General features: G+C 70.8%; 48 protein-coding genes and 1 pseudogene (2 of these 49 only partly in view). 22 read left to right on the forward strand and 27 right to left on the reverse strand.

Annotation, left to right across the window (positions count from 1 at the left end; genetic code table 11):
• The 10 genes and pseudogenes from AB0K35_RS23790 to AB0K35_RS23835 all read left to right on the forward strand — a co-directional run.
• Positions 1-384, forward strand: partial view of a basic amino acid ABC transporter substrate-binding protein gene (locus AB0K35_RS23790; RefSeq protein ID WP_363887635.1) — the 3' end only. The gene continues 435 nt to the left of window position 1, outside the view; the window shows 384 of its 819 coding nt (coding positions 436-819); the start codon falls outside the window, past its left edge; its stop codon occupies positions 382-384.
• A 77-nt stretch (positions 385-461) separates the two neighbouring features.
• Complete coding sequence (locus tag AB0K35_RS23795) at positions 462-1256, forward strand: amino acid ABC transporter permease (protein WP_238668494.1); 795 nt, start codon at positions 462-464, stop codon at positions 1254-1256.
• A 5-nt stretch (positions 1257-1261) separates the two neighbouring features.
• The gene (locus tag AB0K35_RS23800; RefSeq protein WP_238668493.1) at positions 1262-2068 is read left to right on the forward strand and encodes an amino acid ABC transporter ATP-binding protein; all 807 of its coding nucleotides are present in this window, start codon (positions 1262-1264) and stop codon (positions 2066-2068) included.
• 312 nt (positions 2069-2380) lie between these two features.
• Entirely contained in the window at positions 2381-3385 is a 1005-nt protein-coding gene (locus AB0K35_RS23805) for a multicopper oxidase domain-containing protein (protein ID WP_363887637.1), read from the forward strand.
• Between the two features lie 23 nt (positions 3386-3408).
• On the forward strand, positions 3409-7347 hold the full coding sequence (locus AB0K35_RS23810; protein WP_363887639.1) for a ThuA domain-containing protein: 3939 nt from the start codon (positions 3409-3411) through the stop codon (positions 7345-7347).
• Between the two features lie 8 nt (positions 7348-7355).
• Positions 7356-8885 carry a plastocyanin/azurin family copper-binding protein gene (locus AB0K35_RS23815; protein ID WP_363887642.1) on the forward strand — a complete coding sequence of 510 codons (1530 nt, stop codon included), beginning with the start codon at positions 7356-7358 and terminating at the stop codon, positions 8883-8885.
• Positions 8886-8917: 32 nt separating this feature from the next.
• On the forward strand, positions 8918-9895 hold the full coding sequence (locus AB0K35_RS23820) for a hypothetical protein (protein ID WP_363887644.1): 978 nt from the start codon (positions 8918-8920) through the stop codon (positions 9893-9895).
• Positions 9810-10076 (forward strand): annotated as a pseudogene (locus tag AB0K35_RS23825) (hypothetical protein); the annotation flags it as partial. The gene AB0K35_RS23820 and the pseudogene AB0K35_RS23825, both read left to right, overlap by 86 nt.
• Before the next feature lie 30 nt (positions 10077-10106).
• On the forward strand, positions 10107-10301 hold the full coding sequence (locus AB0K35_RS23830) for a hypothetical protein (RefSeq protein WP_363887859.1): 195 nt from the start codon (positions 10107-10109) through the stop codon (positions 10299-10301).
• A gap of 153 nt (positions 10302-10454) precedes the next feature.
• Complete coding sequence (locus AB0K35_RS23835; protein ID WP_363887647.1) at positions 10455-10676, forward strand: hypothetical protein; 222 nt, start codon at positions 10455-10457, stop codon at positions 10674-10676.
• 188 nt (positions 10677-10864) lie between these two features.
• Here AB0K35_RS23835 and AB0K35_RS23840 read toward each other — a convergent pair whose 3' ends face one another.
• On the reverse strand, positions 10865-11359 hold the full coding sequence (locus tag AB0K35_RS23840) for an SMI1/KNR4 family protein (protein WP_363887650.1): 495 nt from the start codon (positions 11357-11359) through the stop codon (positions 10865-10867).
• A gap of 146 nt (positions 11360-11505) precedes the next feature.
• Here AB0K35_RS23840 and AB0K35_RS23845 point away from each other — a divergent pair, with 146 nt between their 5' ends.
• The gene (locus AB0K35_RS23845) at positions 11506-12717 is read left to right on the forward strand and encodes a helix-turn-helix transcriptional regulator (RefSeq protein WP_363887653.1); all 1212 of its coding nucleotides are present in this window, start codon (positions 11506-11508) and stop codon (positions 12715-12717) included.
• A gap of 511 nt (positions 12718-13228) precedes the next feature.
• Positions 13229-13507 (forward strand): hypothetical protein, encoded by a 279-nt coding sequence (locus AB0K35_RS23850; protein WP_363887656.1) that lies wholly within the window; start codon positions 13229-13231, stop codon positions 13505-13507.
• Positions 13508-13712: 205 nt separating this feature from the next.
• On the opposite strand, the gene AB0K35_RS23855 is transcribed toward AB0K35_RS23850, so the two are convergent.
• A complete protein-coding gene (locus AB0K35_RS23855; protein WP_363887659.1) occupies positions 13713-14849 on the reverse strand; it encodes a DUF1996 domain-containing protein in 1137 nt (378 codons plus the stop codon).
• Between the two features lie 229 nt (positions 14850-15078).
• A complete protein-coding gene (locus tag AB0K35_RS23860) occupies positions 15079-15612 on the reverse strand; it encodes a hypothetical protein (RefSeq protein ID WP_363887662.1) in 534 nt (177 codons plus the stop codon).
• Positions 15613-15815: 203 nt separating this feature from the next.
• Here AB0K35_RS23860 and AB0K35_RS23865 point away from each other — a divergent pair, with 203 nt between their 5' ends.
• From AB0K35_RS23865 to AB0K35_RS23875, 3 genes are all read left to right on the forward strand, one after another.
• Positions 15816-17066, forward strand: a complete 1251-nt coding sequence (locus AB0K35_RS23865) for an Ig-like domain-containing protein (protein WP_363887665.1) — start codon at positions 15816-15818, stop codon at positions 17064-17066.
• Between the two features lie 57 nt (positions 17067-17123).
• Positions 17124-17576, forward strand: a complete 453-nt coding sequence (locus AB0K35_RS23870; protein WP_363887668.1) for a hypothetical protein — start codon at positions 17124-17126, stop codon at positions 17574-17576.
• A 250-nt stretch (positions 17577-17826) separates the two neighbouring features.
• A complete protein-coding gene (locus tag AB0K35_RS23875; RefSeq protein WP_357366040.1) occupies positions 17827-18210 on the forward strand; it encodes a MerR family transcriptional regulator in 384 nt (127 codons plus the stop codon).
• A 19-nt stretch (positions 18211-18229) separates the two neighbouring features.
• On the opposite strand, the gene AB0K35_RS23880 is transcribed toward AB0K35_RS23875, so the two are convergent.
• Positions 18230-19324, reverse strand: coding sequence for an ROK family protein (locus AB0K35_RS23880; protein ID WP_363887671.1), 1095 nt, complete (start codon positions 19322-19324; stop codon positions 18230-18232).
• A gap of 41 nt (positions 19325-19365) precedes the next feature.
• On the opposite strand from AB0K35_RS23880, the gene AB0K35_RS23885 reads away from it, so the two are divergent.
• Positions 19366-20586, forward strand: coding sequence for an MFS transporter (locus AB0K35_RS23885; protein ID WP_363887673.1), 1221 nt, complete (start codon positions 19366-19368; stop codon positions 20584-20586).
• A gap of 59 nt (positions 20587-20645) precedes the next feature.
• Here AB0K35_RS23885 and AB0K35_RS23890 read toward each other — a convergent pair whose 3' ends face one another.
• Positions 20646-21974 (reverse strand): alpha/beta hydrolase, encoded by a 1329-nt coding sequence (locus tag AB0K35_RS23890; RefSeq protein WP_363887676.1) that lies wholly within the window; start codon positions 21972-21974, stop codon positions 20646-20648.
• 86 nt (positions 21975-22060) lie between these two features.
• The gene (locus AB0K35_RS23895; RefSeq protein WP_363887678.1) at positions 22061-23437 is read right to left on the reverse strand and encodes a serine hydrolase domain-containing protein; all 1377 of its coding nucleotides are present in this window, start codon (positions 23435-23437) and stop codon (positions 22061-22063) included.
• A 236-nt stretch (positions 23438-23673) separates the two neighbouring features.
• Between AB0K35_RS23895 and AB0K35_RS23900 the strand changes: the two genes are divergently transcribed.
• A complete protein-coding gene (locus AB0K35_RS23900) occupies positions 23674-25050 on the forward strand; it encodes an FAD-dependent oxidoreductase (RefSeq protein WP_238668472.1) in 1377 nt (458 codons plus the stop codon).
• A 44-nt stretch (positions 25051-25094) separates the two neighbouring features.
• Here AB0K35_RS23900 and AB0K35_RS23905 read toward each other — a convergent pair whose 3' ends face one another.
• The 6 genes from AB0K35_RS23905 to AB0K35_RS23930 form a co-directional block, all read right to left on the reverse strand.
• Positions 25095-25571 carry a heme-degrading domain-containing protein gene (locus tag AB0K35_RS23905; RefSeq protein ID WP_238668471.1) on the reverse strand — a complete coding sequence of 159 codons (477 nt, stop codon included), beginning with the start codon at positions 25569-25571 and terminating at the stop codon, positions 25095-25097.
• A gap of 40 nt (positions 25572-25611) precedes the next feature.
• Complete coding sequence (locus AB0K35_RS23910; protein WP_091406888.1) at positions 25612-27072, reverse strand: SDR family oxidoreductase; 1461 nt, start codon at positions 27070-27072, stop codon at positions 25612-25614.
• Positions 27073-27203: 131 nt separating this feature from the next.
• Positions 27204-28109, reverse strand: coding sequence for a siderophore-interacting protein (locus AB0K35_RS23915; RefSeq protein WP_363887681.1), 906 nt, complete (start codon positions 28107-28109; stop codon positions 27204-27206).
• Positions 28110-28134: 25 nt separating this feature from the next.
• Positions 28135-30225, reverse strand: coding sequence for an iron ABC transporter permease (locus AB0K35_RS23920; RefSeq protein ID WP_363887851.1), 2091 nt, complete (start codon positions 30223-30225; stop codon positions 28135-28137).
• 5 nt (positions 30226-30230) lie between these two features.
• The gene (locus AB0K35_RS23925; RefSeq protein WP_238668468.1) at positions 30231-31214 is read right to left on the reverse strand and encodes an iron-siderophore ABC transporter substrate-binding protein; all 984 of its coding nucleotides are present in this window, start codon (positions 31212-31214) and stop codon (positions 30231-30233) included.
• Between the two features lie 31 nt (positions 31215-31245).
• On the reverse strand, positions 31246-32079 hold the full coding sequence (locus AB0K35_RS23930) for an ABC transporter ATP-binding protein (RefSeq protein ID WP_238668467.1): 834 nt from the start codon (positions 32077-32079) through the stop codon (positions 31246-31248).
• Positions 32080-32192: 113 nt separating this feature from the next.
• On the opposite strand from AB0K35_RS23930, the gene AB0K35_RS23935 reads away from it, so the two are divergent.
• Complete coding sequence (locus AB0K35_RS23935) at positions 32193-35372, forward strand: BTAD domain-containing putative transcriptional regulator (RefSeq protein ID WP_363887685.1); 3180 nt, start codon at positions 32193-32195, stop codon at positions 35370-35372.
• A gap of 1 nt (position 35373) precedes the next feature.
• Here AB0K35_RS23935 and AB0K35_RS23940 read toward each other — a convergent pair whose 3' ends face one another.
• Complete coding sequence (locus tag AB0K35_RS23940; RefSeq protein WP_238668465.1) at positions 35374-36201, reverse strand: ABC transporter permease; 828 nt, start codon at positions 36199-36201, stop codon at positions 35374-35376.
• A complete protein-coding gene (locus AB0K35_RS23945; protein WP_238668464.1) occupies positions 36198-37181 on the reverse strand; it encodes an ATP-binding cassette domain-containing protein in 984 nt (327 codons plus the stop codon). The genes AB0K35_RS23940 and AB0K35_RS23945 overlap by 4 nt, the downstream gene beginning before the upstream one ends.
• Before the next feature lie 286 nt (positions 37182-37467).
• Here AB0K35_RS23945 and AB0K35_RS23950 point away from each other — a divergent pair, with 286 nt between their 5' ends.
• The gene (locus AB0K35_RS23950) at positions 37468-38409 is read left to right on the forward strand and encodes a hypothetical protein (RefSeq protein WP_363887688.1); all 942 of its coding nucleotides are present in this window, start codon (positions 37468-37470) and stop codon (positions 38407-38409) included.
• A gap of 320 nt (positions 38410-38729) precedes the next feature.
• Here AB0K35_RS23950 and AB0K35_RS23955 read toward each other — a convergent pair whose 3' ends face one another.
• From AB0K35_RS23955 to AB0K35_RS24005, 11 genes are all read right to left on the reverse strand, one after another.
• Positions 38730-39533, reverse strand: a complete 804-nt coding sequence (locus tag AB0K35_RS23955) for a methyltransferase domain-containing protein (RefSeq protein ID WP_363887691.1) — start codon at positions 39531-39533, stop codon at positions 38730-38732.
• A gap of 32 nt (positions 39534-39565) precedes the next feature.
• Positions 39566-40333: an ABC transporter ATP-binding protein gene (locus tag AB0K35_RS23960; protein ID WP_357366011.1), complete on the reverse strand. Its 768-nt coding sequence runs from the start codon at positions 40331-40333 to the stop codon at positions 39566-39568.
• Entirely contained in the window at positions 40333-41079 is a 747-nt protein-coding gene (locus AB0K35_RS23965; protein WP_363887694.1) for an ABC transporter ATP-binding protein, read from the reverse strand. The genes AB0K35_RS23960 and AB0K35_RS23965 overlap by 1 nt, the downstream gene beginning before the upstream one ends.
• On the reverse strand, positions 41076-42095 hold the full coding sequence (locus AB0K35_RS23970; RefSeq protein ID WP_363887696.1) for a branched-chain amino acid ABC transporter permease: 1020 nt from the start codon (positions 42093-42095) through the stop codon (positions 41076-41078). The genes AB0K35_RS23965 and AB0K35_RS23970 overlap by 4 nt, the downstream gene beginning before the upstream one ends.
• On the reverse strand, positions 42092-42988 hold the full coding sequence (locus AB0K35_RS23975) for a branched-chain amino acid ABC transporter permease (RefSeq protein ID WP_357366007.1): 897 nt from the start codon (positions 42986-42988) through the stop codon (positions 42092-42094). The genes AB0K35_RS23970 and AB0K35_RS23975 overlap by 4 nt, the downstream gene beginning before the upstream one ends.
• Positions 42985-44178: an ABC transporter substrate-binding protein gene (locus AB0K35_RS23980; protein WP_363887699.1), complete on the reverse strand. Its 1194-nt coding sequence runs from the start codon at positions 44176-44178 to the stop codon at positions 42985-42987. The genes AB0K35_RS23975 and AB0K35_RS23980 overlap by 4 nt, the downstream gene beginning before the upstream one ends.
• A 54-nt stretch (positions 44179-44232) precedes the next feature.
• A complete protein-coding gene (locus AB0K35_RS23985; RefSeq protein ID WP_030490280.1) occupies positions 44233-44637 on the reverse strand; it encodes a roadblock/LC7 domain-containing protein in 405 nt (134 codons plus the stop codon).
• Positions 44638-44653: 16 nt separating this feature from the next.
• Entirely contained in the window at positions 44654-47041 is a 2388-nt protein-coding gene (locus tag AB0K35_RS23990; protein ID WP_363887702.1) for a nitrate- and nitrite sensing domain-containing protein, read from the reverse strand.
• A 253-nt stretch (positions 47042-47294) separates the two neighbouring features.
• Entirely contained in the window at positions 47295-47777 is a 483-nt protein-coding gene (locus tag AB0K35_RS23995; protein WP_238668454.1) for a helix-turn-helix transcriptional regulator, read from the reverse strand.
• Positions 47778-48040: 263 nt separating this feature from the next.
• Positions 48041-49462 carry a cytochrome P450 gene (locus AB0K35_RS24000; protein WP_363887705.1) on the reverse strand — a complete coding sequence of 474 codons (1422 nt, stop codon included), beginning with the start codon at positions 49460-49462 and terminating at the stop codon, positions 48041-48043.
• A gap of 348 nt (positions 49463-49810) precedes the next feature.
• Positions 49811-52165: an AbfB domain-containing protein gene (locus AB0K35_RS24005; RefSeq protein WP_363887707.1), complete on the reverse strand. Its 2355-nt coding sequence runs from the start codon at positions 52163-52165 to the stop codon at positions 49811-49813.
• Between the two features lie 255 nt (positions 52166-52420).
• Here AB0K35_RS24005 and AB0K35_RS24010 point away from each other — a divergent pair, with 255 nt between their 5' ends.
• The 3 genes from AB0K35_RS24010 to pdxY all read left to right on the forward strand — a co-directional run bounded on the left by AB0K35_RS24010 (position 52421) and on the right by pdxY (position 55412).
• On the forward strand, positions 52421-53437 hold the full coding sequence (locus AB0K35_RS24010; protein WP_238668451.1) for a LacI family DNA-binding transcriptional regulator: 1017 nt from the start codon (positions 52421-52423) through the stop codon (positions 53435-53437).
• Between the two features lie 151 nt (positions 53438-53588).
• Positions 53589-54383 carry a serine protease gene (locus tag AB0K35_RS24015; protein ID WP_238668450.1) on the forward strand — a complete coding sequence of 265 codons (795 nt, stop codon included), beginning with the start codon at positions 53589-53591 and terminating at the stop codon, positions 54381-54383.
• Positions 54384-54560: 177 nt separating this feature from the next.
• Positions 54561-55412 carry a pyridoxal kinase PdxY gene (gene pdxY, locus AB0K35_RS24020; protein WP_091406844.1) on the forward strand — a complete coding sequence of 284 codons (852 nt, stop codon included), beginning with the start codon at positions 54561-54563 and terminating at the stop codon, positions 55410-55412.
• 91 nt (positions 55413-55503) lie between these two features.
• On the opposite strand, the gene AB0K35_RS24025 is transcribed toward pdxY, so the two are convergent.
• Entirely contained in the window at positions 55504-55836 is a 333-nt protein-coding gene (locus AB0K35_RS24025; RefSeq protein ID WP_238668449.1) for a putative quinol monooxygenase, read from the reverse strand.
• 9 nt (positions 55837-55845) lie between these two features.
• Positions 55846-57671, reverse strand: the 3' portion of a protein-coding gene (locus AB0K35_RS24030; protein WP_363887711.1) for a DUF87 domain-containing protein. 1420 nt of this gene lie beyond the right edge of the window; 1826 of the gene's 3246 nt are visible here — the last part of the coding sequence; the start codon falls outside the window, past its right edge; its stop codon occupies positions 55846-55848.

The raw sequence follows: 57671 nt of genomic DNA on the forward strand, positions 1-57671 counted from the left end.
TCGCTCGACGACCTCAAGGGCAGGAAGCTCGGCGTCCAGGCGGCCACCACGGGTCGTGACTACGCGAAGAAGTTCGAGGCGGAGAAGGGCCTGAAGCTCGTCGAGTTCGAGGACCTCGCCGCCCTCCAGCAGGCCGTCTCCAACGGCCAGGTCGAGGCCGCCATCAACGACCTGCCGGTCTGGACCGAGTACCTGAAGAAGAACCCGGGCGGGTTCGAGGTCGCCGCCGAGTTCGACACCGGTGAGCAGTACGGCTTCCCCGTGAAGAAGGACACCAACCCGGAGTTGCTCAAGAAGATCAACGAGGTGTTGGCCAAGGCCAAGCAGGACGGCACGTACAACACGATCTACGAGAAGTGGATCGGTAAGCGGCCGAGCGTCTGAGCGCCGCGCAGTACCGGAGGGCGCGCGTCCCGCGCGCCCTCCGACGTCGGTAACCTCCGGGAAGGCAACGAGCGAACGTGAAGCTGCGACGCCGCCAGCGGGAGCGGCTGTCCCTCGGGCTCCAGTACCTGGTCTTCATCGCCATCATCGCCACGGTGCTCGTCGCCGCGGACTGGGACCGGCTGGCCGACGCGTTCTTCCGCGTCGACATCATCAAGTCGATGTTCCCGACGATCATCACCGTCGCGCTGCGCAACACCATCCTCTACACGCTCGGCGCGTTCGCCTTCGGCCTCGTGTTCGGCACCGTCCTGGCGCTGATGCGCCTGTCCCGGGTGGCGCCGTACCGCTGGGTGGCGACGGCGTACATCGAGCTGTTCCGGGGTCTGCCCGCGCTGCTGGTGCTCTTCCTCGTCGGGTACGGCATCCCGATCGCCTTCCCGGAGCGCGAGATTCCGGGCGGGGTGTTCGGTTCGATCGCGATCGGCCTCGGGTTGACCGCCGCCGCGTACATGGCGGAGACGATCCGGGCCGGCATCCAGGCCGTGCCGAAGGGGCAGATGGAGGCGGCGCGAACCCTCGGCATGTCGCACTTCACGGCCATGCGCACGATCGTCATCCCGCAGGCGTTCCGGATCGTGATCCCGCCGCTGACGAACGAGCTGATCCTGCTCACGAAGGACTCGTCGCTGGCCTACGTGCTCGGGGTGACGGCACAGACGATCGAGATCACCAAGTTCGGTCGGGACATGCTCAACGACCGGGTGAACGCGACCCCGCTGCTGGTGGCCGGCCTCGCCTACCTGGTGATCACCCTGCCGCTGTCGCAGGTGGTACGACGCCTCGAACTCCGCTACGCCAAGGCTCGGTGACCCCGATGACGACCGTCTCCTCCCGCCCCGCCGTGGAGATCCGCGACCTGCACAAGTCCTTCGGACCGCTCAAGGTGCTCAAGGGCATCGACTTCGAGGTCGGCCAGGGCGAGGTGGTCTGCGTCATCGGGCCGTCCGGCTCCGGCAAGTCGACACTGCTGCGCTGCGTCGACCTGCTGGAGGAGCCGACCGCCGGCAAGATCTGGGTGAACGGGGTCGAGATGACCGACCCGGACGTCGAGATCGACGCGGTCCGCCGCGGCATCGGCATGGTGTTCCAGTCGTTCAACCTGTTTCCGCACCTGACCGTTCTGAACAACCTCACCATCGCCCAGCGCCGGGTGCTCCGGCGAGGTCGGGTCGAGGCCGAGAGGGTCGCCCGGGACAACCTGGAGCGCGTCGGGCTGACCGACAAGGCCGACGCCTTCCCGGCGCAGCTCTCCGGCGGGCAGCAGCAGCGGGCGGCGATCGCCCGGTCGTTGTCGATGGAGCCGAAGCTGATGCTCTTCGACGAGCCGACCTCCGCGCTCGACCCGGAACTCGTCGGCGACGTGCTCACCGTCATGCGCAAGCTGGCCGAGGACGGCATGACGATGATGGTGGTCACCCACGAGATGGCGTTCGCCCGCGATGTTGCCGACCGGGTCGTCTTCATGGACGGTGGCGTGGTGGTCGAGCAGGGGCCGCCGCAGGAGGTGCTGGGCGCGCCGAAGCACGAACGGACCCGCGCGTTCCTCTCCCGGGTCCTCGACCCGACCCATGTCGCGCAGCTCGGTGGGCCCGACCGGACGGGCCCGCAGTCGGCCGGCTGACCACGGCCACGATCTCTGACCACAGCTTCCGCACGTCTGCCCGCCGGGCTGCCGCATTGACGGCAGCCCGGCGTCTGCTTGTGTGTCAGCTCTATGTCAATCAACGGACGTCGTGATGTCAAGGTAATCTTTTTGCAATCAGAGCTGTACTTTCATCGATGGATTACATAAGTTGCTGTCATCCATAGAAAGCTTTGAGTCTTCCGAGCAAAGATCGCGACGAGCCTCACCCTCAGTCGTGCCACCGCCCCCGTGCTCGGGTCGATGCACCCTGCCCTCGTCGCGTCTTCGCCCGGTTGGGAACGGAGACCCATGGACGATCACGCTGGTGGTCCTCACCGCCACCTGTCCCGCAGATCGCTGATCGCCACCGGCGCGCTCGCCGCCGGGGCGTTGGGCGCGTCCGCCCCAACCATCGGCACCGCGTTCGGCGGCAGCCCCGCCCGGGCCGCCGCCGGTGTCACCAAGAAGATCACCATCTACGCCGAGCAGTTGCCCGGCAACCTGTTCGGGTACGGCCTGGCACCCGGCCAGGCCACCGTTCCGGGCCCGATCCTGGAGATGTACGAGGGTGACACCCTGGAGATCACCCTGGTCAACACCACCACCCAGCGGCTCTCCATCCACCCGCACGGGGTGGACTACAGCACCGAATCCGACGGCAGCCCGTTCAACGCCTCGTTCAACAACCCGGGCGAGACGCGGACGTACGTCTGGCGCTCGCACGAGATGGTGGCGGCGGCGGGCCGACGGTACATGCCGGGCAGCGCCGGCTACTGGCACTACCACGATCACGCGATGGGCACCGACCACGGCACCGGCGGTGTCGCGAAGGGACTGTACGGGGCGCTGATCGTCAGGCGACGTGGCGACATCCTGCCGTCGAAGCAGTTCACCGCGGTGTTCCACGACATGATGATCAACAACAAGATGGCCCCGGCGACCCCGATGTTCGAGGCGAACCTGGGCGAGCGCGTCGAGTGGATCGCCATCGGCCACGGCAACCTGTTCCACACCTTCCACCTGCACGCGCACCGCTGGGCGGACAACCGCACCGGGATGTTGGAGGGGCCGAGCGACCCGAGCCTGGTGGTCGACAACAAGGACCTCAATCCCGGCAGCTCGTTCGGTTTCCAGGTGCTGGCCGGGGAGGGCGTCGGACCGGGCGCGTGGATGTACCACTGCCACGTGCAGACGCACTCCGACGGCGGCATGGCCGGGATCTTCCTGGTGCGCAACGCCGACGGCAGCATGCCGCCGGGCGCCGAGGAGGCGATCCACCGGTTCCAGGGCCACACCCACACGCACGGAAGCTGACCGAACCGAAAGTGGGGACGGGCATGACCAGAAAACTACGACGAACCCTCGCCGCGGTAGCGGCCTTGGCGACACTGCTCCCGGCGACGACGGCCGCCGCTGCCGCACCACGAACGGCGGCCGCCCCGCAGGCGGCGCAGCCGCAGCAGACAGCGGTCCTGGTGTTCCACGGCCCGGTGGCCGAGCAACAGGACCCGGTTTCTCGCGCGGTCGACACCATCAAACAGCTTGGTGCCGTTCATGACATCGATGTCACGGCCACCACGGACCCGGGCGTCTTCACGGCGGCCGGGCTGTCCGCGTACCGCAGCGTTGTCTTTCTCTCCGCGACGGGCGCCGCGCTGAACCGCGACCAGGAGTCGGCGCTCCAGAACTACGTCAAGGCCGGCGGCGGTTTCGTCGGCATCGCCGACGCCGCCCGAGCCCAGGTCGACTCCACCTGGTTCACCGGGCTGATCGGCACCCGCCCAGCCGGCGCCATCCCGGTCGCCGAGCCGGTGACCCGGGTGACCGCCAGCGGCGAGAACCCGCCCAACGAGACGAAGGAGAAGCTGACCGACGGCGACGCCAACACGAAGTGGCTGGTCCGCACCCCGACCGCCTGGGTGGCGTACGAGTTGAGCGCACCGAAGAAGATCACCGGGTACGCGCTCACGTCGGCCAACGACTCCTCCGGTCGGGACCCGAAGGACTGGACACTGCAGGGCTCCACCGACGGTCAGAGCTGGACCGACCTGGACCGCCGCACCGGGCAGACCTTCCCGGACCGGTACCAGACCCGGCGGTTCGACATCGCCGCGCCGCAGGAGTTCACGCGCTACCGGCTGAACGTCACAGCGAACAGCGGTGAACCGCTGGTCCAACTCGCCGACCTGCGTCTGTTCACCGGCAGCACCACCACCCCGGAGCCGCCCGCTGTGAACCGCGCGGTGGTGAACATCCTGGACCGCAAGCACCCGGCCACCGCGTCGCTGCCGCTGACCCTCACCCGGTCCGACCGCTGGGAGAACTGGGACCCGAACCCGATCGGCACCGTGCACACCCTCGCCCAGGTCGAGGAGCGGCACTACAACCCGGGGGCGGCCGCCAACGGCGCCTTCCACCCGGTGTCCTGGTGCCGGGACTACGACGGCGGCCGGTCGTTCTACACCGGCATGGGCCACACCGAGGGCAGCTACGGCGAGGAGGCGTTCCGCACGCACCTCGCTGGCGCTCTCAACTGGACCACCGGTCGGGTACGCGGCGACTGCCAGGCCACCATCGCGTCGAACTACAAGGTGGAGCGACTCACTGCCGCGAACCAGACCGGGCAACTGGACCAGATGGGCGAGCCGCACGGGCTCACCATCGCGCCGGACGGCACTGTCTTCTACGTCGGCAAGGCGGCCTGCCCGAGCGGCCCGATCGCTGACTGGAACGACCCGAAGGTCGGCCTGGGCTGCGGCACGATCCACTCCTGGGACCCGCGTACCAAGGAGGTCAAGCTGCTCACCACCCTGGAGGTGATGGGCAACCGGGGCAGCGGCTCCGAGTTGGTCAAGAACGAGGAGGGTCTCCTCGGCATCGTGCCCGACCCGAAGTTCGCCGAGAACGGCTGGCTCTACGTCTACTGGATGCCGCACGACTCCGTCGATCGGGTGAAGCGGGTCGGTCAGCGGACCGTCTCGCGGTTCACCTACGACCGGCAGGCGCAGACCATCGACCAGGCCACCCGCAAGGACCTGTTGCAGTTCCCGGTGCAGATCCACAGCTGCTGCCACGCCGGTGGCGGCATGGCGTTCGACGCCAAGGGCAACCTCTACGTCGGCTCCGGCGACAACAACTCCTCGGAGGGGTCGCAGGGCTACGCCGGCAACAACTGGACCCAGGAGTACCAGGGGATCTCGTTCCAGGACGCCCGCCGCACGTCGGGTAACACCAACGACCTCGCCGGCAAGATCATCCGGATCCATCCGGAGGCCGACGGGACGTACACCATCCCGGAGGGCAACCTGTTCCCCCCGGGCACCGAGAAGACCCGGCCGGAGATCTACGTGATGGGCGTGCGCAACATCGCCCGCCTCCAGATCGACCCGGTGCACCAGTGGCTGACCGCCGGTTGGGTCGGCCCGGACGCCTCGTCGCCCAGCCCCACCCTGGGCCCGGCGAAGTACGAGACGGCCACCATCATCACCTCCGCCGGTAACCAGGGCTGGCCGTACTGCATGGGCAACCGGCAGCCGTACCGCGACCGCAGCAACACCGACGCCACAGTGCTGACCGGCTGGTACGACTGCGACAGCCTGAAGAACACCTCGCCGCGTAACACCGGGCTGGAGGACATCCCGGCGGCCCGGGACAACATGATCTGGTATTCGCCGGACGGCGGCGGCCCGGTGTTCCCGAAGCGGACCGACGGCAGTGGCCTGCCCACCTACGTGGCGGCCGACGCCACCTACACGCAGCCGTACCTGCGCGGCGGCGGGCAGGCCATCATGTCCGGCCCGACCTACCACCGCAGCCTCGTCGACACCACCAGTGGCGTGGCGTGGCCGGAGCACTGGGACGGCAAGTGGTTCATCGGCGACCAGTCGAACGCGTCCAACCGGGTCGCTGTCACAGTCGACCCGGCCGGCGTGCCGCAGGCCACCCCACCGGTGTACGCCGAGTCGCTGCGGGCCATCATCCCCGGTGGCAACGGCGACAACCGGTTGCAGAGCTGGATGGACGCGAAGTTCGGCCCGGACGGCGCGCTCTACCTGCTCGACTACGGCGGCGGGTTCTTCAGCCTGCACGCGAACCAGAAGCTGATCCGGATCACCTACACCGGCGGGGCGCCCACCCCGGCGCCGGCGGCGACATCGGTCGCCGTGCAGAACAAGCCGCTGACCATCGCCTTCACCGGATCCCGCTCCGGCGGCGTCAGCCACCGCTGGGAGTTCGGCGACGGCGCCACGTCGACCGAGGCGGACCCCCGGCACACGTACGCCACTGTCGGCACCTACACCGCCAAGCTCACCGTCACCTACGCCGACGGTCAGACCGCGACGGTGCAGACCACTGTGACGGTGGGCTGCGCGGTGCCCGACGACCGGTCGACGGTGTGGCTCGGCGACACCGACACCGGGGTGCCCAGTCGCACTGTCGGGCAGGGCTGCACCGCCAACGACCTGATCGACGACGAGAGCACCTGGGATGACCACAACGGTTTCGTCCGGCACGTCACCGCGGTGGCCCGCGCGTTGCAGGACGACGACCTGCTCAGCAGCCGCGAAGCGGGCACCCTCACCCGGCTGGCCGCCGCGTCGGAGATCGGCCGGGACGGGCACACCGGGTACGAGCCGCTCTTCGACGGCACCGCCGAGTCGCTGCGCGGTTGGCAGCAGGCGCCGTCGGGACAGTTCGGCATCCAGCCGGACGGGTCGCTGCGCTCCAGCGGTGGCCTGGGCATGCTCTGGCACACCAAGGAGCTGGGCGACTTCTCGCTGAAGTTGCAGTTCCGGGACATCGCGCCGGGCACCGGCCGGGCCAACACCGGAGTCTTCATCCGGTTCCCGGACCTGCGAACGCCCCTCGACCAGCGGCCACCGGACAGCTGCGGCACTGTCGGGTCCGCGCGGACCTCGCCGGCCTGGATGGCGATCTACTGCGGACACGAGATCCAGATCTACGACGGTGACACCGGTGAGCCGCAGAAGACCGGCTCGGTCTACAACTTCGACCCGGTGCCGCTGGCCCAGGCCGGCGTGACACCGAAGAACGAGTGGAACGACTACGAGATCCGCGCCGTCGGGCAGCACTACACGATGATCCGCAACGGCGTGGTGATCAACGAATTCGACAACACACCCGGCAAGCAGTCCTCGCGAGCCGGCGACCCGCCGACCGACCTGCGTCAGTTCCTGCGCGGCTTCATCGGCCTGCAGAACCACGGCGACAACGACCTGGCCGAGTTCCGCAACATCCGTGCGCGGGAACTCTAGGAGTGACGATGACCCGACGACTGAAGGCCGCGCTGACGGCGCTCCTGCTCACGGTGATCCCGTTGGCCGCAGTGCCCGCCTCCGCCGCCCCGCGCGTCGCCGCCGACCAGGTGTTGACCTGGACCGCCGACGACAGCATCACCCGATACAAGTCCGCGCCCACCACGGCGGTGGCCGGAGCGACCACGATCATCTGGGAGAACAGCGCAGCAACCGGAAACACCACCGGGATGCCGCACACCCTGACCTTCGACACCAGCACCGAGGGCTACAACCACGACGTCACACTCAACATCCTGGCCAGCCCGTTCGACGCCAACGACGGCCGCCACCAGGCGACAGTGACGCTGACCCCGGGCCGGTACCGGTACTTCTGCTCGATTCCCGGCCACAGCTCGATGGTCGGTGAGCTGGTGGTCACCGAGGGCGGTGGCGGTGGCGACACCACCGCGCCGACAGTGACCGCCGTGGTCTCCGGTGACCAGGACCAGGACGGCAACTACCTCGGCGCGGCCACTGTGACAGTGACGGCCACCGACGCCGACTCCGGGGTCCAGACCGTCGAGTACCAGGTCGACGACACCAGCTTCCTGCCGTACACCGAGCCGGTGCGGGTGACAGCGATCGGCGACCACGCGGTGCAGTTCCGCGCCACCGACCAGGCCGGCAACACCAGCGCCGTCGGTTCGGTGGCGTTCCGGATCGTCGAGCCGGGGGAGGAGGACACCACCGCGCCGGTGGTCACGGCCGCGCTGGCCGGCGACCGCGACGGCGACGGCAACTACATCGGTACGGCCACCGCCACGTTGGCCGCCACCGACAGCGGATCCGGTGTCGCCACCATCGAGTACTCGTTGGACGGGGCGGCCTTCACCGCGTACGCGAACCCGATCGTGGTGAACACGGCCGGGATGCACATGCTGCACTACCGGGCCACCGACGTCGCCGGGAACACGTCGGCGGAGCAGATGTCCCACTTCACAGTGGTCGAACCGCAGGCCGAGGACACGACTCCACCCACTGTCGCCGCCACGGTGGCCGGTGACCGGAACGACGACGGCGGGTACGTGGGCGGCGCGACGGTCACCGTCACGGCCACCGACGCCGAGTCGGGCGTGGCGAAGATCGAGTACGCGCTCGACGCCGGGGGCTGGACGGCGTACGCCGCTCCGGTCGCCGTCCGCGCACCTGGCGCGCACACAGTGCGGTACCGGGCGACCGACACGGCGGGGAACTCCTCCACCGAGCAGTCGACGTCGTTCACCGTGGTGGTCGACGACACCGACCGCTGCCCCGACTCGGACACCCGGGCCACCGTGATCATCGACGGCGGCGACACCGGTGTGGCCAACGTGGACACCGGCGACGGCTGCACCATCAACGATCTGATCGACGAACACGCCGACTACCCCGGCCACGCCGAGTTCGTCCGCCACGTCGAAGCGGTCACCGCCGCGCTCGTGACCGGCGGCACGCTCGATCGGCGGCAGCAGGGCGCCATCGTCCGGGCCGCGGCCCGATCGGACGTCGGCGCATGAGTCCTCGAACCTCACCGAAAGGGAGTACCCCGATGCCCGGACGTACCGTCGCCAAGCTCGCCACAGTGAGCGCCTTCATCGCGGCCTCGGTGCTGGCCGTGGCACCCACCGCGCACGCCGACCTGGTCACCCACTGCATCGGCACCGGCGGCGCGGTGACAGTGCCCAACGACCTGCTCGTCCCCGCCGGCGAATCCTGCGCGCTCACCGGCACCACGATCACCGGCAACGTCACCGTCGCAGCCGGCGGCAACCTGGTGGTGACCGGTGGCCGGGTCAGCGGTGAGGTACGCGTCGCCGCCGACGGGTACCTCGACGCGACCGACACGACAGTCGACGGCCAGGTGGTGCTCGCGGCCGGGGGGTACGGGATCTTCCTCTCCGACGCCCGGACCGGCACCGTGACAGTGCGGCCGAAGGGCAGCGCGACGATCGACAGCTTCCTGTTCGCCGAGGGGGCGACCGTCGCCGGGAACGTCACTGTCGGTGCCGGTGAGGTCCGGCTCGACGGGGGCACCCAGGTGCAGCGCAACCTCAGCAGCACCGGCACCTACTACACCGACCTGCACGACTCGTTCGTCGACGGCACGCTGTCGGTGCTCAACAGCGCCACCGGCAGTGTCGTGTGCGGCAGTGCGGTGCGCGGCAAGGCCACGTTCGCCGGCAACCTCGGCGGCGTGCAGGTCGGCCCGAACGGCGGGCTCGACAGCTGCGCCTCCGGTGGCTACTGGGGTGCTGACGTCAGCATCACCAGCACCACCGGTGGTGTCACGGTGGACGACAACATCATCAACGGCCAGTTGACTGTCACCGGCAACGACCCGGTCGCCCAGGTGGCCGCCAACAACCGGATCCGCGGTGGCGTGACCGGTGACCAGGCGGCGGCGACCACCAACCGGGCGGCGCGGGTGGCCGCTCCGGACCGTGAAGAGGCCGGCGACCAGCGGGCCGAGGTCCGCCGTACCTCGGCGGTACAGGAGGCCACCGAGGCGGGCGCAGCCCGGCTCTGACCGATCGACGCGACGGTGGCCGGTCACCCCTCGGGGTGACCGGCCACTCCCACAACGAGTACTACCTAGCGGTGACCCTGCCGGGGATGAGCTGATCGGCTTCGACGGTGCGAAGGCCGCGAAGCTCGGATACGCCATCCGCGCTGAGCAGTGGGGCCACGGCTACGCGACCGACGCGGCACGACCGCTGACCGACTTCGGCCTCCGGGAGTTGGGCCTGCACCGCATCTTCGCAGCCATCGGCCCGGTTTCGCTGACCTGGTTCGAGGGTGCGATCGACATTAAGGGTCACTTCGGTGGCGACCCCTACCGCGAGTTCGGAAATTTCGCCGAGGACTTGCAGGCTAATCTCCAAGGCGACGACGGCGAGCGGTATACGGCGAACGGTGTTCTTCCCCCTGAGTGACGATCAGGGCGGACGTGGGCGGACAACGATGGACGGTGGGGGATGGCCTGGGCAGGCCAGGGTCCCGCTCGTTCCTGGTCAGCAGCCTGAGTGGGTTGCCTGGGGGTCAAGGAGTCGTCCGGGCAACACGGGCACCGGCAGAATGGTGGCGTGATGACCGAGCCCGTCACCGCTGGCCGGATGGAGCTGGTGGATGAGCTGGAAGGGCTGCCAGGCAGTTCGGGCGGCTGCCTTCTTGCCCTGACGTTGGCGGTGCCGGTCTTCCTCTGCGTCGGCGACGTCTGGTGGGTTGAGGACGAGGTGCTGTACGTCCAGCGAGGGGAAGTCCCGGCTGTGGCGCATCATGGCCGCCTCGAATGGCGTCGGAAGTGGTAGCGCGGAGTCTTGGGGGCACGCAGGGGGCACAAGACATCGTGAAACGTTGTCAACCAGCGAACAACAATGACAGCCCGACATGCCCTGTGGGCAGGTGCCGGACGGTGTCGCCGCTGGCAGCGGGGTAGCGGCTCTTAGTTCCGCTTCAACGTCTGACCGGCTCCGTTGGACCGTCGCGGGCCCGGCGATCAGTCCTCGACGTCGTACTCGGACTCGTCGACCAGGCCCGTCACGAAAGTCTCGAAGTCGGGGGCGAGGACCGTTATCTGGTAGTTCCACTCCTGGTCGACGTGCACTACGGCGGGCTCACCGGGCGAACGGTAGTCGAGGGCGATCATGTCGTGACCCGCCGACGGACAGTCGGCGATGTAGATGCCGATGTCGGGGTAGCCCCATTCCGCTACCCAGAACGCGCTGCCGAGGTCGCCACAAAGGCTGAACCGTGCAGTTTGACCGATCGCCGCCAACGTGTAAACGCCAACGTGGTCCTCAGCCCAGGAGGTTCGGCTGGGTGCAGGGTGGGCATCACCGGCGAACGAGCCACCGTTGTGTCGACGGGCCAGGTCGACGTACGCGGTGGGCAGCTGGTACCCGAGCTGCGCTTCCACCGCCCGCAGAACCTCGTCGACTAGCGGGTCCTCCAGCGGGCCGGAGCCGTCAAAGACAGTCGCGGGATCGGGCACGGGCCGACGGTAGTCGGTTGGCGTCAGTTCCTGAAGCGCTGGGGCGCGGCGTGTGAGGGGTTATAGGGCGGCAGACAGGCCGGTAGCGTTGGGTGGCACGGCGGCCTGGGCACCGACTGTGCGTCCGCGCTATGAGGAGGTCCGGGGTGGAATCCTTGCCGGAGTTGACTTTCGGGCAGCGGTTGAAGGTCTACCGGGAGCGGTCCGGGAAGACCCGTGCGGTGCTCGGGGGGTTGGTCGGGCGTAGCGCCGAGTGGGTCAAGGCAGTGGAGACCGATCGCATCCTGCCGCCGCGCATTCACATGCTGGATCGCATTGCGCGTGCTCTCAAGGTCGAGGTGTCTGCCTTGGTCGGGGAGTTGAGCGCCCGCTCTGCTGTGGTCAACGGGCCGGAGCATCCGGCGCTGGCGTCGGTCCGGGACGCGGTGAACCGCTTCGCAGTTGTCGACGAGTCTTCCCCGGAGTCGTTGACGAGCCTGAGGGAGCGGCTTGCGATGGCTTGGCGTGCGCGTCATCAGGCGTCGGATCACCGCACGGTGCTGGGCGGGTTGTTGCCGGGGTTGCTGCGCGACGTGCAGCGTGCCGCGTTGGCGTACGAGGGTGGTGAGCGTCGGCAGGCTCAGGCCCTGTTGGCGGAGACGTTCGGGCTGACGCAGATGTTCCTTGCCTACCAACCCGCTGCCGAGGTGTTGTGGCGGGTCGCGGACCGTGCGGTCGTGGCGGCGCAGGAGTCCGGCGACCCGGAGGCGCTGGCGTGCGCAGGATGGTTCCTGTGCCAGGTGCATCGGGATGCCGGTGACTGGGACACCGCGATGGCGGTGACAGTGGACCTCATGTTGGCGCTGGAGTCGCGTGCGGCCGACGGGAACACGAACCTGTTGGCGCTCTGGGGTGCGCTCAATTTCGAGGCCGCGTACACCGCCGCCCGTGCTGGTGAGGAAGGTAGGGCCTGGCGGTACTGGGATCGCGCGGATCGGGTGGCGCAGCGCCTGCCAACGGGTTTCTATCAGCCGCAGACGTCGTTCTCGCAGGTCATCATGGGCGCTCACGCGGTGACCGTGGCGGTGGAGTTGCAGAAGTCCGGTGAGGCGGTGCGACAGGCGCGCCGCCATGATTCCGCGGCGATCCCGTCGAGGCCGCGCCGGGCACGCCATCTCATCGAGGTCGCGCGGGCGCACTACGGCAAGGACGACAAGGAGGCTGCCGTGATGACCCTCCGGCAGGCGTACGAGTCGGCACCGGAGACGATCCGCTTCAACGGGTACGCCCGCCAGATCACCTTGGACCTGCTCGACGGCCCCCGTTCCACGCGTGACGACGCCCGAGACCTCGCGATAAAGGTCGGGCTGCTCTCCTGATTCAGGGGTAGGAACCGTACCCATTTTGCCCCGCGACTCACCGTAGCTTCTTGCTCACGGGATGCGGCGGGCGGTGCGGGTATCGCCTGGTCGCCGCGTCCCCTCAGCGTCGAGGGCGGGAAGTCGTCCTCGTGTTCGAACGAGGGAGAGTCCGTGCGGCGCGTCTCGTATGACGAATACCTCTCGGCCACCGCGCTGACTCTCGGCCGCAGGCACCGGCCGGTGTGGTCGTGGCGGTTCTGGAGACGTATCTGCCGCTGTGGAGCCGACCTGCCGTGCCGCGCGCGGCACCGGATTCCGATCAGTCGTGGCCACTGGCCGCCGGAAGGTGAGCAGTGAGTAGCCGGCAGCAGAAGGCGTTGATCGCGGTTCGTGTCCGAGGGCTGGACGGCAGGTGTAGCGGCTGCCGCGCGACGTGGGCGCGGCTCACGTCGTACCCCTGCTGGCAGGTCGAATGGGCGACCGGTCGGCGGACGCCGACGAGCACCGCTTGCCTCCTGGCGGGTGCGCGGTGACCGTCCACGGCCCGGTCATGCCGATCTGGAGCTGCGGTGGCTGCGGCCTGCCCTGGCCCTGCACGACCCGCAAGCGTGAGTTGCGCGCGGAGTACGCGGATGCTCCAGTGTCGCTGGCGCTCTACCTCGGGTCCTACCTGGTGCAGGCGACTGAGGACATGCAGTGGACACCGGCCGGCGTGCTGCACCGCCGATTCCTCGGATGGACCAGGGACGCCGAGCTGCCGAATCCAGCAGTGCAGCAACCGTGCCAGTCCGCCCGAGCCAAGCCCTAGCCGGCGGACGCCCTGGCCGGGCCCGTGTCGCCGCCGCCCGGCCCGTACTTGCGTGGCGGTGCCGGCGTCGGAAGGTCGGCCTGCTGCGCAAGTAGGTGGTCACGCGAGGTCTCCGGCGTCCGGTTCGGCCTGGTAGCTGAACCGTCCACCGGAGACCTCGCCGCCCTCTGTCGCCGATCGGCGACGGCATTCAGGCCGGGTCAGCTCAGAAGTTGCCGGCCGAGTTGCACTTCACGCCCTGGTCGAGGCAGTTGCGCACCCGTGCGGCGAGCGCCTCGTCCTTCCACGCGTTGAAGAAGTCCGCGTGCATCGAGAACGACGTGCCGGACGCCAGGGTGATGCCGTCGGTGTTCGCGCTCAACGGGTACGAGATCACGAAGGACACCGACGGGACGGGCACCGGGTGGCTCCTGGGGCACGCCCCGGTGTGGTCCCCGTTGGCCATGTGCGCCTTGTGGTCGGGGCTGTCCAGGTGCTTGCCGTCCCAGCAGTCCGGGAAGGTGATCTGCCGGACGATGTTCGCGGTCTTGGCGCAGACCGGGAACGTCTTGTCGGCGCTGCGGCCGATCTCGCCGCCAATGCCGGCGCACCAGAAGTGGTTGCCCTGCTTGTCCGGGGTGTCGACCTGGTTCTTGGCGTTACCGGTGATCATTCGCAGGCCGAACGGGAAGGGCTGGGTCCGGCTCGGGTCCTTCAGGCGGGAACCGTAGTAGACGGTCACCTCCTTCGGGTCCACGACCTTGCCGTTCTGGTACATCGTCGGCACCCAGTAGGCGGACTGGTCGTCCGGCGAGTTGCAGGTGGTCGCCTTGGACGCCCGCAGCGATTCGGCTGTCGAGTTGGCGTCGGTCGACCTGTTGCCCCAGAACGTGTGGTTGTGTGAGCCGCCCACCAGCTTCGGCAGCACGATCGGATCGTCGCTGTTGTGGTGGCTGGTCGTACAGCCGACGTTGAATTCGGGCACCTTGACGGGGTTGCCGGTCACCGGCTTGGGCTTGCGCGCGAAGAACGCCTTCGTCGCGGCGGCCTGCGCGGCGGCGTCGATGGTGATCCAGCCGCCGGATGCGGTGGGCGGGGCGGCGGTGGTCGCCGGTGTTCCCGGCTTGCCTGGCGCGGACGGCGTGGCCGAGGTGCCCGGGGCGCTCGGCGTGGCCGACGGGTCGCCCGGGGCGGTGGCCGTCGGCGCATCCGGGACGGACGAGCCGATGCCGGTGTCGCTGGACGGGCCGGACGCGCCGGGCGTGCCCGGCGCCTCCTTGCATCCGCCGGCGAGCGCCACGCTCATCAGCAGCAGGGCGGTGACGGAACGACGGTGTCGAGGGGTGGATCGGAGATTTATCAACGGGGGCGCACCTTTCTTCCGAGCACGCAGAATACGAGTCGGCCCCCTGCTCGTTTCCAGGTGAAACGATTAATTCTCCCTTAAATAGCGCTCAGCGATTGCCTGGTCAGCTCTGTGGAGCCGGTGCGGTATCGGCTCAATCTCAATTCTTTGATTTCTCTCCGAAAACCGTAATCGGCGGCTGCGGCGGCACTCTGCTTTCCTGCCGGATCCTCGACCGCCGTCCCGCTCAGCACTTGTCGCGTGCCTTGCGCAGGAAGGCGTCCCGGGAGATGACCTTCGTATCGTCATGTCCACGCGGCGCCAAGACGTGGTCCGGGCCGATGCGCGGCAGGTCCGCGAGGGTGAAGTCCACCGAGATGGCCCTACGGCGACTTGACCCGTCGAGGGTGTAGGTGACTCCAGGGCGAAGTTCGGTGAGCAACTGGACGTCCACCTCCACGCCTGGTTCAGGCCCTGGGAAATCGACCGGCTCGTCGACCTCCCAGCCCTCCGGTGGTTGACCGAACAGGGTGACTTCCACGACCTCGGTCGTGGGTTGGCCGCTGACGTCCCACTGGATCAGTGGTCGCTGGCCCGGTTCACCCTGGTGGTCGTTTTCGAACACGCCGAGCTGCGCGAAATCGTCGTCGCACGTCACCAGTACGCCGACCGGCCGGCCGTCCTGGACGGCGAGGGCGACCAGCGGCTCGTCCGGCGGGGTGCAGGCGGTAAGGAGGAGGGGGAGCGCCAACAGAATCAGTGGACGTCGTCTTCTGCCCATGTCGGCAGCCTTCCATCACAGCATCACGCTTCGATGCCCCGAGGATCACGAAAGGGAGGCGCCGCCGACGCGTGTCGCGCCGAAGGGTTCCCCCCTTCGCGGCGTGATTTGCGGAAACAGCGCAGCGCGCCGTCGACGCGGAGAGAATTGCCGCCACGGAACACGCGGAAGCCGGGGGACGTTCGATGGGTTTACGAAGGCGTATGGCGCTCGTGGCGGTGACCGTCGCGGCGACACCGCTGGTCCTCGGTGGGTGCACCACCGAGCGGAAGGCCGCCGTGCGTCCCGCCGAGCGGGTGGTGCCATCGCCCGAACTGACCCTCACGCCCGCCGATCTCTCCCGGAACGTGCCGCTCAGCGCCGAGGTGGTTCCGCTCGTCACGGGCGGAAAGATCACCGCAGTGCGCATCGTCGACGACACTGGCACGCTGGTCCGGGCGGAGCCGCGCGAGGACGGCTCGGCCTGGGTGCCGACCGCTCCGTTGCGGCCGCAGCGCACCTACACCGCGGCGGTGACCGCCACCGCCGACTCCGGGCGCACCACCACCCGCACCACCACCTTCACCACCGCGGCCGCGTCGACGAAGCCGCAGGTGACCAGCACCCTGTACTTCGCCGACGAGCAGACGTACGGCACTGCCATGCCGGTGACCATCGGCTTCGATCCGCCCATCGCCAGGGCAGCCCGCGCCGACGTGCAGCGTCGGTTGTTCGTCACCACGACGCCGGCCCAACCGGGCGCCTGGTCCTGGGTGGACGACGGCAGCCAGGTCTACTACCGGGCTCCCGACTTCTGGCGGCCCGGCACGACCATCAGTGTCCGGGCCGGCCTGGAGGGCCTGCCGATCGGCGAGGACCAGGTCGGCGACGCCGACCGCACCGCGACGTCCCGGATCGGACGGCAGGTGGCGCTCGAAGTCGACAACGCCACCAAGCAGATGCGCGTGCTGCGCGACGGCAAGCTGATCCGCAGGATCCCGGTCAGCCTCGGCAAGCGCAGCACGCCCACGTCCAGCGGCAAGATGGTGATCATGGAGAAGCACCAGAACACCACGTTCGACACGCGGGGCGAGCCGAATGGCGGCTACGTGGTGAACGTCAAGGACGCGCAACGGCTCACCTGGGGCGGCGAGTTCATCCACGGGGCACCCTGGTCGGTGTCGGATCAGGGACACCGCAACGTCTCGCACGGCTGCACGAACATCTCGGCGGCCAACGCCGACTGGTTGATGGGCGTCACCCAGGTCGGTGACCTGGTCACCGTCACCGGCACCGAGGTCCGGCTCCAGTCGGGCAACGGCTGGACGGCCTGGAACACCAGTTGGGGCCAGTTCGTCAAGGGCAGCGCACTGCCCGTACCCGCGGATCTGCGACCGGCCCCGGCCCCGGCGCCGCCCGCGCGTGCGGTCGCCGGTGGCGTGCCGGCACCGGGGCCGTCCGCCTCCGGAGGGTGAACCACCAGGCACCCGGCGGGCTCCCGCCGCTTGCCCGGCAGCCCTACCCTCCGGGCCATGACGTACGAGCCGATGATGGTTCCCGATCCGAGGCCCAACCGGACGCTTCGTACGGTCCTGATCGTCGTCGGCGTCCTACTGGCGGTGTGCTGCGTCATCGGTACCTGCGTCGGCCTCTGGCTCTACCGCTCGATCAAGGACTCCGTCGAGCCGGCCGGGGCGGCCGCGACGGCGTTCGTCGACGACGTGCAGGCCGGCAACTACCCGGGCGCGTACGGGCGGCTGTGCGACCGGGTGCGCGACGGTATGACGCAGGAGGAGTTCGCCCGGGTTCAGGCCGCCCAGTTGAAGATCAGCAGTTACGAGATCACCAACGTGAACGTCAACAACTTCAACGGGCGGCTGACCGCGACCGCCACCGTCGAGGCGGTCCAGGAGGCCACCGGTGCGAGGCTCACCCAGGGGCTGGCGCTGGTCAAGGAGGACGGCGAGTGGCGGGTCTGCCGCTGAGTCACCGCGCCGTCTCCGCAGCGGGTTCCAGTCGGATGCCGCTGGTCAGGCTCTCCGCGTTCCACCAGTTGTCCGGCGAAGTGTCGGCCGATGCCGCGGTTGGTGCCGGTGACTGGAGCGGTGGAACCGGAGATCGCATGATTGCCTCCGGGCAGGTTCGGGAACGAGCGGTACGCGAGCTACGCTAAAACCTGACGTGCACGTGAGGGAAAGGCTGTGTGGCTGGCGTCACCGGCCGGGGGAGGGGTCCATGCGGATCGGGGAACTCGCCGCAGAAACCGGGGTGTCGGTACGAGCCCTGCGCTACTACGAGGAGCAGGGCCTGCTGACTGCCGCACGAAGCGGTGGCGGCCAGCGCCACTACCTCGACGATGCGATCGACCGGGTGCACCTGATCCAGATGCTGTACGCCGCCGGCCTGTCCAGCCGAACCATCCTGGACCTGCTGCCCTGCGTCGACGCGAAGGTCAACACACCGCAGTCGCGGGCCATGCTCCGCGCCGAACGCGACCGCATCGATCGGCAGATCACTCAACTCCGGCAGGCGCGCAAGCGGCTCGACGAGGTCATCGCGCTCAGCGAGAGCCCGGCCAGCGGTTGCACCCGAACGGACACCGCCGCCCCGGTGGCGTAGCGACGCGGCCGGTCGGGGATCAGATCGGGGCCAGCTCCGGGATGCCGTAGTGCTGGTCGAGGACCTGCATGGCGGCACCCGCGGCGATCACGTCCGCGCCGAGGCTGGACAGGGCCACCCTGGTGCTCAGCCAGTCCGCGCGCCGGGCGTCCGCCCCCACCGCCTCGGTGACCGCCGCGAGATAGGTCTGCGGGTGCCGGAGGAGGTCCGCGCCCGCCAGCACCACGTGGGCGAGGTCGAGGGTCTGGAGCAGGTTGACGACGCCGACGGCCAGCACGCGGGCGGCGTGTGCGACGTCTCCGGCCTCGGCGGCGTGCTGGTGCACGATCTCCAGGCATCCGTGCCGGCCACAGACGCAGCGGGGCCCGGTCAGGTCGACAACAGTGTGGCCGAACTCGCCCGCGTTGGTGTGCGCCCCCCGGTGGGCCGCGCCGCCCAGCCAGAAGCCACCGCCGATGCCGGACTCGACCATGATGAGGGCGGCATCGCCGAACGTCGCGCCGTGCCGCCAGGCCTCGGCCGTGATCCCCGCTGTGACGTCCTTGTCGAGGTGGACGGGGAGGCAGAGGCGTTTCTCGGCGATCTCGCGCAGCGGTACGTCGTGCCAGTGCCGCAGGCCGTGGGCGTCCCGGACCAGGCCGTTGGCGTGGTCGAGTGGGCCGATCATGCCGATTCCCAGCCCGGTGAGCCTGCTCCGCAGGTCGCCGATGCCGGCCAGCGCGTCGATGCCGGCGCTCAGGGCGTCGAGGAGTTGCTCCGGGGTGAAGTCGCGGGGCAGCGGGCTGACCGCCGAGTGGTGCACGGTGCCGGCCAGGTCGACCAGGACGAGCCGCAGCGTGCGTCGGGCCACGTGGGCGCCGATCCCGTACCGGCTGTCCGGGACGAGTTCGTAGACGACAGCGGGCTTGCCGATGCCCGGACGCCGGAGGCCGGCGGGACGGATCAGGCCGTCAGCGGTCAGCCGGGCGATGACCTTGGAGACCGCCTGTGGTGTCAGGCCGGTGGCCTCGACCACTGTCGAGCGCTCGAACGTGCGAGCCGTGCGCCCCACCGCCATCACGAGAGCCTGGTTGTAGTCGCGGAGGAACGTGACGTCGGCAGTGACGCGAGTCATCTCACCACCCTATTACGCAACGCTGTTGCTAAATTTTTTCGGTGATCGAGTTGAGTAGAGGTCGACGGCTGGCGGCGCTTGCCGCTCTGGCACTGGGCGGCGTCGCGGTCGGCTTGACCGAGTTCGTGGCGATGGGGCTGCTGCCCGACATCGCCCGCGGTCTGCTCCCACACGAGTACGCGCGGTCGTCGTCGGACGCCGTCGCCCAGGCGGGCTGGATGATCACCGCGTACGCGCTCGGTGTGGTAGTCGGCGCGCCGCTGATCGCCGCGTTGAGCGCGCGCCTGCCCCGCAAGAAGCTCGTCCTCGGGCTGCTCGTGATGTTCGCCGTCGGCACTGTCGCGTCCGCGCTCGCCCCCACCTTCGATCTGGTGCTGGTGGCCCGGTTCGTGGCGGCGCTGCCGCACGGCGCGTACTTCGGTGCGGCCGGTCTGCTCGCGGCGACCCTGATGGGTCCCGGTAACGAGGCCCGTGGTTTCGCCACAGTGCTCGGTGGTCTGACAGTGAGCAACCTGGTCGGCGTACCCCTCATCACGCGGCTCGGGCAGACGGTCGACTGGCGGGTGGCGTACCTGGTCATCGCCGGTTTCTTTCTGCTCACCCTGCTGGCGGTGCTGGCTGTCGTTCCGGAGGTCGCCGCGGCGGTCGACGGCTCGCCGGCCGCCGAGTTGCGGGCGCTGCGGACCTCGCAGGTCTGGCTGGTCGCCGCGACCGGCGCTGTCGGCTTCGCCGGCTTCTTCGCTGTGAACACCTACATCGCACCGGTCACCACCGACGTCGCCGGTCTCTCTGCCGCGACGGTGCCGTGGACGTTGGTCGCGGTCGGTCTGGGGATGACCGTCGGCAACGCCCTGGGCGGCTGGCTGGCGGACCGCGACCTCCAGCGGAGCATGGTCATCGGTTTCGTGGCGATGATCGCGAGCATCGCCGTGTTCAGCCTTGTGGCGTCGACGAGCGTGGGCCTGTTCGTGGGCGCGTTCCTGGTCGGTGCGACAAGCCTGTATCTCGGTCCGGTCCTGCAGGCACTTCTGATCACCGTCGCCCCGGGAGCGCAACTGATGGGCGCGGCGGTCAACCAGTCGGCCATGAACATCGCGAACAGCCTGGGCGCCGCGCTGGGCAGCGTCGCCATCGCCGCCGGATTCGGCTACCTCGCGCCGGCCCGGGTGGGTGTCGTTCTGGCGGTCGTCGGGTTGATCCTGGGCCTGGTCGGCTTCGCCGTCGGGCGACGAGTGTGCGAGCGGGTCCCGGCGACCGTCTGACGAGAGCGGGCCCGGCCACCGTCTCGACCTGAGGTGGCCGGGCCGTCCGCGAGGTGAGGTCAGAAGTCGTCCACGCTGACCGTCACCCGGTCGGTGCTCGATCTCCAGTTGGGCACGTTGATCACCTCGTGGCCGCCGCCGCGTTGGCCCACGGTGATGCGTACCAGGCCGAGGTGTGCCGGCGTCGCCGGGATGAAGACGTCCATGCCGGTGATGAAGGTCTGGCTGAAGAACTCCGGCAGCGGGGCCGACAGGTCGGTGACGCCGTCGCTGCCGTCGTCGAAGGCGAAGATGCCGATCGTCCGCTTGGCGCGTGGTGTGTTCGCCGCGTTCAGGACGTCCCTGCCGTTGATCCAGAGGTGGTCGCCGGCGTCGCCCTGGTCGCCCCACCACTCCTTCTGCCGTTGGATCGTGAGCGCCGTGTGCCGGTCGCTGGTCTCGACCAGACCGCTGAGGCCCTCGCCCGGCTCGCTGGTCGCCAGGCGCAGGAACGAGTCCGAGCGGAGGAACGGCTGGAAGTAGAAGTGGTGCGTCGCGGCGCCCGGGCGCACGATGGCGAACTCGTAGCGTGCCGTGGCGAGCACCGGGAGGGGGCCGAACGAGCCGTCGACGCCGAGCGACAGCCGATGCGCGGGCCGGTGTGACAGTCGGCCGCCGGTCAGTGGGCTGACCGGGTAGACCTCGAGGGTCGCGCCGGTGACACCGACGTTGCTCGGAAAGAGCACGGCGCGGCCGGAGACCCGGGCGGTGCCGAAGAGTTGCGGCACGATCCGCGTCGTGTGCGGCGCGCGGCCCCGGAGGAAGCCGAAGATCTCCGTGAACGACTCCGCCGACGACACGGTCTGGGTGTGCGACTGGTCCGGCAGGTGCACGTTTGTCGCGCCGACGACGGCGCGGGCCGGGTCACCCTCGCCCCAGATGGCGAGCGTGGGCACACCACCGGGCGGGGAGGTCGCGGGACGCCCGTCCAGGTTGACGTAGTGCGCGACCCGGGCGGCACGCTCCGGCGAGCTGTTGAGATAGCCCTGCGAGACGAAGGTGCCCAGCGAGTGCGCGACGAGGTCGACCCGGTCCGCGCCGGTGGCTGCCAGCAGGCGGGAGATCCGTGCGTCGAGTCCCGCGTACACCTGGGGCAGGATCGTCGCGACGTTCGGTGAGTCGTACTCGTGGGCTTCGACGATGTCGATCGGGTACCCGTTGCTGGCCAGCCGTTTGGCCTGGGTCTCGAACTGCGCCGCAGATCCGGCGCTGCCGTGCACGAAGATCACTGGACGGTACGTCGGTGTGGCGGCGGCTTCGGCGGCGCGTGGAACGGCGACTGCGGACAGGCTGGCCGCGAGGGCGACCCCGGCCACCACGGAGAGCAGGCTCCGGCGAGATGTGTGCATCGATCCTCCACCAGGACGGACGAAGTATTTGCACTACTAGCGCAAGTATCGTGTCAGGGTGGGGCGCGATGGTCCACACCTTCCAGTCAGTTGACCTTCGTGGCGAGCAGGTCGCCGACGGCGGCGCGGACCGGGTCGGGGTTCGACCAGCTCCAGTTGGGGTGCGCCCGGTTGGTGAGCAGCGCCAGGACGAGTTTGCGGTCGGGCGCGACCAGGAGCGAAGGGCCGGCGAATCCGGTGTGGCCGAAGGTCCGGGCCGAGGCGAGCTTCCCCATGAACCAGCTCTGGTCGAGGACGACGCCGAGGCCGTGCGCCGAGGTCCGGTTGGGGCGCTCGGGGTCGATGGCGGGTTTGCCGGCGTTGTGGTTGGTGAGCATCCGGCGCACCGTCGCCACGGCGAGGATCCGCTTGCCCTGGTGGGTGCCCTCGTTGAGGAGCAGCTGACCAATGGCCGCGAGATCGGTCGCGGAGGCGAAGATGCCGGCGTGACCGGCGATGCCGCCAAGGTGGTTGGCGACGTCGTCGTGGACGACGCCACGGAGCAGCCCTCTGGACGAGCGGGCGTCGGTGGCGACCAGTCGGCTGGCCTTCGCGGCGGCTGACAGCCAGGTGTTCGGGTTGAAGCCGGTGTCGCGCAGGCCGAGCGGGCCGGTCAGGTTGGTCTTGAGCGCCTGGTCGAGCCGCTGGCCGGTGACCTTCTCGACGATCTTGCCGGCGACCATGAGCCCGACGCTGGAATAACGGAACGTCTTCCCCGGCACGGCGCCGGAGACCAGCGGCGTGCCGAGCACGGCGTTCCAGCGGGCCGCGTTGTCGGGCAGGCCGGTGACTGTGGCGCCGACGGGAAGACCGCTGGTGTGGGTGAGCAACATTTCGACGGTGATCCGCTCCTTGCCCGCGCCGGTGAAGGCGGGCAGGTAGTCGCGCACCGGAGCGCCGAGGTCGACACGGCCCTTGTCGACCTGCTGCAACAGCAGGATTGCCGTGTACACCTTGGTCACCGAGGCGAGGTCGAAGATGGAGTCCCGGCGCATCGCGACGCGGTGGTTCGCCGCGAGCAGCTTCGGGCCCGCCGCATAACGCAGCGCCTCACCGACCGCTGTGTGCACGGTCACCTTTCCGCCCACCACGACGAGAGCGACCGCACCGGGAAAACCCTTGTGTTGCACGGTCTGCGGGGTCGCGGGCAGGTGTCGGCGGAGCAGGGCGGTCACGTCCTGCGCGTAGCCGGCCTGACGGACTGGTGGGTTGCCGCCGACCGGTGCGTCCGGTGCCCTGAGCGGCGGCCCGGCGTCTCCCGCCGTACCAAATCCGGCCCGGCTGCCGGTGGCGCCCGTCCCGGTCGTCGCGTCGCCAGGGCCGGCCGAACCGGGGTTCGGCGTGCCGGTGGCACCGCAACCGGTGAGGGCGGTGGTCGCGGCGGCCAGGCCGGCCCCGAGCAGAGTTCGACGTGCAACGGGCATGCCGGAGATCGTGACAGCCGGCCAGAGGACGCGCCACCTGACCGGTCCGAACGCCGGACGCGTCCGGCCCATCGGTCAACAGGCGGTCATCTGGCAGACACAGCAGGTTGCCATTCAGATGATTGTGCGACGATCGGCGGGCAAAACGTCGAACCACCGTCCACCGGTCTGTCCGCGCACGGTCGCGCACAGTGACCGGGGAGGGCACACACCCCGTTACCCCCTTGGAGAGCACGATGTCCCTCTCCCCGTCCCGGGTCTTCGCAGAGCTGAATGCGGCTCGACCCCCTGACCAGCCGTCCCCGACGATGGGCACGGCCGTCGTGGTGGGCGGCAGTGTCGCCGGTCTCCTGGCCGCCCGGGTGCTGTCCGACCACGCCGACACCGTCGTCATCATCGACCGGGACGACCCGCAGGTGACCGGCGCGCGGCCCGGCGTACCCCAGGGGACGCAGCTGCACGCGCTGCTGCCCGGCGGCCTCTTCCAGCTGGAGCGCCTGTTTCCCGGATTCCGCGACGAGGCACTGAAGCGCGGAGCGGTCGAGGCGCCGCCCACGGCCCGGCGCAACTACCTCGACGGGCGTCTGAAGGTCGTCGTCCCCGACGACGCCGACAGTCTGGCGGGCAGTCGGCCGCTGCTGGAAGGCCTGATCCGCCAGCAGGTGCTCCGACTGCCCAACGTCAAGACGATCACCGCCCGCGCCACCGGCCTCGTGTTCGACGGCACCGCTGTCACCGGGGTCCGCTGTGAGGTCGGTGGGGTGCCCGGTGTCGAACGCGCTGACCTCGTGGTGGACGCCATGGGGCGGTCCAGCCGACTCTCGGACTGGCTGGAGCAGGCCGACTGGGACCGACCGGTCACCCGGCGGATGACAGTGCACCTCAACTACGCGACCGCCCTGTTCCGCCGTCCGGAGGTCACCCCGGCCTCGACCGTCGTACTGGCCCTGAACACGCCGAGGACGGCGATGGACGTGGCCGGGGCCGCGTTCTTCGCCATCGAGGACGGTCGGTGGATGGCGATGATGGCCGGTTACGGCGACGACCGTCCGGGGCGAACCGCTGATGACTTCGTCCGCCGCCTGCGCGAGCAGTTCCCGCCGGAGTTCGGCGAGGTCGCCGACCAGGAGATGATCGGCGACGTCCAGACCTACCACCATGCCGACAGTCGACGACGGGACTTCCACGCGCTCAAGCGGTTCCCGGCCGGCCTGATCAGCGTCGGTGACGCCGTCGCGTCGTTCAACCCGGTGTACGGGCAGGGCATGACGGCGTCGGCCCTGCACGCGGCCTGCCTGTCGACGTACCTCCGGTCCGGCCCGGACCTGCGGGCGCCCGCGCGCCACTACCTGGCGCTCCAGAAGGTGGTGGTCGACGCCGCCTGGTCGCTCTCCACCTCGGCGGACCTGGCGTTGCCCCACGTCGACGGGCCCTACCCACGCGGCTACCGGTTCTCCCGCTGGGCCAGCAGCCAGGTCATCGCCGCGACCATCACGGACGTGGCGACCGCGCGGCGATTCAACGACGTCGTCTCCATGCGCGAGCACCCGCACTCGCTGGCCCGCCCCGGCGTGCTCCTGGGCGCCCTGCGCGCCAACCGGCGCGCACGCTGAGCGAGTGACCCGGCGGCCTCGCCTGCGAGGCCGCCGGGAACGCTCTATCGGGAAAGTTTGCGGAGGATGTCGACCACGAAACGGTGATCGTCCAGCTGCGGCAGCCCGGAGACACCGACCCAGCCCACCACACCGGTGCCGCGAACCCGCAGGGGTACCGCGCCCCCGGCCGCCGCGTACCGCGAGGCCGGCAGGCCGAACCGCTCGGCCAGCGTCACCTGCTTGTCCTGGCACAGCCGGGCCATGTAGAGCGAGGAGTGCTCGAACCGCATCACCACACGACCCTTGCGGCGCAGCCACGCGTCGTTGTCCGCCGTCGACCCCGGCAGGCCACAGTGGAACAGCTGTCGCCCGGCCCGCCACACACCCACCGAGACCGGCAGCCGCTGCTCGGTCGCGGCGGTGACGGCGAGCATCCCCAGCTCGTACGCGTCGGTCTCGGACAGGCCCGCGAGCTCCAGCTCGTTCTCCTCGCGCAGCAGCTCGTCCAGCGTCGGCCACGACTCACGGTCAGCTGACATGTTCCTTCTCCTCATCGTGCAAAGGCGATCATCGGTGCGATCACCAGGCGCAGGGCGCGTAGTCCTTCAGGAAACAGCCGTACAGATCCTCGCCCTGCTCGCCCCGGACGATCGGGTCGTACACGCGGGCCGCGCCGTCGACCAGGTCCAGCGGGGCGTGGAAGCCCTCGTCGGCCAGCCGCATCTTCGTCGGGTGGGGACGTTCGTCCGTGATCCAGCCGGTGTCGACGCTGGTCATCAGGATGCCGTCGGTCAACATCTCCTCGGCGCTGGTGCGGGTCAGCATGTTCAGTGCCGCCTTGGCCATGTTGGTGTGCGGGTGCCCCGGCCCCTTGTACCCGCGGCCGAACTGGCCTTCCATCGCCGACACGTTCACCACGTACTTGCGGCGGGCCGACGCGGCGGCCATCACCGGGCGCAACCGGCTGACCAGGACAAACGGCGCTGTGACGTTGCACAACTGCACTTCGAGCAGCTCGACCGGGTCCACCTCCTGGACCCGTTGGACCCAGCTGTTCACCGAGTCGAGGTCGGGCACGAGCCCGCCGGCGTCGATGGCGGTGGACGCCGCGATCCGTTCCGGCGAGGCCGACCCGCTGGTCAGTGCCAGCGCGGTGAGCGCGTGCGGGGTGAGCGCTGTCGACTGTGGCCCGGCGGTCAGGCTGCCCACCGGGCCGCCCTGCCCGTCCGGCTTGGCGAACGTGATCAGCTCCGGCAGCGGGCCGTCCGGCAGGGCCGCGGCCTCGGCGGCGATGAGCTGCGCGTACGCCCCGGGGGACCGGCGGACGGTCTGCGCCGCGTTGTTGATCAGGATGTCGAGGGGGCCCTGGCTGCTGACGTCGTCAGCCAGAGCGATCACCTGGGCGGGGTCGCGCAGGTCGATCCCGACGATGCGCAGCCGGTGCAGCCAGTCCGCGCTGTCGGGCATCGCGGCGAAGCGGCGGACCGCGTCGTGCGGGAACCGGGTCGTCACCGTCGTGTGCGCGCCGTCGCGCAGCAGCCGCAGCGCGATGTACATGCCGATCTTGGCCCGCCCGCCGGTGAGCAGCGCACGCCGGCCGGTCAGGTCGGTGCGGGCGTCGCGGCGCTCCCGGTTCAACGCGGCGCAGGACGGGCAGAGCTGGTGGTAGAAGGCGTCCACCTCGCGGTAGCGCTGCTTGCAGACGTAGCAGCCGCGGGGATTGTGCAGGAAGCCGGCAGTCTCGCCGGCGACGGAGGACGCGAGCGGAATGCCCTGCGTCTCGTCGTCGATCCGCCCCGGAGCGCCGGTGGCGGTGGCCTCCGTCACCGCGCGGTCGGCGGCGAGGATGGCGTCCCGTCGCTCCTCCCGCCGCCGCTGCTTGATCACCTTGTAGAGCCGGGCGGTGGCCCGCTGCACCTGCACCACGTCGGGATGGTCGGAGGGCAGCGCCTCCAACGCCTCGAAGACGCTGAGGCAGGCCTCCAGCCGGCTTCGGTCAATGCCCTCTTGACCGTTTTCGGTAATGTTGTCCACCGTCATGCGTCGTTGTCTCGTCCCGTATCCCGTGCCGGCTCCAGCCGGTCCACCCCAAGTCCGACCCGAAACGGTACGCGCCTCACCGCCTCCGACGCACCTCACGGCCGTCCGGCGTGGTGCGCCTCGCGGCGCTGTCAGTCGGCGTCGGTGTGACCGAGACGCCAGTAGCCCATGAAGGCCACCGCCCGCCGGTCCAGGCCCCGCTCGGCGACCAGGTGCCGGCGCAGGGTACGGATGACGCCGGCTTCCCCGGCCAGCCACGCGGAGAGCGGTGCCGAGGCCGCCTGCTCGGGCACCTCCCACAGGAGTTCGGTGTCCACGTCGACGTCCGGCACTGGCTGGGCGGCCGTCGACGTGCCGGGGGCCAGCAGTTCCCCGGCGGCCGCGACGACGGCGGGCACCAGCCTGCTGCCGTACCCGTCGGCGCCCCGGGCCAGCCAGCGGACCTCGACGCCGGGCGGCGCGAGCAGCGGCAGCACGTCGGCGGCGTCGGGCACCTCCAGCACGACAGTGCCCCGGGCGTCGAGGGGGAGCCGCTCGCAGATGCTGCTGATCGCCGGCACGGCGGTCTCGTCCCCGGCCAGCAACAGCGTGCCGCCGGTGGACTGTCGAAACTCGACCCCGCCGTGGTTGCCGTCGAAGCCGGCATCCGGCCCGACCAGCGCGATCTCGTCGCCGACGCTGGCCCGCCGAGCCCAGCGCGTCGCCGGACCACTGTCGCCGTGCAGCACCAGGTCGACGTCCACCTCGGCCAGGTGCGGGCGGACCGCCCGCACCGTGTAGGTGCGGATCGGGTTGCGCAGATGCTCGGGCAGGGCCCGCCACGTCGCGTACCAGTCCGGGCCGTCCGGCAGGGTCGCCCGGTCCTGACCGGGCAGCGGCAGTGCCAGCTTGATCCGCTGGTCGTAGCCGTTGTCGGCGAAGCGGTCCAGGTTCGCCCCGGTGAAGGTCACCCGGGTGAAGGAAGGGCTCAGGCGGCGTACCGCGCGGACGGTGACGGCGAACACGCGCCACGGGGCGATGGGCAGGGTCTCGGTCATGGTGCCTCTCTCGACTCGGGCGGCTCTACCGGGTGGTGCTCGCCACGGCGCGGGAGCGCCACAGCAGCCAGACGAAGTACGGGGTGCCGATCATGGCGGTGACCAGGCCGGCGGGGATCTGGGCCGGCGCGATGACCGTCCGGCCGAAGGTGTCGGCGATGCTGACCAGCGCCGCGCCGAGCAGGGCGGCCACCGGGAGCACCCGGGAGTGCCGGCCGCCGACGAGCGCCCGCGCGGCGTGCGGGGCGACCAGACCGACGAACCCGATGACCCCGACGGCCGAGACGGCGGTGGAGGTGAGCAACGCCGCCGCGCCGAGCGCGATCAACCGGGTGCGTTCCAGCCGGACACCCAGCACGCGGGGGGTGTCGTCGTCCAGCGCCATCAGGTCGAGCTCCCGGCGGGCGGCGACAACGGCCGGGGTGAGCACCAGCAGGGCGATCAGCACCGGCAGCACCTGGGTGGGCGTCCGACCGTAGGTGGAGCCGGACAGCCAGGTCAACGCCTTCCCGGTGTTCCACGGGTCGAAGGCGACCACCAGGTAGGTGATGACCGCCATGCCGCCCTGCCAGGCCCCGAAGCCGATCAGCACCAGTCGGTCGGAGCTCAGTCCGCCGCGCCAGGCCAGGCCGTAGACCAGGGCGAACGCCAGCATCGCGCCGAGTCCGGCGACGCCGGAGACGGCCCACACTCCGGCCAGCGGCACGAAGGTGAGCAGGGAGACCGCCCCGAGCCCGGCGCCCGCTGTGATGCCGAGGATGCCGGGTTCGGCCAGCGGATTGCGGCAGACCGCCTGCACTGTGGTGCCGGCGACCGCGAGCGCCGCGCCGGCCAGGACCGCCGCGGCGACGCGCGGCCACCGCTGGTCCAGCACAAAGGTGTACGCGGGCCCGGTGGTGCCGTTGACCCAGTTGACGACGTCCCCGAGCAGCACCCAGGTGTCACCGGCGAGCATGCCGACCGTCACGGCGCAGACGCTCAGGACGGCGGTGACGCCGCGGTGGAAGGCCGCGGAACGGACGGCCGCGTGACCGCCCGGCGGACGACGGGTGGGGCCGGCGTCGCGGTGCCGGCGGGCCAGCCAGATGAGGATCGCCGCGCCGAACACAGTGGTGACCACGCCGGTGGGGATGTCGACCCCGGCCTGCCCGCCCATCACGGCTCGCAGCAGCACGTCGGAGCCGAGCACGATGATGACCCCGGCGATTCCGGACAACGGCAGCAGGACGCGGTGCCGGTGCACCCCCGGCACCACAGGGGCGAGCAGCCGGACGATCACCGGTGCGCACAGGCCGACGAAGCCGACCGGGCCGGTGAGGGTGACTGCCGCGGCGGAGAGCAGCACGGCCAGCACCATGACGGTGAGCCGGGTGCGCCGCACGTCGAGGCCGAGCACTGTGGCGGTGTCGTCGCCGAGGGCGAGGATGTCGAGGCGGTGCCCGAGCAGCACGAGCACGACGGCGGCACCGACGATCACCGGGGCGAGTTGGGTGAGCGCGGTCAGGTCGCTCTGCACCAGCGAGCCGTTCCCCCAGGCGAACAGCCCGATGGTGGCCTGCTCGAACAGGAGCAGCAGCAGGGTGGTCACCGACCCGAGCGCCAGCGCGGTCGCCGAGCCGGCGAGGATCAGCCGGGTGGTGCCGGCCTGCCCACCCGAGGACATCGCCATCACCAGGCCGGCGGCGGCCAGCCCGCCGCAGAAGGCGAGACCGCCGGCGGGCAGCGCGGGCAGCGAGACGCCGAACGCGGCGACGGCGACGATCGCCAGGTGGGCGCCCGCGTTGACCGCGAGGGTGTCGGGGGACGCGAGCGGGTTGCGGGCGATCGACTGCAACGCCGCCCCGGCGAACCCGAGCGCCACGCCGATGGTGAGCCCGGCGAGCAGCCGGGGCAGCCGGGACGCGATCAGGACGCGGGCCGCCTCGTCGTCGGCGCCGGTCGTGAGGCGCAGCAGGTCGAGGGCCCCGACGTTCGAGGTGCCCTGGGTGAGGTGGACCGCGCCGACCACGAGCAGCAGCAGGAGCGCGGCGACGAAGACGACGGCGATGCGGGGCACGGCCGGGCGTCCGCCCGGAGCCGGCCGGGTGGCCGGCTCCGGGCGCGGGGGCGCTTTCAGCACGCTCACACCGTGTACGTCTTGACGAGTTCGTCGATGTACTGCTTGCCGGAGAGCGGACCGCCGAAGGTCCAGATGCCGTTGGGCATCTTGTGCAGGTTGCCCTTCCGCACGAAGGGCAGCGACGTCCAGATGGCGTTGCCGGCGAGGCCGTCGGCGAACACGTCGTCGCCGTCGGAGGCGTTGTAGAAGAGGTGCATGTTCGGGTCCTTCAGGACCGTCATGCCCTCGACGTCGGTCTGACCCAGGCCCCACACCTCGTCCGTCTTACCGGTCCAGGCGTTGGTGAGGCCGAGTTGGATGCCGATCTGGGAGACCAGCGCGCCAGTGCCGAACATCCGGATGCTGACGGTGCTGCCCTCCTTCCAGCCGTCGGCGATGGCGAACGGACGGCCGGCGGCACCCGCGTCGGTGATCTTCTTCTTGCCGTCGGCGATGGCCGCGTCGAAGTCGGCGAGCAGCTTCTCCGCCTCGGTGGTCTTGCCGACCGCCTTCGCGATCATGTTGAGGTCGGTGCGCATCCGGCCGAGGTTGTCGGTGGCGTCACTGCCCTTGGCGACCACCACTGGCACGAACTTCTCCAGTTGACTGACGATGGCGGCGCCCCGGTCGTCCTCCATCACGACGAGATCGGGCTGGAGGGCGACGATCGCGTCGACGCTGGGCTCCCCGCGGACCCCGACGTCCTTGACGCCCGGATCGAGCTTCGCGGAGGTGACCCAGGTGCCGTAGCCCTTGGGGTCGGCGACACCGACGGGCATGACGCCGAGGCTGACCAGCAGTTCGACCTCGCCCCACTCAAGCCCGACCACCTTGGTCGCCGGCGTCTTGAGGGTGATCTCCTTGCCCCGGCTGTCGGTGACGGTGACCGGACCGCCGGACGCCGAGGCGGAGGTGTCGGGGGCCGCGGCGTTCTCGGTGGTGCCGCAGGCGCCGAGCGTCAGCGCGGCCACGACGGCGATGAGGGCTGTGAAACGGGTACGGGTCATGACGGTCTTTCTCTGCTGTGGATGGGGGTGTTCAGACCAGGGCGCGGATCTGGTGCCGCCCGACCGGGCGGGTGGTGACCAGTCCGTTGACCGGATCGGTGGTCACCTCGATGCGGATCCCATAGGTCTCGGTGAGGGCGTTCTCGGTGAACACCGTTGCCGGGGTGCCGGTGGCGCGGACCCGGCCCTGCTGCAACAGGACCACCTCGTCCGCCACGGCGGCTGCCTGGTTGAGGTCGTGCAGCACGACGCCGACGGCGACGCCGTGATCGTCCGCGAGGTCGCGGACCAGGTCGAGGATCTCCACCTGGTAGCGCAGGTCGAGAAACGTGGTGGGTTCGTCGAGGAGCAGAACCGGGGTGTCCTGGGCGAGGCAGGTGGCCAACCAGACCCGCTGCAACTCGCCTCCGGAGAGTTCGTCCACGGGACGGTCGGCCATCGCGGTTATGCCGGTGACGTCCATGGCGCGTGCGATGGCGGCGGGACCGTCCGGGTCCTCGGTGCGCCAGCGCCCGCGGTAGGGGTGGCGGCCGTAGCCGACGACGTCGCGAACTGTGACGCCGCTGGGCACCGGCCGGCTCTGGGCGAGCAGGGTGACCCGCCGGGCGAACTCCCGGGCCGCGAGGCTGGCGGCCGTGACGCCGTCGGCGAGGTGCACGATTCCGGCCTCGATCGGGTGCAGCCGGGCCAGGGCCCGCAGCAGGGTGGACTTGCCGCTGCCGTTGGGCCCCACCAGTGCGGTGACGGCACCCGCGCGCAGGTTGATCACTGCACCGTGCACCACCGGCACACCGTGATAGCCCAGCTGGAGGTCGACGCCGGACAGGCTGCGCTCCCCGTTGACCGACGCCAACTCGTTCTGCATGAGGTTAGGCTAACCTAACTGAAAGCCGGCCTGTCAAGCCGGTCGCAGGGCCGTGACAGGCCTGGCGTACCGGTGGTCGTCGGGTCTGTGCGCGCGTGGGGGATGCTGGGTCCGTGCACATCGCGACCCTCGGCCCCCTCGCCGTCGACGGCCAGCCCGTCCGGGGTGAACGGCTCGCGGCGGTGCTCCGCGCGCTCGTCGACGCGCGCGGGCGGGCGGTCTCCGTGAGCCTGCTCGTGGACGCCGTCTGGGACGGCGCGCCACCGGACGACGCGACCGGCGCCGTCCAGGCGCTCGTGTCCCGGGTGCGCCGTCTCGGGCTGCCAGTGGTCGCGGTGCCGGGCGGATACCGCCTGCCCACCGAGCAGATCACCGTCGACGCGGTCGAGGCGCGCACGCTCGTCGATCAGGCCGGCACCATGCTCCGGTGCGGTGACGTCAGTGCCGCCCGCGGCCTGGCCGACCAGGCGCGGGCCCTGTTCCCCGAGGTGCCGGAGTTGGCCAGCGCCGAGGACACCCGCCTGTTCGCGGAGGTCGCCGCGCTGCGCGCGCAGGCGGCACTCGCCGGCATGGGCCCGTTCGACGAGGTCGACCTGGGCCGACTCGTCGCGCGGACACCGCCGGACGAGCCGTCCGCCGCCCTGCTCGTCCGGGTGCTTGCCGCACAGGGACGGGAGGCCGAGGCGTTGGAGGTCGTCGAGCGGCTGCGCGCCGACCTGGCCGACCGCTACGGCACCGACCCGTCGCCCGTGATCACGAGCGTCCACCTGGCGTTGCTGCGCGGTGAACTCACCGCACCACCCGTCGCGGCGCCGCCCCGGCAACAGGCGCGGATCACGCTGCCCGCCGCGTGGCGCCGCCCCATGGCCGCCCTCGTGGGACGGGAGCGGGACGTCAAGGCCGTCACCGACGCGCTCGCCGAGACACCCGTCGTGACGGTCGTGGCGACCGGCGGGGCGGGCAAGACCCGGCTCGCCGCCGAGGTGGCCAGGCGTACGGCAGCGGGTGGGCAGGCGGTCCGCGTGATCGAACTCGCTGGCCTGCGCTCGCCCGACGAGGTGCTGCCCACTGTGCTCGCCGCGCTCGGCGGTGCGGACACCACGGCGACCGGCGGCAACCTTGGCCTGGAGCGGCGGGTCCTCAGCCCCGAGGAGCGGCTGCGCGCAGTGGCGCCGGACCTCGACGGGCTGGTGGTGCTGGACAACTGCGAGCACGTGCTCGACGCGGTGGCAGTCGTCGTCGCGGACCTGGTCGCGGCGGCCTCGCCGGAGGTCGCGGTGCTCGCGACGAGCCGTGCCCCACTGGGCCTGGTCGGCGAGCTGGTGCACCGGCTGACCGCGTTGCCGGACGCCGACGCGCTCGCGCTGGTCGAGTCCCGGGCGCGGGCCGGTGGCGCCGTGCCGACCTGGGACACCGAGCGGGCGCTCGCCCTGTGCCACCGGCTCGACAACCTGCCGTTGGCCCTCGAACTGGCCGCCGCGCGACTGCGGCACATGCCGATCGACGATGTGCTGGCCGGGCTGACCGATCGGTTCGCGCTGCTCGACGACGCACTGCGCGGCCTGCCCGAGCGGCACGCGAGCCTGTGGGCGCTCGTCGACTGGAGCAGGGAACTGCTCGCCGAAGCCGACCGTGACCTGCTCCAGCGGGTCGCTGTCATCCCCGCGCCGTTCACAGCGGACCTCGCCGCCGCCGTCGCGCAGACCCCGGACGTCCGTCGCGGCCTGGCGACCCTCGTCGAACAGTCCCTGTTGACCCTGGTCGAGGGGGATGGTCCGCCGCGCTACCGGATGCTCGAAACGGTCCGTGAGTACGGCGAGGCCCGGCTGGACGCGGCCGGTGCCCGGGATCAGGCCATGGCCGGCCTCGTCAGGTGGGCGCGGGAGCAGGCCGTCGCGCTGGCCGGCCGCTTCATCGGCCCCGGCCAGGTCGAGGCGCTGCACCGCTGCGCCGCCGAGCAGGACAACCTGGTCGCGGGCCTGCGGTGGGCAATGGGAGCGGACGACGAGCCCGCCGCCGTCGACGTCGCCACAGCGCTGTTCCACCTCTGGTCGGTGCGGGGCCTGCACCTGGAGGTCCTCGCCTGGGCGCGCGGGCTGCTGCACATCGACGACCCGCAGCGGCGGCTGCGGTCGGCGATCCTGCGCGGCGCGGCCAGCGGCCGGCCACTGCCCCACGCCGACCGGCTGGCCTGGATGTGCGTGGTGATCAGCGTGAACGCCGGCGTCAGCGCCGATCTGCGACCCGCCGTGCTCGCCCGGCGGGCGCTACGGACGCTCCAGACCGAACGCCCCGGCGAGGTGTCGTCCCGGATGACCGCCCTCGCGTCGGCGCTGCCCGGCTTCGACGCGTCCGATCTGGAGCAGAGCCTGAAGAGCGCTACCGAGATGGTCGTGCACCCGGACCCGTACGTGCAGGGGCTGGGGCTGTTCGCGCGCGCGGCGGTACGGGAGAACGGCGGCCTACCGGAAGCGTCGATCAGTGACGCCGAGCAGGCCTACCACCGCTTCGAGGCCGCCGGCGACCACTGGGGCATGGCGATGGCGGCGGGTGCGGTCGGGCAGTTCCTGGTCCCGGGCGGGGATGCCCGGTCGGCCGAGTGGCTGACCCGCAGCGTCCGGCACATGGAACTGGTCGGCGCCACGCAGGACGCGCGGTCGATCCGGGTACGGCTGGACGTGCAGCTCGCCCTGACCGGCGACGCGGAGGCGGAGCGGCGACTGGGCGAAACCGCCGCGCTGGGCCAGGCCGAGCAGATCGACGCCGCGCAGGCGCTGCTCGGCCTGGCGCACCTCGCCTGGCAGCGTGAGCGGTACGACGAGGCGCTCGCCCGCGCCGACGAGGTGACGCGTGTCCTCGCCGGCTGGGTCGGGCCGCAGCCACAGCCGCGCGTGATGCTCCGGGCCACGGCGGCGATCATCTACCTGCGGGTGGCCCAGGTTGGGCGGGTGTCGGGCACCGATGCCACCGTCCAGGCGGCCGCGATGCTGTCACTCGCCCGCGACGACGCGCTGACCTCACGGGACCTGCCGGTGATCGGGGCGTGGGCGTCGGGCGGCGCGGAGTTCGCGGCGTACCGCGGCGACGTCGACACCGCCCGCGAACTGGCGGTGCTCGCGAAGCGGATCGGCACCCAGATCGAGATGTTCTTCCCCTTTGAGAACGGCGAACGGCTCAACGCCATCCTCGGGAGCGAGGAGCAGCGTGAGCCGTTGCTGGCCGCGTGGCGCGAGCGGCCACCCGCCGCGGCCGTCAGCCGGGTCCGCGAGCTGATGGACGACCTGCTCGCGTAGGTCAGATCTTCTTGCGGTACGCCCGCAGGGCCAGCGGCATGAACACCGCGACGAAGCCGGCGCACCAGGCGAGCGTCCACCACACGTGGTTGCCCAGTGGGGTGCCGAGGAACAGCCCGCGGACCGAGGCCACCAGGTGGGTCATCGGGTTGACGTCCACGAACGCCTGCATCCAGCCCGGCAGGGTGTCGGCGCCGACGAACACGTTGGACGCGAAGCTCAGCGGCATGATCAACGCGAACATCACACCCTGCACGGCACCCGCGGTCCGCACCTTCATCGACACCAGCACCGGCAGCCAGCTCAGGCAGAGCGCGAACAGCACCGCCAGCAGACACCCGGCGATCGCCCGGAACGGGTCGGTGTCGATCCGGAAACCCATCACGTAGCCGATCGCGAGGGTCGACACGGTGACGATGACGTACCTGACGACGTCGCCGAGGACCGCGCCGACAAGTGGTGCGGAGCGGGGGATCGGCAACGATCGGAACCGGTCGAAGATGCCCTTGGCGATGTCGGTGTTGAGGTTGACGCCGATCGCGATGGCGCCGGTCGCGATCGTCTGCGCCAGGATGCCGGGCAGCAGGAACTGCAGGTAGTCGTGAGTGGAGCCGGCGACGGCGCCGCCGAAGACGTACACGAAGATGATGAGGAACAGCACCGGTTGCAGTGTGACGTCGATGAGCGCCTCGGGCGTACGCCAGGTCTTGATGAGGCTGCGCTTGGCGAGCGCCAACGAGTGCCGGACCAGTCGGAACGGCCGAGGGTTCGGCGTGGTTGTCGAGAGTGCGCGGCTTCGCGTGGGCGCGGTGTCGGTCAGAGTGCTCATGCCGCGACCTCCGTGGGGCGGGTGGTGGTGTCGTCTTCGGACGCCGTACGCCCGGTGAGGGTGAAGAACACCTCGTCGAGGCTCGGCAGGTGCAGGGAGAGTTCGGTGACCGCGATGCCGGCCGTGGCGAACCGCGCGACGCTCTCGGTGAGGGCCGCGTCGTCGGTCACCGGCACCGCGAGCACGCCCTTGCGGATCTCGTCGGCCTGCGCCCCGGACCCGACCTGGGTCAGGATCTCCGCGGTGCGGGGCAGCTGAGCCGGATCGGACGGCCGGACCTCCAGGGTCTGGCCGCCGACCACCCGCTTGAGCCCTTCGGGCGTGTCGTGCGCGATGACCCGGCCATGGTCGATCACCGTGATCGCGTCGGCGAGCGCGTCGGCCTCCTCCAGGTACTGGGTGGTGAGCAGCACCGTCGAACCGTTGTTGACAAGCGAACGGACGACGTCCCACATGTCCTCGCGCTTGGCCGGGTCGAGCCCGGTCGTCGGCTCGTCCAGGAAGATCACGTCGGGGGAGCCGACGAGGCTGGCGGCCAGGTCCAGCCGTCGCCGCATGCCGCCGGAGTAGGTCTTGGCCTGACGGTTCGCCGCGTCGGTCAGGTCGAACCAGTCGAGCAGTTCGGCGGCCCGCCGCCGGGCGCCGGCGCGCCCCAGCTCCAGCAGGGTGCCGAACAGCTCCAGGTTCTGCCGCCCGGTCAGGTCCTCGTCGACCGAGGCGTACTGGCCGGTGAGGCCGATGCTCTGCCGAACGCGCTCGGCGTCCCGTACCACGTCGAAACCGCTGATTCGGGCGGTCCCGCCGTCCGGGGCGAGCAGGGTGGAGAGGATGCGCACGGCGGTGGTCTTGCCGGCGCCGTTGGGCCCGAGCACCCCGAGCACCGTCCCACGGGGTACGGCGAGGTCCACGCCCTGCAGCGCCCTCGTCTTCCCAAACGTCTTCACGAGGCCCTCGGCCTCGATCACCAGGTCAGCTGTCATGCGCCGAGTCTGCGCGGGCCCGCTGACACCACCCTGACACGCCACCGACACGGGCTGACACGGGCTGACACCGGGGCCGAGAGTCAGGGCGGTCAGATCCACACCGACGGTCGGCGTCACGATATGCTGGCCACGGCAGAGCGCCTGCCAGCGCCCGATGCGGTGGCCCACGTCTGACCGCATGCCTGGGGCCAAGAGTCTCCGACTCCGCGCCGATGTGTCGACTTCCGGCGTGCCGGTCACGTCGCCCGTTCGGTGGAGTGCGTGGGGCTGCACCGGAGGCGTCATGTCTGATTCCATCCCCCGACGGACCCCGGCCCCGGGACGCGCCCGCAAGCGCGCCATCCGAGAGCATGCAGCGCGGGCCGGCGTTGCCTACTCGGAGGCGGCCCGGCAACTCGAGTCGGTCGGCCTCCGACCCGGCGAAACCCTTTCCCGGTACGGGCGGACGATCTATCCGATCGGGTTCGACCCGCATCGCCAACTGCTCGTCGAACGCCGTGAGCGGCGGTCGTTCGAGGAGCGGGTGTCGGACACCAGGCGGGCCGCTGCCCTGCCTCATGGCCGCGCGCAGCACCTCGTCGAGCGGTTCCCGCCCAGCCGTGGGCGTACCGGCAGCGGGGTGGGCCCGCTCTATCACGGCCAGGGCCGCGAGGAACTGCTCGCGATGTTGTACTTCGTGATCGTGGCCGATTCGCCAGGGTTGCTGCCCGAGGTGGGGGACCTCGCCTGGATCGCGGAACTCGGCGAGGACACAGCGCTCGACACGGCCTGCGCCGAAGTCGACCGCGAGGCCCGCCGCCTGCTCGACCAGGAGCCACTGGCCCTCTGGTCGAGCATCCAGAAGGCGCTGACCGTGGCCGAACGCAGCGTGGACGGGCAGGTTCGCCAGGAGGCGATCCGGCAGACCGCGCTGCTGAGCACGATGATGACGCCGCGTCTGGGATACGCGGGCGAGCCGTGGGTTCCGGGGTTGCCCGTCGCCTGGGTCCGGCAGATCCTCGATGCGCTGCTCATCGTCGCCGACGACGGACACGCGCCGGGCACCCGGGTACGCCTGCTCACGCAGCCGCACGACGCGCGGTCGGCCACGATCGTCGGTGCCCGGTGGGGTTCCTCCGGTCCGCCGGTGGGCTATCTCGTGTGGCTCGACGGAGCGACAGCGCCGGTGTCGGCCCGCCCGGACGACCTGATTGTCCTGGCCGACCAGGAGACCATTCCGCGCTGAGCCACGATCCTCGACTCCATGATCCACGAGGCCAGCCCGCCCACGAGCCGCGATCTTGCGCTTTCTGTCCCGACATAGGGACCATCCCACGCGAATCGGCGACCGAAAGTGCAAGATCGGCGGGCGCGGGCGCGGGCGCGGGCGCGGACATGGGCGCGGACATGGGCGCGGACATGGGCCGGCCGGGCTCCCTCGCGAGGGAGCCCGGCCGGTGCGATCGACGCCGTCGTAGAGCTGTCCGGAGCGCAGCGGGGGGGGGAGGTGCTGCGGCGGGAGAGGTACGGGCGGCGTGACCGCGCTCCGCGCGGGGGTCCACCTGCTCAGCTCGGTAGGCGGCCCCGCGTGGAGACGAAGTGGTACGACATGACGGCGAATCCGGGGTCACCGAGCAGCCGCCGGAAGGCGTGCAGTTGCTGGGACGACAGCCCGGCTGCCAGCAGGTCCGGCTCCAACTGGCGGGAGTTGGTCTCGTAGAGCGACGTTCCGGTGGACCCGCCGGCCCAGCTCTGCGAGTGCGTGATGGTGTCCAGGTCGGTCAGTCCGGCGAGGGCCATCTCGGTGTGTACGTCCTGCGCCCAGCCCAGGTCGGCGCCGTGGTCCTCCAGGACACCCATCATGGCGTCCATGACCTGCGCGAAGAGCTTCGCGGCGTCGTCGCTGGGCGCGGTCAGCACCCGCTGTGGCGCTGTGCAGTCGAACTCCTCGACCACCAGCCACCCGCCGGGCGTGAGCGCGCCGGTGAGCGTGCGCAGGACCCGTCGTCGATCGGGGAGGTGCAGCAGCACCAGCCGGGCGTGGATCAGGTCGAACGCGTCCCCCGGTGGCGGTTCGGTGCGCACGTCGTGCTGGCGTACGTGCAGGTTGCCCTCGGCCACGAGGTGGGTGGGGTCGATGTCGGTGGCCAGCACGTGGCCGTCGTCGCCGACAGCACGGGCCATCCGCCGGGCCATCGAGCCGCCACCGGCCCCGACCTCCCAGCAGGTGGCGCCCGGCTCCAGCACCGGGCGGGCCAGCCGACGCGTCGTGATCGGATCCAGGAAGGACTCCAGCGCGTGCATCTGGGGCACGGCGTCCGGTGCGCCGTTGTCGAACGTGTACGTGTCATCGCTCGTAGCGGTTGTCATCGGTGTCTACCTCTCCGTGAAGGGTCGGGTGACTACGGGGTGTCGGCCCAGAGCCGAGGGGTCGGTCGGTTGGCCGGGGGCGCAACGGCGGCGACGCTCAACATCGCCGCCAGTGGGGCCGGATCGCGGCGGGCCTCCGCTGTCGGCCGGTCGTAGACCACCCGGCCGTACTCCAGCACCGCCACCCGGTCCGCGAGCTCGATGGCGTGCTGGAGTTGCTGCTCCACGAGCAGCACGGTCAGGCCGTCGGCGGCGAGACCGTTGACGAGTTCGCGGACCCGCGCCGCCAGATCGGGCGAGAGGCCCTCACATGGTTCGTCGAGCAGCAGCACCCGGGGTTGGCCGAGCAGCGCGCGGGCTATCGCCAGCATCTGCTGCTCACCGCCGGAGAGTTCGCAGCCGCGGTGTCGCAGCCGCACCGCCAGCCTCGGCAGCAGTTCCAGGGTCCGGGCCACCGTCCAGCCCTCGCCGCCGGAGGTGGGGGCCCGCCACGGCGCGGCCGCCAGGTGCAGGTGCTCGGCCACCGTCAACCGGGAGAAGACCCGTCGGCCCTGCGGGACGAGACCGACGCCGGACTGGGCGATGCGATGCGGTTGCCGGCCGGCGACGTGCACACCGCCGATCTCGACGCGACCGCTGGACGCCCGCACCAGCCCGGCGATGGTGTGCACGAGTGTGCTCTTGCCCGCCCCGTTGCGGCCCACCACGGCCTGGATGCTGCCCGGGCGTACCCGCAGGCTGACCTCGTGCAGGACGATTCCCCCGCCGTAGCCGGCGCAGAGACGATCCACAGTGAGCATCAGGCCACCCCGTCGGCGTAGGCCTGCCGCACCAGCGGCGAGGTACGGATCTCGTCAGGTGTGCCGGCGGCCAACGTCTGACCGTCGCGCAGCACGGTGACGGTGTCGGAGAGGGCGTACACCAGGTCCAGTCGGTGTTCGACCAGCAACACGGCGACCGCCCGGGGCAGCGCCTGGAGCAACTCGACCAGCCGGCCGACCTCGACGGCGGACAGCCCGGCCGCCGGTTCGTCGAGGAGCAGTAGGCGGGGGCGACCGGCCAGGGCCATCGCGATCTCCAACTGGCGTCGTTGCCCGTGCGCGAGGTGCCCGGCGGGCACCGCCGCGACGGCGGTGAGCCCCATCTGATCCAGCAGCGGACCGGCCAGGCGTTGCGCGGCGCGTCGGCGTCCGCCCGGCCACCACCGGCGGCGGCGCGGGATGATCCGTGGCAGCGCGGCCACCACGACGTTCTCCGTCGCGGTGAGCGTCGGAAAGACCGCGGGTCGTTGGTGGATGCGGTTGATGCCCCGCCGGGCCCGGGCTGCCGGGCCGAGTCGACCGACGTCCCGTCCGTCGAACCGCACCGTGCCGCGTTGCGGCCTGGTGGACCCGCCGAGCACGTTGAGCAGGGTCGTCTTGCCGGCCCCGTTCGGGCCGATCAACGCGTGCCGCTGGCCGTCGTGGATGCACAGGTCCACGCCGTCGAGCGCGGCGAGCGAGCCGTACCGCACGCTGATCTGCTGGGCTTCCAACAGGCCGGTCATCGGTGCAGCTCCGCAACGGTGGCCTGATCAGGGGCGGCTGGCTGGTCCGGCCGCAGCGTCGGGACGCCCGGCGGGCGAAGCCGACCCCGGGCCCGGTCGACGCCGGTGGGCAGCAGGTAGACAGTCGCCACGAACAGCGCGCCCAGCACCAGTGGCGCGTGGCCGGGCAGCACCCCGAACAGCCAGTCCCGGACGGCGATGACCAACGCCGCACCCACCAGGGCGCCACCCACCGAGGCGGTGCCACCGATGACGACACCGAGCAGCAGCAGCGCGGACGTGTCGAAGCCGAAGTCGGCGGGGGAGATGTACTGCTGGGCGACGACCAGGAGCGAGCCGGCGGCACCGGCGATCGCCCCGGCGGCGATGTGCGCGCCGGACAGGTGCAGCGCCACCCGGTGTCCGCTGGCCCGCAGCCGCGTCTCGTCGTCGCGGCCGGCACGCAGCACCAGCCCGGCCCGGGTACGCAGCAGCACCAGCACCGCGCCGACCAGCGTGGCCACGACGGCCAGGGCGTACAGGTAACGGGCCTGATCGTTGGCCAGGGCCGGGAGCCCCCAGAACGGGCGGACCGCTGGGATGCCGGCCAGCCCGTCCGTGCCACCGGTCACCGACCGCCACCGCCCCAGGACGATGACGACGAGTTCACCGATGGCCAGGGTGATCATCAGGACGATCACCCCTCGGGCGTGCACGACGAGCGGCACTGTGAGCGCGGCCAGCAGGGCCCCTGCGGCCGCCGCGACGACGAGCTGCACGACGCCGACGTCGGAGACCCGGCTGCCGACCACGGCGCACGCGTAGGCGCCGGCCGCGTACGGTGCGGTCTGGCCGAGGGTGGGCATGCCGGCGACGCCGGTGAGCAGGGCCACGCTCACCCCGACCAGTGCCAGCGCCAGCGTCCGGGCGAGGATCGCCGTGGTGTAGTCGTCGACCATCCAGGGCGCGACGACCAGGCCGACCAGGACCAGCGCCGCGATGCCGCCCCGAACCCGCCGGATCACCTCACCTCTCATGCCGTCCTCCACCTGCCGGCCAGGCCGCGCGCCCGCACGGCCAGCACGGCCGCCATGGCGGCGAACAGCAGGAACGGCGCGGCGGACGGCAGCAGCGCCACACCCAGCGTCTGGATCTCGCCGATCGCGAGCGCGGCCAGCAGGGTGCCCGCCATCGACCCGAGACCACCGAGGACGACCACCACCAGGGAGAGCAGCAGCACCGTGTCGGCGGTGCCGGTGCCGGGGCCGATGATGGGCGCGCCCAGGACCCCGGCCGCGCCGGCCAGCGCACCGGCGGCGGCGAGCACACCGGCCCGGATCCGTGCCGGACTCACGCCCAGACAGGCGACCATCTCCGGGTCGTCGACGGCCGCCCGGACCAGCATCCCGGCCCTGGTGCGTCGCACCACCAGGTAGAGGGCGACGGCGAGCACGGCGGCGACGACGATGAACACCAACCGGTACGCGGCGTAGCGGTGACCGGCGACCGTCACCGACCCCTCCAGGGCCGCGGGCACCTGGACCTGCGGGTTGTCGGGCCCGAAGCCGGCGACGAGCAGGCTGCCGCCGGCCAGCGCCACCCCGAACGTCAACAGCGCCTGACTCAGGTGATTGCCGGCGGCGACCGGTGTGAGCAGGCCGGCCAGGAGCACCCCCGTCGCGGCGGCGGCCAGCACCCCGACGGCGAGGGCCAACGCCAGGCTCGCCCAGCCGCCGTCGAGCAGCGCCGCGGCGGTGTACCCGCCGATCGCGTAGAGCAGGCCGTGCGCCAGGTTGAGGATGTTGGCGACGCCGAAACAGAAGACCAGGCCCGACGCGGCGACGAAGACGAGCAGCCCGTAGGCGACTCCGTCCAACGCCGGGATCAGGTACGGGTCGATCCGGTTCGTGCCGGCCGCCACAGCTATCACCGGCCGACGGTCGCGAGGTCACCCACGACGGTGTTGGACAGCGCCCGGCCGTCCTGGCGGACCTGCCGCAGGTACCACTTCTGCACTGGGGAGTGCGTGGTGGTGGAGAACTGCCAGGTGCCGCGCGGGCTGGCGATCTGGCCGAGTTGGCCGATGGCGGTGTTGATGGCCTCGGGGGTCGGGTCGCTTCCGGCGGCGCCGATCGCCCGGTCCAGCACCGCCGCCGCGTCGTACGAGGCCAGCGCGTAGGTCGTCGGCGAACCGTCGTGCTTCGCCTTCCACGCGGCCACGAAGGCGCGGTTCTCCGCATTGTCCAGGTCGGGCGAGTAGTTGAGCACCGAGTAGATGTCGCGGGCGGCCTCGCCCTGCGCGTTGAGCACGCCGCCCTCGGTGAGGAACCCGGCCGCGAACAACGGGATGTCCTTGATCTCGGACTGCGCGTACTGCTTCACGAAGTCGACAGCGGCGCTGCCGGCGTAGAAGGTGTAGACGGCCGCCGCGCCCGAGGCCTTGATGCGGGCGAAGTACGGGAGGAAGTTGGTGGTGGCCGGGAACGGCGTGAAGGTCGTCTTGCCGTCGGCGTTCGCGAGCTTCCCGCCGATCTTGCCGAACGCGTCGGTGAAGCCGCGCAGCTCGTCCCAACCGCCCTGGTAGTCCGGGCCGATCGCGTACACCGAGCCCTTCACGTTGTCGCGGACGTGCTGGGCGATCGCCGCCCCGGGCTCGTCGGAGAGGTACGAGGTGTGCCAGACCCGGGAGACGTCCTTGAGTTCCGGCCTGCCGTTGGAGCCGACCAGTGGCACCTTGGTCTCGTTGAGCACCGGTGTGACTCCGGCGACCGAGCCGCCACCGACGATGCCGGTCAGTGCGGACACCCGGTCCTGCTTGAGCAGCTTGGTCGCGGCCGGGACAGCGGTCTGCGCGCCGTTGCCCTCGTCCGCGACGACGAGGTCCACCTGCCGGCCGCCCAACTTGCCGTCGTGGGTGTCCAGGTAGAGCTGGAAGCCGTCGCGGATCTCCGTGCCGACCGCCTGGTACGTCCCGGACAGCGACGCGAGCAGGCCGATCTTTATCGAGCCGCCGGCGCTCGTGCCCGGAGCGTCGTCGCCGCAGGCCGTGCTGGTGGTCAGCACGGCGGCGAGCAGCGCGGCGGTGAGGGCACGGCTGCGCCAAGGCGTGGTGAGAGGCATGTCTAACTCCAGAGGAAGGGGAAAGGGGTCTCCGGCGTGGGGGTGCCGGGGTGGTCAGCGGCTGCGGGCGAGCGCCGCCCGGGCAGCGGGGGTCAGCGCGTCCCCGATGCGGTTGGCCAGCTCGGTCATCTCGTAGGAGACCTTGCCCACGTCGCACTCGGGCGCGGCGAGCACCAGCAGCGATGCGCCGTCGTTGAAGGCCATGGAGAACATGAACCCGCCCTCGAGCTGGGTGACGTTGGAGATCACCGCGCCGGCGTCGAAGAAGGCCGCCGCCCCCCGCAGCAGGCTGACCAGCCCGCTGCCCGTGGCGGCCAACTGGTCGGCCCGGTCCGGTGGCAGGTCGCGGGTGGCGGCCACCATCAGGCCGTCGCTGGAAATGGCGATCGCGTGGCTGACCTCGGTCGCGCGCGCGGCGAAGTTGTCCAGCAGCCAGCCGAGATCCTGTTGGTCGGTCACGTGCTCTCCTGTCGCGTCATTTGTTACCGAGGTTGATCGGGGTGCGCCGTCGGTTCGCCACGCCCCGCGCGTACGCGGCCATCGCCGTCGCCACCTGGGCCGGGTCGCGGTACTCGGACCGTTGCTGCTGCTGGGGCACTGTCACACCGCCGGGCACGAGGTGCCGTTGCGGCTGTCGTTTGGGCAGGCCGGAGTTCGTGGTCGTGGCGACCTCGGGGGTGTGCGCCTGAGCGGCCGTACGCCAGGCGTCGTCGGCAGGGCTGGACCACTGCTGGCCGTTCTGGCCGTCGACGACGTCGTTCTGGAACCAGTGGTTGACCTGTTCGAAGATGAGCAGCTCCTCGGTGGGCGCGTCACCCCGGTCAGGGGGTGGGGGAGCCGGTCGGAAGACCGGCGCGGCCGGCAGGGTCCGTTCGGTCGGCTGGCGACCGGCGGTGGGCTCGGGGCGCGGCTGGTACGGCGGCGGGCTGGGCGTCCGCGCTGCCCGCCGCGACAGCCTCCCGGGCGCGAGCAGGTACTCCTCCGGTGGCAGCGACCGGATGATCGCCGCGGGCAGTGTCGCCTCGGCGAGGATGCCGCGTCGGGGGCCGCGTCGCAGTTGGACTGTGGCGCCCAGCCGGGCCGCGAGCTGACCCACGACGACCAGGCCCATCGCCCGTACGGCGGCCACGTCGATGGCCGGTGGGTGGGCCAGCAGTTCGTTGAGCTGCTGCATCCGTTGCGTGGACAGCCCCACACCCTCGTCGCTGATCTGGACGATGACGCGGTCTCCCAGGCTCCGTCCGCTCACCCAGGTCTCGCTGCCCGGCGGCGAGTACGTGGTGGCGTTGTCCATGAGTTCGGCGAGCAGGTGCACGACCTCGTCGACGGTCTTGGCGGCCACCGCGACGTCCCCGTCGATCATGCCGAGTCGGACCCGTGCGTAGTGCTCGATCTGGGACAGCGCTGCCTGGAGCACCTGTTGCAGGGGAACGTCGCGCTGGCGTACGCGACCCACGCCGACACCGCCGAGCACCAGCAGGCTGGCGTTGATCCGGCCCATCCGGGTCGCCAGGTTGTCGAGTGTGTACAGCTGGTCGAGCCGGTCGGGGTCGGTTTCGTCCCGCTCGACCAGGTCGACCTGGGCCAGGACCGCGTCGACCAGTCGCTGTTCGCGGCGGCTCAGGTGGATGAAGATGTCGGCGGTGTTGGCGCGCATGACCGCCTGTTCGGCGGCGGTCCGCACGGCGGCCTGGTGCACGGCGCTGAACGCCTGCCCCAGTTCGCCTATCTCGTCGTCGCTGGACGGTTCGAGGGCGGCGCTGGACTGCTGTTGGGCAAGCTTCTGTGGGTCGACGGCGGCGCTGCCGGGCTGTTGGAGTTGGGCCACCACGGCGGGAAGCTGTTCGAAGGCAACGGCGTTGGCGGCGTCCCGTAGCCGGCGCAGCCGTCGGGTGATCTGCCGTGCGACGGCCCAGGTCACCAACGCGGTCAGGATCAGGGCCAGGAGGACGCTGGCTGCCTCGGCCACGGCCCTGCGGCGCTGGTCGGCGTGCGCGGCCCGAACGTCGTCGCGGACCGCGTCGTCGACCCGGGCGCGCAGGTCGGCCAGCCGGGCGGCGCGCGTCTGGGTGGTGGACACCCAGGCGTCGGTCTCCAGTTTCAGCTGCGCTCCCGGCTGGGCCCGGGACACCTCGTCCTGCATCCGTTGCAGGGTCAGCGCCTCCTTGCCGGTGCCGGCCTGCTCCCACCAGATGCCCCACTCGGCTGGGGCGAGGGCCAAAAACGACAGGCTCGACTCGGTGTAGCTGGTGCGGGCCGCTGTGATGTCCTGCTGCATGGCCGGGGTCAGTTCGCCGCCCGCGACGGCGCGTAGCACGGCCACCTGTTGCTGGCCGATGGCCTCGGCGGTCTTCGACAGCGCCGCGGAGGCTCGGATCCCGTCGGCGAGTGGGGCGTCCACCACGCCGTGTGAGACGTTCTCCCGGAAGTTGATGAGATCGGCGATCGCGATGCGGTAGCTGAAGGTCATCGCCGACACCGACGCGTGCGTGGCGGTGCGCACCTGGGTGCGCAGCGGGGCGAGGCCGTTCAGAGCCGCGTCGATGCGCCGCAGGAGTGCCGACCCGGCGCCGTTGTCGGTGGACAGTCGGTCACGCTGCCCGCGGTAGCGGGCGACGGCGTCATCGGTGGCGGCCATCTCCGCGCCGAAGGTGTCCTGCTGCTCCGGCCGGGCATAGGTGAGCAGGTCGGCGGCGGCGATGCGTTCGCGTTGCAGGCGGTAGGCCAGGTCGCCGGCCTCGGCACCGACCTGCGCCAGGATCTGCAGGTCGCTGGCGCGGGCGGTCTGGCGTGCGCTCTCGGTCAGCGCGAGACCGGCGAAGCCGATCACGGCGACGAGTGGGGCCACGACGATGAGGCGCATCCGGCCGGCTATCTTCCAGCCGCGTCGCCGGGTCGGGTAGGGTCTGGCCGCGTGGGACCGGGTGCTCGACGCCAAGATTGACTCCCACGACTCGTCGATGACGGTCTATCCGCACGTTGCCGAATGCAAGTCCCATTCGGCCGGAAGCCGCGCTCGTAGACCAGACCTGGCCGTGGTACAAACTGCCCGTACCAGCATCTGTACCCAACGTCAGCGACCGGTGACGCCGTGCGGTCGAGCTGGATTCGCCGGGTCAGCGCTGGTTGTCGAGGGGTTCCACCGACGGGTGCCGCCGCTCCGGTTGATCCGGTTCGGGTTGACCGTTGAGCACCTGGCCGATCAACTCGCGCAGCTCGTCGATCGCGTCCACCACGGCGCCCGGGTCGCGCGCGTCCCGCCGTCCACGCTGTCGCGGCACCTGCCGATCCAGTGGAGCTGGTTCCGCCGCGCGGGGGCCTCGGCGACCGTCGGCCGCCAACTGCTCGGCCGCGACCCGTGGCCACAGCGCGGCCAGCCGGCCGCCGGTGCCGAGCACGTCATCGCAGCGCAGTGCGAACTCGTGACTGCCGAACCGGCGACCTGACTCGACCGCCGCGACCGTCTCCCGGCTGAACCGCACCAGGTCCGCCAGGGCTCGTTGGGTCAGACCCCGTTGGACGCGGCAGTCGCGCAACTCCCGTCGGAACCGCTGACTGGCGGCAGAGTGAGCCGAGCTCGACGGGGACGTGTGCTCCATGCGCTCACCTTCGTGGAACGGACATTCAGCGGCGGACGCCAGATCGAGATTGGCCGATGAGTTGAACATTCACAGAGGGCAATTCTTAACCCAGGACGTGATGGGTGTGAAGACGTTCACCGGCATGGATCGTCGGCGAAAGCGGGAAAGGTCCTCGCCGGACCCGGTGCTGGCGCTGAGGCGCGCCGGGTGGGGACCTGTCGAGGCCGGCCCACCCACAGTCGACCCGTCAGCAGGTCAGCACCGCTGGCACCCGTGCCCACTCAGGCCGCGTGCACTTCGGCCGTCGCCCCGTCGCGTGCCGCCGGCACGTCCGCGGGCGCCGTGACGTCGATTATCGCGAGCAGCGTGCCGTGCGCACGAAACGCGACATTGGGTTTGTACGAGCGATGTTGCTCCGGTGCCAACCTCAGCCCGGGAATGGCTTCGGCGAGCCGGCTGAGGGCGATTCCGGCCTCAAGTCGCGCCAATCCCGCACCGATGCAGAAATGGGGACCGTGACCGAACGACAGGTGATTGCCCACATCGGCCCGGTGCGGGTCGAACCGGTCCGGGTCATGGAACGCCGCCGGGTCCCGGTTCGCCGCACCGATCAACAGCAGGCAACGCGCCCCGGCGGGGATCGTCGCCGCCCCCACTGTGACATCACGGGTGGTCACGCGCAGCCAGCCGTCGATGGCGGGCGCGAACCGGAGCGTCTCGCTCACGAAGGCGGGGAGGAGCCCCGGGTTCGCGGTGATCGCCGACCAGCGTTGGGGAGCGGACAGGGCCTGGTCGAGGGCGTGCGCGAGCAACCCGGCGGTGGTCTCGTGGCCCGCGACCAGGAGGTTGAAGGCAAGGCTCGCCACCTCGGGCACCGTGAGCACGCTGTCGTCGTCGTCCCGGTAGTCCAGGGCGCGGCTGATGAAGTCCTCGCCCCGGTGTCCACTGTCCACCCGCTGGCGGACCAGGTCCTCGCAGTAGTGCCAGAACTCCAGCAGACCCTGCGCCAGGCGTACCTGCTCGGCCGGGTCCGGCTGCCCCCAGACGAGGGCGATCTGGCCGTCCGCCCAACTCCGGATCCGTCCGATGTCGGCGTCGGGCACCCCGAGGATGTCCAGGACCACCAGCAGAGGAAGTTCGGTCGCGAGCTCCGGGATCAGGTCGACCTGATCGCCGTGACGGGCGGCGAGACGGGACACCAACTGGTCGACCCGGCGTCGGATGATCGCCCCGTACTCGGCCTCGACCCGCTCGGCGGTGTTCGCGAAGGTCGCCCGCAGGGCCCGCCGGGTGCGCGGGTGCGTCGGTGGATCGGCGGCGGCCGTCGTGGGTGGCGCGTCGATCTGCATGATGACGTTCAGTGCCGGTGGGCACACCTCGTAGACCGGGGCGAGGGTGAGGGCGTTGGCGAATGTCGTGGCGTCGGCGAGGGCCCGCCGGACATCTGCGTGCCGGCTGATCAACCACAGGCCCAGATCCTCGGCGTAGTGCGCCCCGTCGGGATGGTCGAGAATGCGTCGCCACATGCTTGCCGGATCGGTGAGATAGACTCCGGCGAACGGATTCAACCGCATGAAAGCCTCCTGATGCGCCCGGCGCGGAACCGGCAGCGCCCCCATTTGGCGATCCACTTCAGCCGGGCCGATAATGGCGTGCATCTGCCTCTGGCTTTTTACGGTGCGCTGACCGGCCGTACAAGTCAAGATTGATTCTTGTCTATTTATTGGTCGGCATAATTGCGTGTTGCAACAGCCGAGCGAACCTGGCCATATGCAAGTTGCGGCTCGGTCCTTGCCGTGAAGTCGACCTGGCCGAACTGTGCAATCAACGCGCCGCTCTCGCTCATGACCGGGGAAACGACCCCCGAGGTGACGAGTGACGCCGGAGTCCGGTCATCGACCGCGACGGAAGGCGTCAGCGCCGACTGGGAGGGGCCGAGCCCCGGGCGGGCGGAGTCGGCCCGCGACACCGCCCACGCGTCGCGGGGGTTCCGGCCACACCGGAACCCCCGCGCTTCTTCTTGTCCTGACGGTGCGCTCAGCGCACAGCGGTCACGGTGCCCACGGGGCGGCGATGCTCCAGGTGCTGTCGGCCGTCCACGACGTCGGCGTGTTGTACGCGTCTCCGCCGGCGCCGTTGCTGAGCCAGACCTCCGCGTTGTAGTGCCGCAGGAACCTACCTCTGAAGTTGTACGACTCCAGCGACACGCCGGTGCCGGTCAGCCCGGTGCGGGCGCACCAGGTGGCGTCGGCGCGCAGCAGCGCGGAGCCGTCGTCGGGCGAGTTGCGGACCCGGGAGTTCTGGTGGCGCAGGTACTGCCCGGGAAAGTTGACAGACTCGAACGAGTAGCAACCCGATCCGGCCAGGCCCGGCCGGATCGCGTACGTGGCGTCGGCCTTGAGCAGGCTGGAACTCGCGGCGTCGACCACCTCCGTGTAGGCCAGGCTGTCCTGGTGGCGTAGGTAGCGGTTGGTGAAGCCGGGCGTGGTCACCCGCAACGACCGGCGGGTGTTGACCGGCAGGGCGACGGGTGCCGAGCTGCCGATGGCCTTCGAGGCGTTGATCAGGGCGGTGTTGGCGGCGCGTACCCGCGCCTGGTCCATCTTGATCACCTGTCGGTCGTAGGTGAGGAACCCGTTCAGCTCACCTTCCAGGTCGGTGATCTCGGTGTAGATCGAGGCGCTGAGCCCCTTGCCGAGCATCAGGTTCTGGGTGCCCTGCACCAACCCCACGTACCGGTCGGTGAGGGCGTTCGAACTGGACTGCCACTCGTACGCGAAGAAGCTGCCGTTCGGGCTGTACTCGTGGCCCGGGGTGTGCAGGCCCAGGCCGCCGAACTCACCGAGCACCGCGATCCGGCTGCTCGACGGTACGGGCGAGTCCGGGCCGAGGTAGACATGCCAGTCGTCGATGTCGCCGTTGCCGGGGTTGCCGAGGGACTGGCAGCAGTTGTGGCCGCTGTGCGGGTTGACCAGACGTGTCGGGTCCTGGTTCTTGATGTTCTGTGCGACCCGCCGGGTGTCGGCGAGGGACCGCTCGCCCCAGCCCTCGTTGTAGGGCGTGTACGCGATCACGGCGGGTGAGCTGCGGTGCTCGTCGACGATCTCGCGTGCCTCGGCCTCGAACTGCGCCTGCTGGGCATCGGTGGGGTCGACGTCCTGTGCGGTCAGCGACGGGATGTCCTGCCAGACCAGCAGGCCGAGCCGGTCGGCGTGGTAGAACCAGCGCTGCGGCTCGACCTTGATGTGCTTGCGCACCATGTTGAAGCCCAGGTCCTTGTGTTTCTGCAGGTCGAAGGCGAGGGCGGCGTCGGTGGGCGCGGTGTAGAGCCCGTCCGGCCAGTAGCCCTGGTCGAGGGTGCCGACCTGGAACACGAACTGGCCGTTGAGCTTGGGACGCAGCACCCCGTTGACCAGGCCGGTGGTGATCTCCCGCATGCCGAAGTAGTGCGTAGTCCGGTCCACTGTGGCGCCGGATGCGCCGCGAAGCGTCACCCGGAGGTTGTAGAGGAACGGGTCGTCGGGTGACCAGCGGCGGGCGTTGGGCACCGGCACGCTGAAGTCGGTGAAGCCGCCGGTGGCCGAGCCCACCACTGTGGTGCCGTTCAGCGCCTCGGCGAGCACACTGTGGCCGCTCACGTCGCCCCTGGTGAAGACCCGGACGCGCACCGTGTTGTTGCTCAGGTTCGGGTAGACGTCCACGCTGCTGATCGACGCGGCGGGCACCGGCTCCATCCACACCGTCTGCCAGATGCCGGAGCTGGGGGTGTAGAAGATCCCGCCAGGTGTCTTGGTCTGCTTGCCGATGGCGGGCAGGCTGCCGTTCTGCCGGGTGTCGGTGGGATCCCAGACCTTGACGACGATCTCGTTCGTCCCGGTGGTGAGCTGGGGCGTCACGTCGAAGCTGAAGGCGTCGTAGCCCCCGGTGTGCGCGCCGACGCGGACACCGTTGACCCAGACGGTGCTCTGCCAGTCGACGGCGCCGAAGTGCAGCAGGGTGCGCCGACCCGACCAGTTCGCCGGGATGGTGACGGTCCGTCGATAGAACAGGTAGTTGCGGTTGTCGTTGGCGGCCCGTTGGATGCCGGACAGGGCGCTCTCCACCGGGAAGGGCACGTTGACCCGCTCGGGCAGGTTGGTGCCGAACTGCGGGGCGTCGTCGGTCGTCGACTGGCGTAGTTGCCACTCGCCGTTGAGGTTGAGCCAGTCCGGCCGCGTCATCTGGGGTCGCGGGTACTCCGGCAGTGGTGTGCCGGCCAGCGCCTGGCTGGTCCAGGGGGTGCTCAGTGGCGGCGTCTTGGCCGGTGCGGCGTACGCCGGTGAGGCGGGCGCGGCGAGAACGCCGGCGACCAGGGCGATGGCGAGCAGCAGAGGTAGGGCGGGGCGGATGGGGACGTGACGTGTCATGCCGTCTCCGGGGGACGAGACGCCGCGGGCGGTGCAGCCAGGCCCGAAGCGCGTGGGTGGTGGGCATCGGGTGGTCATTGACGGGGGACGGGCGTCAGCGACGGATGTCGGTGGGATCTCCACGCGCCAACGGTGACCGGCATATTGACATCCATCATCACCTGTATAACGTTATAGAGCCGCGCCGACCCTCCCGTCAATGCTTGTTCATCAATGCCCGGTCGACCCGCCGGTCGAATTCCCGAAAGGCTGGGGATGGTCGTCAACCTGAAGGACATCGCCCAGCGCGCCGGTGTCTCGCTGGCCACCGTCTCGAACGTGGTGAACGGGTACCGGCCGGTGGGGGAGCGGACCCGACAACGGGTGCAGCAGGCGATCGACGAACTCGGCTACAGCCCCAACCTCGGCGCCCGCCACCTCCGCCGGGGCCGTACCGGCCTGATCGCCCTGGCCATCCCGGAACTGACCAACCCGTACTTCGCCGAGCTCGCCGAGATCGCCATCTCCGAGGCCGCCGCGCTCGGCTACACGCTGGTCATGGAGAACACCGCCGCGGACCGGGAGGCGGAGCTGGCGCTCCTCGACGGCTCCCGACAGCGCATCATCGACGGCCTGATCCTCAGCCCGGTGCGCATCGGCCGGGAGGAGGTGCTGGCCCGGACGGCCGGCAGCCCGCTCGTGCTGATCGGCGAGGGCGTCTACGACGTGCCACACGACCACATCGCCATCGACAACGTCGCCGCCAGTCACGCGGCGATCCAACATCTCGTGGCGATCGGCCGTCGCCGGATAGCGTTCATCGGCGCCACCCCGGGAGGTGACCGGCAGTCGGCCCATCTGCGGGTCCGGGGTTACCGGGAGGCCCTGGCGGCCGCCGGCCTGCCGTACCGACCACTGCTGGTCGCCGGCACCGAGGCGTTCGGCCGGCTCGACGGCATGCGTGCCATGCGTGACCTGCTCGCCCTCGGTGACCCGCCAGACGCGGTGTTCGGTTACAACGACCTGGTCGCCATCGGCGCGCTGCGGGCGCTGGCCGAGGCCGGTCACCGGGTGCCCGAGGACGTCGCGGTGGTCGGGATCGACGACATCGAGGAGGGGCGGTTCACTGCCCCGACCCTCACCACCATCGCCCCGGACAAGAGGGAGATCGGCCGTGTCGCGGTGCGTCGCCTCGTCGCGCGCATCGAGGGCACGGAGGTCGCGGGGCCGCTGACCGTGCAGACCCCGTTCCGGCTTCTCCGCCGGGAGAGCACCGGCACGCCGGACGCCTGACCGCCGGTCGCCCACGCGCCGCACGAGATCCATACCGCCGGTGGTACGACCCAGAGAGGATGACCCACTAGATCCATAATCCTCAATATGATGACCGCTATCTCGACTGCGGTGCGCTCACGAGGCGTGCCATCCTGATGCGGAGGAATGCATGGTTCGCTGGCGTACCCTCACTGGCCTGCTGGCCACCGCGTTGGCCGCGGTGACCGCGGCCAGCCTCACCCTCACCGCGCCGGCCGCCGCGGCCGACAGCCCCATGACGCCGAACGTCGTCGGCGGCACCCGCGCCGCTCAGGGCGAGTTCCCGTTCATGGTGCGTCTCTCGATGGGCTGCGGCGGGGCGCTGTACAGCGCCCGGCTGGTGCTCACCGCGGCGCACTGCGTGGGCGCTACCGGCACCAACACCAGCATCACCGCGACGCTCGGGACTGTCGACCTCCAGTCGTCCAGCCGGATCACCGTCCGGTCCAACTACGTCTACCGTGCCCCCGGCTACAACGGCGCCGGCCGCGACTGGGCGCTGATCCGGCTGGCCAGCCCCGTCACCGGGCTGAGCACGCTGCCGATCGCCAGCACCACCGCGTACGACAGCGGCACCTTCACGGTGGCTGGTTGGGGCGCCGCCCGGGAGGGCGGCGGCCAGCAGCGCTACCTGCTCAAGGCGAACGTGCCGTTCGTCAGCGACTCCACCTGCAACGCCAACTACGGCGGGGATCTCATCCCCGCGCAGGAGATCTGCGCCGGCTATGCCAGCGGCGGCACCGACACCTGCCAGGGTGACTCGGGCGGCCCGATGTTCCGCCGCGACGCCTCCAACGCCTGGATCCAGGTCGGCATCGTCAGCTGGGGCAACGGCTGCGCCCGGCCCAACTACCCGGGTGTCTACACCCAGGTGAGCTACTTCGCCTCATCGATCGCCTCGGCCGCGGCGAGCCTCGGCGGCTGACCGTACGACGGGGACGGCCACCCAGCGCGTTGGTCGCCCCGCCACCGCTCGGGCGGCCCGGACGACACGGTCCGGGTCGCCCGTCAGTGGCGTCCGCCGCCTGGGCGACGAGTGGGCCACCCGACAGATTCGGCGGGCCGTCGCTGCGCCGCCGGCCGTAGCGGCGATGATGGGCCGGTGAAGATCCTGTCCATCCAGTCGTCGGTCGCCTACGGTCACGTCGGCAACTCGGCTGCGGCCTTTCCGCTGCAACGCCTCGGGCACGAGGTCTGGCCGGTCCTGACTGTGCACTTCTCCAACCACACCGGGTACGGCGCGTGGCGGGGCCCGATGCTCCCGGCGGCGGACGTGGCGGAGGTGATCGCCGGAATCGAGGACCGCGGGGTCCTCGGCAGCGCCGACGCGGTGCTCTCCGGCTACCAGGGCGACCCCGCCATGGGCGCGGTGATCCTGGACGCGGTGGCGACGGTGAAGGCGACCAACCCGGCCGCGGTGTACTGCTGCGACCCGGTGATGGGCGACGCCGGCCGGGGCATGTTCGTCCGGCCGGGGATTCCGGAGTACCTACGGGACACCGTCGTGCCCCGTGCGGACATCATCACGCCGAACCACTTCGAGCTGGACTTCCTCGCCGGTCGCACCACGAACTCGCTGGCCGAGGTGCTGGACGCGGTCGACGTCGTGCGTGCGACCGGGCCTCGGCACGTCCTGGTGACCAGCGTGCTCCACGGCGACCTGCCTCCGGACTCGCTGGAGGTGGTGGCGGTCTCCGACGAGGGCGCCTGGGCGGTGACCACGCCGCTGCTGCCGATCAACCCGAACGGTGGGGGCGACGTCACAGCGGCGCTGTACCTCGCCCACCTGTGGACGACCGGCTCACCCGCTACCGCGCTGGAACGCACCATCGCCTCTGTCTACGCCGTGCTCGAGGCCACTCTCGCGGCCGGCACGCGGGAGATCCAGCTGATCGCGGCGCAGGACGTGATCGCCGACCCGCCGGCCCGGTTCACCGCCCGCCAGCTGCGCTGACGGCGGGTAGCGAACGGCGGACCGGCTGCGTCGACGGCGGCTCGTGGACCGGCTGCCTAGACGACTGTCCTGGACCGCTGACCGGTGGCGCTCAGCGACCCTCGGGAACGGCCATCTCGCCGAGCAACGACCAGTCCTCCTGCGGCACCGTGGCGTTCACGATCCGCGGCGTTTCGGCCAGGTACTGCGGCAGGGTCTCCTGAGCCGTGCGGAAGTGCGCGGACTGGACGTGGGCTCCGCCGGCCTGGTCGTCGCGGAACGCCTCGACCAGCACGTACTCGGTGGGATCGTCCACGCTGCGGGACCAGTCGAACCACAGGCAGCCCGGCTCGGCCCGGGTCGCCTCGGTGAACTCGGCGGCGATCTGCGGCCACCGGTCGGCGTGCTCGGCCAGGATCCGGAACTTGGCGGTAATGAAGATCATGACCCCAGGCTACCCAGCCGGGCGGGCGCGGGCGACAACCTCCTCGGGGGTCAACGGCGCTTTCGGGTGGTGCGTCAGGCACAGCGGGGTTCGGACCTTCACGAACGAGAACCCCTCCCCGGCGGCGTAGAACTCGCCGCTGTTGAGCAGGCCGATGTCCGGCAGCCGTCCGCCCTTGGCCTCGGCGAGCTGCCGGGCCGCGTCGATCTGTGCCGGCGCGTTGAGCAGCCCGAAGAACTGCGTCGTCGCGTTGCCGGAGATCTGGTTGTGCAGACCCTTTGGCGCCTGGGTGGCGAAGACCAGCCCGAGCCCGTACTTGCGGGCCTGCGAGGCCAACGCGATCGAGCTGGCCGTGCAGGCGGTGGTGCCGGTCGACGGCGCGAGCGTCTGCGCCTCGTCCATCACGAACAACCCGCCCAGCGGTCGGTCACCGGCGGGGTGCCGCTTGATCCAGGCGAAGAGCGCCATCTGCAACTGGTTGACGAAGCTCTGTCGCTCCTGGTCGGAGGTGAGGCCGACGAAACTGATCACCGACACCCGGGCCCGCCGCCCCGCCGACGGCGTCAGCAGCAGCCCTGGGTCGGCGGGCGCGCCGACCCCACCGAAGAGCGGATCGGTGACCATCGCCGCCTTGAGCGCCTCGGCCAACTCCTCGGCGAGCTTCCCGGCGCGGGCCAGCCGACTGACCCCCTCGGGCAGATCGGTGAGGAACTCGGTGAAGCCGGGCAGGCCGACCATCCCACTGCGCGCGTACGCCTGGAGGGCCTCGGTGAGGACGGCCTTGCCCTGCTGGGCGAGCCGGCTGGAGCGGTCCACGCCCGCCCGTGGCGCGAGCGCCTCCACGGCGGAGCGGACGGCCTGGTCGAACTCGTCGGGCCAGTCCCGCAGTGAGGTGAAGTCAGGCAGTGGCTGGAAGCTCAACGGCCGACCGGCGGTGACCCGGGGCGTCCACACCACCACCTCGGTGTGCGCGAGGTAGTCGGCGGCGCGTTCGGCGTCGCCGGGGCCCCAGCCGCCCGGCGGGTCGGGCCACGGGTCGCCGAGCCGGGCGAGGTCGTTGTTGGGGTCGAGCACGATCGCGGAGACCCCCTCGCGGGCGCACTCCTCGACCAGCCGGCGGATCAGCACGGTCTTGCCCGAGCCGGACCCGGCGAACACGACGGCGTGGCGGCGCAGCGACTCCAGGGGAACCGTGAAGGGGTGACCGCCGTCGACGGTCCGTCCCAGCCCGACGGCCCGACCGCCCCCGCCGACCGCGGGGTCGGCCGGGTCAGTGGATACGGGCTCGGCTGCCGCACCGGTCGACACGTCGGCGGGGACGTCGGCGGCCGGCGCGTTCGTCGGGTCGGATTCGCTGCCGCCCGACGGTGGCTCGTCGTCGGGCGTCGGCGGCTGGTCACCGCCGCGGGTGCCGTCGGGCCCGGGCAGGACCGCGCGGAACAGCTCGGTGCCGCTGGCCGGACGACGGGCCACCAGCCACTCCTGCAAGGCAGTGGACGGTTCGGCCGCCATCACCCGCAGCGCCGCGAAGACCCGCAGGTCCGCCTCCGGCACCGCACACCGCAGGCCGCCGGCCGCGTCGAAGCCTGTCAACACCTCGGTCGTACGCTTCCCGGTGGGCCACGGACCGTTGCGCAGCAGGATCAGCCGCCGTTGTGGCAGGTCCCGGTCCAATCCCGCGAGGGTGCAGGCGGCCTTGACCCGGGCGGTGACGGCGACGGCATTGGGGTGCGCGACGGCCCGGAAGCACCAGTGCGCCTCGTTCTCGGTGGCCTCGTCGAGCACCTCGATGAGCCGCCCGTGCAGCGCCGGCTTGCGGCCGGGCGGCGGATCGT

The organism is Micromonospora sp. NPDC053740 (genome assembly GCF_040677775.1).
GTDB lineage: Bacteria > Actinomycetota > Actinomycetes > Mycobacteriales > Micromonosporaceae > Micromonospora > Micromonospora alfalfae.

Bases quoted from the DNA above. Each gene is read 5' to 3' on its own strand.
- AB0K35_RS23925 (WP_238668468.1), bottom strand. From the start codon at position 31,214: ATGACCCGTACCCGTTTCACAGCCCTCATCGCCGTCGTGGCCGCGCTG.
- AB0K35_RS24010 (WP_238668451.1), top strand. From the start codon at position 52,421: ATGGTCGTCAACCTGAAGGACATCGCCCAGCGCGCCGGTGTCTCGCTG.
- AB0K35_RS23900 (WP_238668472.1), top strand. From the start codon at position 23,674: ATGTCCCTCTCCCCGTCCCGGGTCTTCGCAGAGCTGAATGCGGCTCGA.
- AB0K35_RS24015 (WP_238668450.1), top strand. From the start codon at position 53,589: ATGGTTCGCTGGCGTACCCTCACTGGCCTGCTGGCCACCGCGTTGGCC.
- AB0K35_RS23990 (WP_363887702.1), bottom strand. From the start codon at position 47,041: ATGCGCCTCATCGTCGTGGCCCCACTCGTCGCCGTGATCGGCTTCGCC.
- AB0K35_RS23805 (WP_363887637.1), top strand. From the start codon at position 2,381: ATGGACGATCACGCTGGTGGTCCTCACCGCCACCTGTCCCGCAGATCG.
- AB0K35_RS23820 (WP_363887644.1), top strand. From the start codon at position 8,918: ATGCCCGGACGTACCGTCGCCAAGCTCGCCACAGTGAGCGCCTTCATC.
- AB0K35_RS23915 (WP_363887681.1), bottom strand. From the start codon at position 28,109: ATGACCGAGACCCTGCCCATCGCCCCGTGGCGCGTGTTCGCCGTCACC.
- AB0K35_RS23995 (WP_238668454.1), bottom strand. From the start codon at position 47,777: ATGGAGCACACGTCCCCGTCGAGCTCGGCTCACTCTGCCGCCAGTCAG.
- AB0K35_RS23815 (WP_363887642.1), top strand. From the start codon at position 7,356: ATGACCCGACGACTGAAGGCCGCGCTGACGGCGCTCCTGCTCACGGTG.
- AB0K35_RS24025 (WP_238668449.1), bottom strand. From the start codon at position 55,836: ATGATCTTCATTACCGCCAAGTTCCGGATCCTGGCCGAGCACGCCGAC.
- AB0K35_RS23940 (WP_238668465.1), bottom strand. From the start codon at position 36,201: ATGAGCACTCTGACCGACACCGCGCCCACGCGAAGCCGCGCACTCTCG.
- AB0K35_RS23895 (WP_363887678.1), bottom strand. From the start codon at position 23,437: ATGCCCGTTGCACGTCGAACTCTGCTCGGGGCCGGCCTGGCCGCCGCG.
- AB0K35_RS23970 (WP_363887696.1), bottom strand. From the start codon at position 42,095: ATGAGAGGTGAGGTGATCCGGCGGGTTCGGGGCGGCATCGCGGCGCTG.
- AB0K35_RS23950 (WP_363887688.1), top strand. From the start codon at position 37,468: ATGTCTGATTCCATCCCCCGACGGACCCCGGCCCCGGGACGCGCCCGC.
- AB0K35_RS23960 (WP_357366011.1), bottom strand. From the start codon at position 40,333: ATGCTCACTGTGGATCGTCTCTGCGCCGGCTACGGCGGGGGAATCGTC.
- AB0K35_RS23880 (WP_363887671.1), bottom strand. From the start codon at position 19,324: ATGACTCGCGTCACTGCCGACGTCACGTTCCTCCGCGACTACAACCAG.
- AB0K35_RS23905 (WP_238668471.1), bottom strand. From the start codon at position 25,571: ATGTCAGCTGACCGTGAGTCGTGGCCGACGCTGGACGAGCTGCTGCGC.
- AB0K35_RS23875 (WP_357366040.1), top strand. From the start codon at position 17,827: ATGCGGATCGGGGAACTCGCCGCAGAAACCGGGGTGTCGGTACGAGCC.
- AB0K35_RS23945 (WP_238668464.1), bottom strand. From the start codon at position 37,181: ATGACAGCTGACCTGGTGATCGAGGCCGAGGGCCTCGTGAAGACGTTT.
- AB0K35_RS23980 (WP_363887699.1), bottom strand. From the start codon at position 44,178: ATGCCTCTCACCACGCCTTGGCGCAGCCGTGCCCTCACCGCCGCGCTG.
- AB0K35_RS24005 (WP_363887707.1), bottom strand. From the start codon at position 52,165: ATGACACGTCACGTCCCCATCCGCCCCGCCCTACCTCTGCTGCTCGCC.
- AB0K35_RS23955 (WP_363887691.1), bottom strand. From the start codon at position 39,533: ATGACAACCGCTACGAGCGATGACACGTACACGTTCGACAACGGCGCA.
- AB0K35_RS23800 (WP_238668493.1), top strand. From the start codon at position 1,262: ATGACGACCGTCTCCTCCCGCCCCGCCGTGGAGATCCGCGACCTGCAC.
- AB0K35_RS23835 (WP_363887647.1), top strand. From the start codon at position 10,455: ATGACCGAGCCCGTCACCGCTGGCCGGATGGAGCTGGTGGATGAGCTG.
- AB0K35_RS23865 (WP_363887665.1), top strand. From the start codon at position 15,816: ATGGCGCTCGTGGCGGTGACCGTCGCGGCGACACCGCTGGTCCTCGGT.
- AB0K35_RS23860 (WP_363887662.1), bottom strand. From the start codon at position 15,612: ATGGGCAGAAGACGACGTCCACTGATTCTGTTGGCGCTCCCCCTCCTC.
- AB0K35_RS23890 (WP_363887676.1), bottom strand. From the start codon at position 21,974: ATGCACACATCTCGCCGGAGCCTGCTCTCCGTGGTGGCCGGGGTCGCC.
- AB0K35_RS23965 (WP_363887694.1), bottom strand. From the start codon at position 41,079: ATGACCGGCCTGTTGGAAGCCCAGCAGATCAGCGTGCGGTACGGCTCG.
- AB0K35_RS23910 (WP_091406888.1), bottom strand. From the start codon at position 27,072: ATGACGGTGGACAACATTACCGAAAACGGTCAAGAGGGCATTGACCGA.
- AB0K35_RS23810 (WP_363887639.1), top strand. From the start codon at position 3,409: ATGACCAGAAAACTACGACGAACCCTCGCCGCGGTAGCGGCCTTGGCG.
- AB0K35_RS23930 (WP_238668467.1), bottom strand. From the start codon at position 32,079: ATGCAGAACGAGTTGGCGTCGGTCAACGGGGAGCGCAGCCTGTCCGGC.
- AB0K35_RS23870 (WP_363887668.1), top strand. From the start codon at position 17,124: ATGACGTACGAGCCGATGATGGTTCCCGATCCGAGGCCCAACCGGACG.